Origin of the sequence: Aphanizomenon flos-aquae FACHB-1287, from assembly GCF_014698755.1 — a bacterium.
GTDB lineage: Bacteria > Cyanobacteriota > Cyanobacteriia > Cyanobacteriales > Nostocaceae > Dolichospermum > Dolichospermum flosaquae.
On record NZ_JACJTO010000025.1, the window covers coordinates 1 to 57,671 of the forward strand.

A 57,671-nucleotide genomic window follows, 5' to 3' on the forward strand; every position below is an offset into this window, starting at 1 on the left:
TTTGTCTTATATCAGTCGAATATGCTGCTGCCATATATATCTCAATTATTTTCTTTTTTTTCCATCTTTAAAGTTTACCATCTTTGTACCGCTTTTGATCTCAAACTGCTGTAATTCTGGCTAGAGAGGAATTTTTGCGTTTGAGATGTGCCTGTTGTTTATCATTTAGATCACCTTTGGCTTTTGTCTGGGTGATGGTTTTGGCAATTTCTTCGGCTTTTTCTTCTTTGACTAAGTTTGTTCCTTCCTCTGTCCACAGACGAGTATCTACACAACAATAAAGCTTTAAATGGTGAATATTCCAGGGTTCTCCTTTGCCTTCTTCTTCCTGCCAAGAGATACGACCACTACGCAGGGTAAATAAGGCACTAGAATGTTGATTTTTACTATTTTTCTTAATTTGTTGATCTTCTAGGAAACGTTGAAACCAGTGAAGTTGGCGAGAATCACAATAAATTTGAAAGGTATGCTCACTTAAACCATTAAATTTTACACATATCCGCCCGAATTGATTTTTAGACCAAACTAAATCTTCGTTGGTTTCATAAGCGACTGGAAACGGCACTTGACTGGATTTTCTTAACAGAATGTTTTGCCAGAATTTCGCCTCTGTTTCATTTTCAGGGACGGTCTGAGTGGCATTAAAAAGAGTTTCTAATCTTATGGTGTCGGTTAAATCTCGTCCTTTGGGAATTCGAGCCGCTAATTTTTCTGTAAGGCGTTGAATTTGGATTTCTACTTTGCGGCGACGTTGAGCAAATTTATCGGTGTTTTCTGCTTTATTGCTAATTTTACAGCCATTTTTGAGTAAATAACTAATGGCACAACGAGTTAAATTATCTTCTGTATTACTGTAAGTGTCGAATAGGTTTTTTGATAAATTACGTTCGCTATCTGAAGTTGGAGATTTTTTCCCTTTTTTAGTCTTTTTACTTTTCGCTGGTTGAGTTTCAGCAGGATTTTGGGGAGCAAATTGAGCCAAAATTTCGGCAGATTTAGTCTGAAGTATATCCAAGGAGACTCCACTGGCTTCTACTAATTCAGTATCACTATTGAGCATTTCTAACCAGCGCAGTTTGCCGTCTAGTTGGGACTGAAACCGCTTCATTAGGGCAAACCAGGATTTATAAATATAGTTTACTGATGCTGTGGCACTGGTGTAAAACCTTGCAGGTTGCCCCATGAAGCGCGGATCATTTTTCAAGGGTTCACACAGTTCTTTGACTATACCTGTGGGGTGTTTACCTTTTTGTCGCCATGTTTCAAATTCTGGGTGTTTACCAATTTGACTCAGTAGTTCGTTAATCAGTGGCGTGTTTTTCTCTACCATCAATTGCCATAGCTGTTGACGGGTAGTTTCACTGACTACTAAACGACACTGAATAGTGATTTGGCTCATACTTAATAAACATATTTGTCTAATACTAACATATTTGTATTGTAGCAGCTTTCTGTAAAATGTTTTTTATGCAAGAAAAATTTTTCACAAGTAAGGAAGCGGCTCAAATTACAGGTTGTACTCTCCGCCAGATTCAGTATTGGCGAGAGAAGGGGATTGTTGTGCCTGTGATTGGTGATACGGGTACGGGACGCAGTATTTATTACTCCAGGTCTAATCTGGTAGAACTGGCTGCTTTGGTATATTGGCTGTCTACGGGGATAAGTTTTGATATTGCCTGTGAAACCCTGAAACAACTGAAGGAACAAGAACCGGAGTTGTTTATTTCTGGTCAGGGGAGGCGGTTTATGTTGTTGTTATCACAGGATGATTCGCTTTCTTTGGTAGAGTTTGATAGGGAAAGAGCGATCGCATCCCTGGATGAAGGTAAAGCTGTGATTCCTGTATGGTTAGATGTTGTTTATGAAAAAATAAGTGAATTAATATGAGCAATAACCAAAATGATAGTTATGCTAATCTTCCTGACGAACTTTTGGAAGATATTTTAGAAGATGCGCCCAAAATAGCCGATAAAATAAAACCACTATTTGAGGAATTACAGCAACAAAGAAAAACACTACATCAAACATTAGATGATAATAATTTAATTTGTAGAGTTGGTGATTTAGAAAATCCTCCAAGTCCTTCTGTTGCTGCGGTTGATGGAGGACAAGCTATTGAAAAATCTATCGGTGCTGATACTTTAATTGCTGTTGCTGTTGGGGTTGAAGGTTTAGTAAGAGAGGATAAGCGAAGATGGAGTTCAGTTCAATATAAAAATTGGCAAGATGTACTTCCTCATAGTTCTGAAAGTAATCCTAAAGTAACTAGAGGGGCAATGACAGCTTTAGAATTATTAGTAATTAGTAAAACTCCTCATGATGTAGTAATTGCAGATGGTTCTCATCAAACACCTGTAATTGGAATTAATAGTTTAACCAGTATGTCAAGTTTAGATGAGCCTCATTTTCAACAAGCAACATGGGACATAATTAATAAATTTGATGTTATAGATTCTCTCAAAAAAACTATGACAAATCCTAATGTTGTCTATATGGTTAAATATGATTCTTCACAAGATATTGGTTTAAGTTTTTTGAAAAATTTTAATTTAAAACTTGATGATAAAACAATAATGACATTAATTTTAAAATCTGACGAGTTTACAAAACCTTTACCTGTGGGTCGAACTCCTAAGACACAAGAGGTTTGGAGTTCTCTAAATATTTCACTTTCTGATAAATTTGATTTTTATGGACAAAGAGATAATATTAAAGAGGAATTAAATAAAGCTATTGTTTTACCTAAAAGTCACAAAATATACTTTACGTACTATAAACCTTATCAGTGGTCTCCTGCTTATAGAATAGAAATCAAGGAAAACTGTGCTAAATCAGAAATTGAGCTTGCTAAAGTATTAAAAGCTGTTAAAGAGCAAGTTGTTTCTACTGAAATCAAAGAGCCTTACCCCCAGTATTTAGCTGATATGATGGCTAAAAGTATTAGTGGAGGTTTAGAAGCACTACGAGCGGTGGTACAATATCAATTTAGTGATAACCCTGATTTTCTTCAGCTACTTACCCAATCTTACAGGACTTAATTAATACTTAGGAGAAACTATGGATTTGCTTGATTTACTCAATAACCAATCAGATGAATTTAATATTGGTAGTGTTGGTTCGCCAAGTAATACAACAGAAATTCTGATTGACATTAATCAGAAAAGCGAAAAAAAGAGAAATTTAGGACAATTAGTATATCTTATTCAACCACAAGAACAAGAAAAATTAGTCGTTATTGGACAAATTAGTGAAATAGAAACTAAAAATCGTTGGCATGAAGATTTAACCTTTAGAGGGATCATCAAACGTAGAGGTTCACTACCTCATTTAAGTGAAAAAGCTGATGTAAGAACAGCTAAGTTGAATGTACAGGCTTGTTTTAGTATTGCACCAGATGGCAAAATTAGCGAAGGAATATTAGGAACATCTCCAGCTACAGGTACTCCAATTTTTTCTGTTCGAGATGAAATTTTAGATAACCTTTTAGCACAGTATAAAAATCAAATTATTTATTTAGGCCATGCTTATGCTACTGATGTGAAAATGCCACTTTGGTTAAAGCATTTTGATAGAGATCCAAAAGATGCTAAAGATGATGAAAAAACAGGTGCAGGAGAGGCTTATCATATAGGTGTTTTTGGTAAAAGTGGATCAGGAAAATCTGGTTTAGCAGCTTATATGTTGTTAGGATATGCTAGACATAAAAATATGGGAATGATTTTTATTGATCCTCAAAATCAATTTGCAAGTGATAAAGATTTACCCTTGAAATTGCATGATTCTTTAAAAAAATTAGGTAGAAAGGTTGAAGTTTATAGTCTAACTAATCAAATTAGACTAGGAACAGAAAGTAATGCTGTAAGCCTTTTTTCTTCTATTTTATTGAAAGCGGATTTTTATGCAAATATAGGTGTTAAATTTAAAGAAAATCAAAAGGATGCAGCTGAAAGAGTTAAAATAATTATAGCCAATATTTTATCTCAATCAAAAACAGAGTTAAAAAAAGCTCCTGATGATTTACTTATTCAGTTAATTCAATCACTTAGAAATGATAGTGTTGCTTTGGAAAGAATTTATTCAAGTAAAGAATCAAGAAAACGTTTAGAAAATACTCTTGATGATATTATGAATAATTCTCTGGAACTTAAAAGAATTAAAGAAGAAATATGGCAGCCTGTATTAGATTTATTTCTTGAAAAAGATAGTAAAGGTAATCATAGGACTTCATTATGGTATATTGTTCAAAAATCTGTTACAGATGAACAAAAACCGATTGTTTTTTTAGATATTCAAGGAAAAGGTGCAACTTTTGCAGAGAATGATGAAATCAAGGCACTCATTTTAAAAGAAATTAGTATTACTTTAAAAGTAGCTGGTGAAAAAGCTTTTAATCAAGATAAAAAATTAAATTGCTTAATTTGTCTTGATGAAGCTCATAGATTTGTTAAATCTTCTTTTGGTAGTGATGATAATACCGAAATGTCTAATTTAACAAGAGCTTTTGTTGATGGTGTAAGAACAACCAGAAAGTATGGATTAGGTTATATGTTTATCACTCAAACTATAGCATCTTTACATAAGGAAATAGTTCAACAATTAAGACTTTATGCTTTTGGATATGGTCTAACTTCTGGAAGTGAATACAGACAAATTGAAGAATTAGTAAGCGATAAACAGGCTTTGAGCTTATATAAATCATTTGTTGATCCTCAAAGTAATAAACAATATCCTTTCATGTTTCTCGGTCCTATTTCTCCTTTGTCTTTTACAGGCTCGCCTTTATTCATTCAAATGTTTACAGAATTTAATCAATTCAAAGAAGCTAATAAATTAGTAGAACAATCTCAGGGTAATTTACTTAATCAAAACACACTTTAAACATGAAGCCTAAACAATTAAATAGAATCAGAATAGAATTATTAGCAAAATTAGCAGAGTATGGCGTTGAATGGGATGTTGATTCAGAAAAGCTAATTGCTAATGACTTAAAACTAATGCAAAAACAATTAGCTCAACATACTAATTTAGGAGGACTAAAATATGAAAATAAATTCAAAGATTTTTTAGCTAAACCAGAAGAAATAGATATTCTTCAAGTTAATCCTTATTTAGAAATGGTTGAAAATCAGAATCAAAGAGAACTTTGGAAGTATGCTACAACTTTCTGGTCAATTCCTGTTACAAATGGTTATGGTAGAAGAATACGTTTTCTAGTATTTGACGAACAGAATCATAAGTTAATTGGCATTTTTGGATTGAGTGATCCTGTTATCGGTTTAGGAATAAGAGATCAATATATTGGTTGGACAAAAGAACAAAAGTTACAAAGATTGTATAATTGTATGACTGCCTATATTTTAGGAGCAGTACCACCTTACAATTTAATTCTTGGCAGTAAATTAATTGCTTTATGCTTAATGTTTCCAGAAGTTAGAGAAGTTTTTTATAATAAATACAAAGATAAAATATCTCTCATTTCTGGAGAAAATAAACAAGCTCATCTTTTATACATAGATACTTTAGGAGCTTTTGGTAAATCTTCTATATATAATCGCTTGATGAATTGGAAATTTATTGGTTATACAAAAGGTCAAAGTCATTTACATATAACAGCTAATGGAAGTTGGGAATTAATTAAACAAGTTGTTTCTGAAGATTTTTTTAATACCTATAAATTTGGACAAGGTCCCAATTGGAAAATGAGAGTTTTAAAAGAGGGACTCAGAGAATTAGGATTTTCAGCAGATATGGTAAGTATTGGTTGGCAAAGGGGCTATTATAGTTGTCCATTAGCAGAAAATTGGCAAGAATATCTTGTAGGAGAATCTGATATACCACAGTGGAAACCTTTTAAAAAAGATGATTTAATTGAGTATTGGAAAAATAGATGGATAATAACAAGATTAGAAAAATTAGACAATGCTTTAAAAGTAGATTAATATTATAAAAATATTTTATTTATCTTTATTAATCATAAAATAATAGAGTAATTATTTTATTTTCTATAACCTTTGTTAAAATTATCTAAAAATCACTCTAGTAAAATTATCTAAACCGCATGACAGAACAAGAAAAAACTAATCATTATTTTGTTGACGAAGCAGGAGACTTAACATTTTTTGACAGAAAAGGCAGAATTATAGTAGGAGAACCAGGAGCATCTAAATTTTTTATGGTAGGTGTAGCCCAAATTTTTCAACCATAACAAGTAACTTTAGAACTTGCAGAACTCAGAAAACAACTTTGTTCTAATCCACGCTTTAAAGACATTCCCTCAATGCAACCCTCAGCCAACAAAACAGCAATTACCTTTCATGCAAAAGACGATCATCAAGATGTCAGAATGGAAGTATTTAAACTAATGCAAACTTTTGAAATTAAAATGTATATAGCTATCAGATATAAAGCAGAATTAGCAGTAGCTACTCAAAAAACTTATGAAACTCTGAGCAAAAAGACAAATCAAGATGATATATATGATGATCTAGTCAAACGACTATTTAAAGATAGATTACATAAAGCAAATATTAATCATATCGTTTTTGCTAGACGTGGTAAAACTGCACGGGAAGAAGCACTACAACAAGCTATTAATCAAGCAAAAAGAAATTTTGAAACAAAATGGAAAATATCTTCCGATAGTACAACTATTATTAAACCAGCTTACCCATCAGAGTATGCAGGGTTACAAGTTGTTGATTACTATTTATGGGCTTTACAAAGATTATATGAACGTCATGAAGATAAATATTTTATTCCACTTGCTCAAAAATACAGGATGATTATGGATTTAGATGATCGGCGAAATAAGAACTATGGAGAGTGGTACACCGATTCTAACCCGCTATCATTGGATAAACTTAAATGGTTTGTGGGCTAGGTTTAAGTAGACAAGCCACTTAAACACACGGCATGAAGCCGACGTTCACCCACAGTTATATTATATCATTGATATTAAAAACTTGCAAATAATGTAATGAATTAAAACCAATATTGTGGTTAATATGTACCATAAAATAGCAAGCGATCGCTCATGATATCCTAAATTTTCTTTTGATGTTGTACCATCTCCCCAAACGGCATAAAACACCTTTGACACCAACCATCAACCCACAACGCCGGAACTTTAAACCTAGCCCCACAATTAGGACATTCAGACAGCAAACTTAAATGATGATGCTGACACCCCTGAGTCACCTTAAACTGCCACTCAATCCGATGACAAGGCGACTCTATATAACAAGCAGCACAAAGCCGAATAGGTTCAAGATTCATTCCCACCCCAGCAGGTGGTAACATCTGCTCTAACCTATCAGCATCAACCCCCACAACCTTAGCCAAAGCCTCCAATTGTTGCCGATAAGGAGGGGGATTAAAACGAAACTTTTCCCATCTGGATATCGCACCCCCAACCCCAGCAGCCTTACCTAAACCAGTAGTGGTTAAATCATTTGCCCGTCGAAAGCGTCCCAAAAAATGACTCAAACTTTCTCCCGGATATGGTTCTACCTGAAACAACCAAGGATTAATTTCCCCAACTTCCATTATTTATACTCCGCCGTTACTTCCTTGAGAGTTTCCAAATCAATCTTTGATAATCCCTTCTTTAAAGCCCGAATAGCCGACTAGAAAGAGAATCATATCCAGCAACCCAATATAACCCCCAGTTGCCTCACCCAAAGTCTTCAACATTGCCTTACTAGAAAGATTAGAAGCAACAGGCAGTTTTAAAACTTGCTTTTCCCAAATCTCCACAGTGCGCTTAAAATCTTCCCCAGAAAACTTACCAAACCGATGACAGGCGCGAAAACGGTTATAAACCTGCTCATCTCGCTTGATTACAGCGTCTAATCGGTCAGTACCCACCAAAATCACCGCAATTTCCAATTTGTCAAAAATATCCCGCACCTCCGCAAAAGTTTTTTAAAACGATCAGCTTCATCAATAATCAGCATTTCTACCCCACACCCTTTGAGAACCCGCAGCGTTCTATCTCTAATCTCTGCCACCGTTCCCTTAGCCATTTGATACTTCAAATGCTCAATAATTGTGGCAAATAACTCCTTAGCACTACATTCTTGAGGTATTTGGATATAAGCAACAGGCACAGTTGGCGGTTTTCCTGGTTCTTGTTTAGGTTTATGCCTGAGTCTGTAGGCATCACAACCCATAGTTTTACCCGTTCTTGACTCTCCTAGCACCCTACCAGACTGCCGTGATTGTCGCTTACCATCTAACCAATCATGGAGCATTTTCACCTGTTCCAAGGGAATAAAACTCTTCCGATTCAATCGGTGAATTTCTGCTTGTAATTTCTCATCATTAGGGAGAATATCACCTAATTCTTGAGCAACACTTTCGGCTTGTTGTGAAGTCATGATTTACCACCCGTAATCTTCGCGCATTTGTTCATAATCAAAAACCTCTGGCATATCTGGTTCTGAGGCAGTTTCCACAGATACCACTTCTATTTCTTCAAATTCAACAATCACAGGTTTTTTAACCTTTTCAACTACAATCTGTTCTTCTTTTTGGCGTTTTTTTTTCGTTTTCTTTTGCTTAACAAAAGTTTCTCTGTCTCTTACCTCAGCCAAAATCGAACGATTGCTAATCTCTTTACCTGCTTGTCGAATCCTGCGACTCATGGCTTTAGCCTCATCCAGAGATAATTCTTCAGTCTCCAAATCTTGAGCATAAGCACGAGCTAAAAATTCTTCTTGAGAACCTGTTTGGCGATAAACCAAGATAGTTGTAATGTCTTTGGGGTTAAATCGCAACACCACGCTTTCCCCTGCATAACCAGCCAGATTTTCACCCCGATATGTCAGATTTTCAAATTGCAGATATCCACCCCTGTAAATCGAGCGTCGAGTTTGTTTCATTAAACAAATACGCAAATCTTCTTCTGAGATTAAATCAGGTGCAACAATTAACCCAGCTTCCCATCTTTGATAACGAGTTTGATCTCCTAAACGAGCATCAATACTTTGGTTATATTTGTCTATGAGATACCTTACCAATAGACGTTCTAATTCTCGTAAAGTTAAACAAGCTTCTTTCTCCGCTTCCTCTGGACGTTCCTGAACATTTGAACCTGTGTATTCTGGTAAGGTAGAAAATAAATCAGTATTTAAAGTACCAAAAGGACGTTCGACAATACCGCCTTCACTGGGGCGATAGCGAAGCGCTCCGTAGGAATCTCGGAGATGGCAAGCAAATCCTAACTGCACACCAATCTGTTGCAAATGGTTAGAGCGAAAATCTTTACCCCCATCAGTAAAAAAGTGTTCTGGTTTGCCATAAGTTCCCCATTCCTGATGTAGTCCGTATTCTGCCCCATATTTTTTAGGTAATATGGCATGACGTAGCGCCTAAGCCACAACCTGAGAACTTGGTGAGTCAAAACCTAAATTAATGCCTATGATACACCGGGAGTAAGTATCTATAACTGTTGTCAGCCAAGGACGAGCTAAAAGTTCACCGTGTTTATCCACCAGTAAAATATCAGCACGAGTATGGTCACACTGCCAGATATGATTGCTGTATTCTACTGATAAATCTAGTCCGTCACGGGTTTTCAGTGATAATCGAGAACCGCGCCAACCAGGAGTGCGGATGCTTTTTGCTTTTTCTTGCTTTTCAATCACAGGTTCAAGAATACGGTAAACAGTCATGTGAGAAGGAGGCTTGACACCTAGTTGATCCGCTCTTACCTTCACTCTGATTACTACTTGTTGGCGAGTCATGCGTTTACCGCCCTTATTACCTTCCTTATAAGTCTTGAGAATAAACTCCTGCCAGTTTTCATCAACTCGGTGCTTACCCTTATCAACCCGGTCAGTTTTTTGGCGGTAACACTTTCAGTTTCTAAGTTATCTGGAGTTATAGGTGTTTCATTCCTCATATACATTGATGTTTAATTGGAACATATTTGTACATTATAAATCAAAAGTGACATTTAATGTGTGAAATTTTCAGAAGTAGAGTAGTTTACATGGATTTTAGGAATTGACACTTAAATTGTTAATTTTCCTTTTTTTGACAATTAATTTGTTAAAAAAGTTTTCAGAAAATGATTAGAAGGTATAACAACTAAACCCTGCTATAATCCTTATTAAAGCAGGGTTTCAATAGTTTTTATTTTTTGTGACAATATTCTGTTAAATTGTCAAATAATTAGTTAATGTACAAAATTGGCTGATTAAAACTCAAGTCGCACGATTACTGTATATTGGGAGAATGGCTTGCTTTTAATGAAAGTGCGATGCTTTCGGCGAGCGGAGCTATCGCTCTAAATAAAGTTTTATGAACTATATTTAAATATTATTATTGCAGCAATGGATAATACTCCTGTACTCTTGAAGAATATCAATCAATATCATGACAATGTGATGGTTGAAATCTGAAACTATACTTTAATTCAGCGTAAAAAACGGAATGTCACAGTCTGGACTACTTGAACTAGCATACGAAAAACTTCACTGGCCAACTCCACAAGAAATTTTGGAGCCATCTGGTGCTGGTCCAAGTGTTTATGCACGAATCGCTAAAGAAAAATTAGGTAGAACTATCAGCAAACTTTCAGATGGTTATGGTGTGCAAATAGGCGTGCTGTCGGCAAATCCTCAAGGTGACTCAACAGAAACACCTATTGCCTTAGTGTGCGATTTTCCAGGAGAAGTATCAGAGGAAACATTAAAGAAAACTTATAGACTTGCTTGGAGTTTTTCGCGTACGCCATCACTCATTACAACAGAACCTAACCGATTAAGAATTTGGACGTGCTATGAAGAACCTCCAAAAGAAAAAGATATTATCAATCCCATAATTGATATTTCCAAACGGGAAATTGAGTCATTTAATCAGGTGTCTCTTTCAGGTCAAGCTGCTGAAACTTTGCGGTTACACTGGGCTGATTTAGTATCAGGTCAATTTTTTCAAGAACATAGCCAGCGATTTCAACGCAGTCAAGCTGCTGACCAAATATTATTGAAAAATCTGAAAAGTGTTAGGGAAAGACTTCAAAAAAAAGAACTTGATGATGACACAATTCATGATTTATTAGTAAGAATTATTTTTATTCAATTCCTTTTTGACCGTCAAGATTCTGACGGTAATCCTGCCTTAAATACAACTTTACTGGATTACTTGTATACAACTGAGAAATTATTATCGGCTAGATACTCTCGTTTAGCTGACATATTAAGAAATCATAGAGATACTTATAAATTTTTCCGTTGGCTCAACGGCAAGTTCAATGGTGATTTATTCCCAGGTAAAGGTGCTACTGAAGAAGAACATGAAGCTGAATGGCAAATAGAAGAACAAAAAGTTAAACAGCCTCATCTAAATATACTTGCTGATTTTGTTAGTGGTCAGAAAGACATTGAAACTGGACAATTAAGCCTATGGCCATACTACCATTTTGACGTTATACCTTTGGAGTTTATTAGCAGTATATATGAAGAATTTGTCAGTAAAGAATCTGGCACAGGAGTTCATTACACACCAGAACATATAGTTGATTTTGTACTAGATGGTGTTTTACCTTGGGATAGTGAAGAATGGGATATGAAGATTCTTGATCCTGCTTGTGGTTCAGGAATTTTTATAGTTAAAGCATTCCAACGTTTAATTTATAGATGGGAACAAGCTCATCCAAAAACAATTCAGCCAAGTGATTTAAAATATTTACTAGAAAATAATTTATTTGGTGTTGATGTAGATGCTCAAGCTGTAAGAGTCGCATCTTTTAGTCTGTATTTAACCATGCTAGATAAAGTTGAACCTCAATATTATTGGGAGAATGAGTTTCGCTTTCCTAGATTACGTGAACGTCAATTAATTGCTGCTGATTTTTTTCAAGAAGATAAAGAAGGTTTTCGTTCTGTTGAAGATGCTAGTAAATATGATTTAGTTGTTGGTAATGCACCCTGGGGTAAAAATACTGTCACTCCGGCAGCAAAATCTTGGGCTAGAGATGTTTGGACAATAACCTATGGTAATATTGGTCCACTTTTCCTGCCAAAAGCTGCTGCTTTAACTAAATCTGGTGGACAAATAGCAATGATGCAACCTGCACTGGCTTTGATTTTTAATCAGGTCGGCACTGCTCAAGAATTTAGATCCAGACTTTTTTCAGAGTTCAAAATTGACGAAATAGTTAATTTGTCTGCATTGCGTTTTGGACTTTTCAAAGATGCTATTTCTCCAGCTTGTATCATCACTATGTCAGCAATGCCTCCTGACGGTGAGCCTTTGATATACATTTGTCCCAAGCCCGTTATGACAAATGAGGATGACTATCATATAGTAATTGAGCCAGATTATATTAATATAATTTACCCACAAGAGGCAATAACAGATCCATTAATTTGGACAGCTTTAATGTGGGGAGGAAGACGCGATCTGAATCTTATTAGGAGATTAAGTAGATTTAATAATCTTACACAATTAGAGAATAATAATATTGCTATTACTAGTCAGGGAATAATTAGAGGTACTAATAAACAAAGGTATAATCATCTTTTAAATAGACGAATTTTAGAAACGAAAAATTTCCCAAAAAATACATCTATTTGTATTAGTAAAAATGATTTTTCTATTAATCAAGATCCCTACGCTGAACGAGGAAGATCAACAAAAATAGATGCTTTCAATTTACCACAATTAATAATCAAGCAAAGCTGGCTAGTAGAAAATAAACGATTTAGAGCAGAACTAACTGAATTAGATGGAACTAATGAAGGAATTATTTGCTCTAGTAGCTATGTCAGTGTGCACATTGCCGAAGAAAATTCTTTAATATTAGAAGCAGCTTGTCTGAGCTACAACAGTAAATTAGCTGTCTATTATCTACTACTTTCAAGTGGTCGTTTTGCCTCTTATATTCCAGAAGTCAATATAGACGATTTACTGCGTGTGCCAATACCTGAATTATCGGTAGGAGATTTGCAGAATATAAAAACATTTGATGATATAGATGAGCGTATACGACAAGCTTTTGAATTTAAAGATAGTGAATGGGTGCTAATTAATGATCTATTTAATTACACTCTGCCAGACTTTAAAGGAGATGGTGCTTCTCCAGGACGCAAAAGAACTCACCGTATAGATAATAATCAATCTCAGAATAATACTGAACCTGAACTTACGGCATATTGTGAGTATTTCTTGCGAGTTCTTAAAGCAGGATTTGGACAAGATAAACAAGTTTGCGCCACCATATTTCAGGAACAAACTAAGACTCTTCTTCCTGTCCGCTTAGTAGCTATTCATCTTAATAAACCTGATTCTGAAGGTATTCATATTAAACCTATGGACTCCCCTGATTTAATGGAACGCTTGGAAAATTTAAATAAGTTGTATCTAGAAAGAGGAAGTATAGAAGACGGTGGCATCTTTTATCAGCGTGTTGCCAGGATTTATGATTCTGTAGAATTGAATGGGGTGAAAATTCCTACTATTTATTTAATCAAACCTGACAAAATTCGTTATTGGACTCGCTCTATGGCTTTAAGAGATGCTGACGAAGTGGCCGCAGATATTATGACATGGCGAACAACATTTGATGAAAAATCGCAGCTTATAGAGGAGTCATACTAATGGTTAGAAGAGGTAAAACAATTCCAGAATTACGTTGGAAAGATACACCGGACTTTGTTGAAGTAGCAAAAGGTTGGAACAATGATGCAATAACAATTCTCGTCAAACTTGTCTGGGAAGGATATGATTTGCTGGTTGCCGAGATTCTATCACAAATTAATTGTGATGAAGCAGACGAGCAAATAGAAAGGAGCATCACTCAATCTCTTGAGCGCAGAATCCGCAGAAATATGACGGGAGATGAGCCATTTGATGTTCAACATGAAGTTTACGAAATAGAAAGTAGTCAATCAGCACAAGCACAACCACCACAATATGATATTGCATTTTATCTAATCTCTAATGAGAGGATTATCTGGCCTTTAGAAGCTAAAGTGTTGAAAACAGATGGCGCAGTAGGGGACTATATAAAAGAGATAAATGAAAACTTTATAACTTGTAGATATGCACCCTTTTCTAGTCAAGGAGGAATGCTGGGTTATCTTTTTTCTGGTGATCCTAACAAAGCTTTTACCAATATTGAAACTAAAGTACCATGCACATTAAATGATCATCCAGATTTTCCAATTCGTGATCACAAAACCTCGGATCACCAACGAGTAGTTCCTCCGGGAAAATCATATCCTGCTGAATTTCGCTGTCACCATTTACTATTAAAAATAGCTACTAATAATATACCTTCAGTATAATTAATTCAAAACTTACTCAAATACCCTTCTGACTCTTTACCATCTCCCCAAAAGACGTAAAACACCGATGACACCAACCATCAACCCACAAAGCTGGAACTCTAAACCTACCCCCACAATTAGGACACTCAGACAACAAACTTAAATGATGAAGCAGACACCCCTGAGTTACCTTAAACTGCCACTCAATCCGACGACAAGGCAGGGGAAACGCATCTAAATTTTATTGATAAAATACCGTTTTAATACATGAACCAAGAAATCCTATTAATTAGAATTAATATAACTACTCTTGTATCTTAATATATTGTGTTATTTATTCGTGTAATTAATTCTGTCTAATTACTTATTATGTTCTAAAAATGCGTCACTATTGGAACTATAAACAAAAGGTATATCTAATATTTCTGCATAGTTAAGTGCTTGCTGCATTCCACTACCAACACCGTAGTTATTATCTTTCGCTTCAATGACATTAATTTGGATATTAGATTTGTAATAAAGAATATAATCAGCGCGTTTACTTTCTCCTCTTGTGCTAATTTACCTCTTACATAGACTCGACCGGCTGTAAAAGGTACTTCTTCACGAATTTGGGTGTATAAATTCCATGCTGCTGTTTGTACTATAGCTGGAGTTATGTATTTAGTACAGATATCGCGCTCACTGAGGGCTTTTTTGTCAAAGTCCATAGGATTTATTCTTGTTATGTCTTCAGCACTTATATTACTTATTGTATCAGTAACTGCAATTTTAACAATCACTTTCCCTGACATTTAAAAAAAAATTGTTTTGAGATTGTAAATTTTTGTAAAATTGATGTCTTTAAAACTAGAAATATGCCTATTAGATAGCTAAACTAACAAAAAGTGCATCTGTACTCTTAACAATCAAAATTGTCAATGTGGCACAATAGCTTGAATGATTCCAATTCAACTTATCATTAAAAACTTTCTCAGTTACCGTGATGCAGCTTTAGATTTTAGCGGCTTGCATACGGCGTGTATTTGTGGTTCTAATGGTGCGGGAAAATCTTCCCTTTTAGAAGCTATTACTTGGGCAATTTGGGGCGAAAGCCGTGCTACTGTTGAGGATGATGTCATTCATTCTGGCGCGAAAGAAGTCCGCATTGATTTCACTTTCCAAAGTGGTCAGCAAACTTATCGGGTAATTCGCAACCGGGTCAGGGGTGGAACTAGTATTTTAGAATTTCAAATTGAAACTACTTCCGGTTTTCGTGCTTTGACTGGTAAGGGTTTAAAAGCCACTCAGGATGTAATTCTCGAACATATTAAGTTAGATTATGAGACTTTTATTAATTCTGCTTATTTGCGTCAGGGAAAAGCCGATGAATTTATGCTCAAACGTCCCGCTGAACGTAAGGAAATTTTAGCAGAATTATTGAAATTAAATCAGTATGATGAACTAGAAGAAAGGGCAAAAAATAGTTTTAAAATATACAGAATACGCGGAGAAGACTTAGAACGTTCTTTAGAAAATATTAAGGTTCAACTTCAACAACGGGAAATAACGGAAAATCAACGCGCTGAATTAGAAGCACAACTACAGGATTTACAACAGGTACAAACCTTTGAAAATAGTCAATTACAAAGTTTACAAGTTATTCAACATCAAAGACAAAATTGGGAACAACAATTAAATTTTTTGCGCCAAAGATATGATAATCTCAGTCAAGATAGCGATCGCTTACAACAAGAACAAATAGCTGTAAAATCCCAATTAGCAGACTTAGAAAAGATCTTAAATCAAGAAGTTGATATTCAAGCCGGTTATACTCAATATCAAAATCTCCAATCTCAAGAAGAAATCTTGTCCGGTAAATTTGAACAACATACCCGCGCTACTAATTTAAAACAACAAAAACAACAACAGTTATATAAACAAACTCAAGATTTAGAACGTCAATTACAACAAGCTGAAGCTCAATTAGCAGCTTTAGAACAACAAGAACAAGAAATTATTCAAACCCTAAGTAAATCTGGAGATATTGAAACAGCTTTATCACAATTAAATAATGCCCGTCAGCATTTAGCTAATTTAGATCAATTGCAAATGCAAGTAACACCATTATTACAACAAAGGGTAAAATTACAAACTCAATTAGATCGTACTCATGCTAGTTTAGTAGCAAAATTAGAGCAAATCCAAGCCACAGAAAAACAATTACAAAATCAACACCATCGTCAACCCCAATTACAACAAGCATTAACAGAAATAGGAACGCAGATTGAAGAATTAGAAAAAAAGCGCGTTTATCTACAAAGAGTCCAGGAAAAAGGCCAGGAAAGACGACATTTTATTGAACGGTTACAAGCTCACCAAGGAGATTATGAAAAGTTATTAGCAGAACTAGAACAAAAATTGCAAATGTTACAAAATCCCGATGCTCTTTGTCCTTTATGTGAACGTCCTTTAGATGAACATCATTGGAGTAAAGTTATCGAAAAAACTCAATCAGAATATGAAGATACTCAAGGACAATTTTGGGTAGTCCGGGAACAAATGGCGTTTTCAGATCGGGAAATTCAGGTACTCAGACAGGAATATCGAGAAATATCCCAAAAGTTATCCGGTTATGATTCATTGCGGGAAAAACGAGGACAATTAGCCGCACAGTTACAAGCTACAACTGATGTCCAACAACAGTTACTCCAAATTATTTCTGAAAAAGAACATTTAGAACATTCTTTAGAAATTGGTGATTATGCCCCGGAAAAACAAGCGGAAATTCAAGAATTAGATCACTATCTCCAACAACTTAATTATAGTGAAAAAGACCACTCTCTTGCCCGTAGTGAGGTGGATAAGTTCCGTTGGGCAGAAATCAAACAAGGACAAATTAAGGATGCCTTAAAACGCCAAGCACAACTAATAGCTAAAAAACCAGAATTAACAACAAATATTTCTCAACTACAATTACAACTACAACAGGGACAAACTGATTCTAATTTTGCCCAAGAAATCGCTAATTTAGAACAGCAAATTTCAGAAATTGCCTATAATTATGAACAACATAATTACCTGCGTCAAAGTGTCCGTCAAGGTCAAAGTTGGCAGTTACGTCATCAACAATTATTATCAGCACAGGAGCAATATCCCCAATTCAGAAATAAAAGTCAAGATCTAGAATATTCATTACAAACAATATTCAAAGAGAAGCAAACATTAATTCAACAAATTGATAACATTGTTAAACAATTATCTGATAGTGCTAACCCAACAGCCCAAATTAATACTTTAGAACAACAATTAGCAAATCGCAGACGAGAACTAGATAATAAAATTTCTCAGTTGGGACAATTAAAACAAATGTCGCTGCAATTGGCAACTTTACAAAATCAGTATGAACAAGATGGGCAACAGTTGCAAATTTGTAAACAACAACAGCGTGTTTATCAAGAATTAGCCCAAGCTTTTGGGAAAAATGGCATTCAAGCTTTAATGATTGAAAATATTTTACCTCAATTGGAAGCAGAAGCCAATCAATTACTTTCTCGATTGAGCGCCAATCAATTTCACGTTCAATTTATCACCCAAAAAGCGGGACGTAGTGGCAAATCCAGCAAGAAAAATGCTAAATTAATAGACACATTAGATATTTTAATTGCTGACGCTAGGGGAACAAGATCCTATGAAACCTATTCTGGAGGAGAAGCTTTTAGAATTAACTTTGCTATTCGTTTAGCTTTAGCCAAATTATTAGCACAAAGAGCAGGAGCATCATTACAATTATTAGTTGTAGATGAAGGATTTGGCACTCAAGATGGGGAAGGATGCGATCGCTTAGTTGCCGCAATTAATGCCATATCCTCTGATTTTGCCTGTATCCTCACTGTAACCCATATGCCCCACCTCAAAGAAGCTTTCCAAGCCAGAATAGAAGTGAGTAAAAATCAGCAAGGTTCACAGTTACAATTATTAATGTAATTTCAATCTCAGATATGGCAGTTTCTGGTATTATGAAGTACAGATATTAATGATCAAACTCTTGTGGTGCGGGCATCTTGCCAGCCAAGACTGTACCTCCCCCTTATGGTAATCCGCTGTAATGAAAAAAATATTATTATCTGCTCATGCTGAGATTAATTACTGACTTTGACGGTCCAATTATGGATGTTTCGGAACGATACTACCGCGTTTATCAGTTGTGTCTAGAGAAAACCCGATATCCCGAACAAACAATTATAGAACTTTCTAAGGCTGAATTTTGGCAACTCAAGCGATCGCACACTCCCGAACTACAAATCGCCTTAAAATCGGGTTTAGATCCACAACAAGGGCAAGAATTTTCCCAAATCCGTAAACAAACGGTTCACACCCTACCTTATTTCCAGTATGATGCGCTGATCCCAACTGCATTAGACGCACTCAGCAAAGTTCAATCCGCCGGTGTTGATTTAGCCGTAATGACGATGCGACGGTTACGAGAACTAGATTATGCTTTTAATCGCCATAATCTGGCTGAGTTTTTCCCCGAAAACCGCCGTTATTGCCTCAGTAACGACTATGTAAAAACCCGTGATGTGGAAGATAAACCTTTGTTAATGGCTAGAGCATTAGCTGAACTCCCCCCTGTGACTGATACCTGGATGGTAGGAGACACAGAAGCCGACATTACTGCTGCCAAAAAACATCATATTAAAATTATCGCAGTTGAGTCGGGTATCCGGGATCGCACTCAGTTAACATCATATCAGCCTGATTTAATTGTTCCCGACCTAAAAACCGCCGTAGATTTTATCCTTAACCAGTAGTTATAAAAATTATGGGTAATCGGCCATCAACCAATTACCCATTACTTAACGCAAAAAGCTGCTTACTAACCACATCAATATAAAAGTCAACAGCGTAGAAAACTGATCCCCTGTCAAATTTATCAATGGTAATGGCAATATCCAGCCAGCAATTAGACCACCAGCAATTAAGCCAACAATTAAACTAACAAGCGTAAATAAAACCGCTCTACCAAACCTACGTTCCTTGCGATTGAGGAAGTAAATACCAATACCCAACCCAGCCACTAATGTTAATTGCAAAACCTGCCCGCTACCACCAGGGTAAAGCAAACTAATTGCACTCAAACCCAGATACCAAGCTCCTGGCAACAGTATATCCATGAACGTGGGTTGATCCAAACTCCGTTGTAACCATGCGGGAGACTGTCTACCCGGAGTTGGGTCTGGTTGAGTAGAAGATGGAATTCGCATCTCTGGAAACCGGATACGCTCAGGCACTTTGATTTTACCTTCTTGGCGCATCCGTAGACGCTCCATTAGAATCGCATCATAAGCAGCTTCAATAACATCTCGGACAATACCATCACCACCATGTTGTTCTAACAGGCGATTCCGAACATCCTGAATTTCATCGAAGCTTGCGTCTTCTGATACCCCAAGTTTTTCGTAGGGACTTTGATCACTCATGGGAGATTATTACTTCAGCTTCAATCAGCGGTACTTTTTATTTTACAGAAAAACAACTTTAGATTTTATAGAGATAAAGACAACAACTAATTGACACTCACTGTACCTAAAGGTTTAATGATTTTTGGTTCAATGAGTCCACTTAAACATTGGGCTTTTATTGTGGTTGATTAACCTTCCACAAAACTCATTGTACCATAATCCGTCCTAGACGGACTGGGTTTTCAACATAAATTTTCTGCTCGAAAATTATGGTTTTGAGATTGATGAAACTTGTACTACTGTAAGTTTTTTAGGGCTTGATAATGGACTTTTGGATCTGGTCATCACAATTATAGTTTATGGAAATAATCAGGATTATCATCTTTATCCTCTGTAAATTTTGAATTACTACCAAAGTATAACCTGCGTTATTACGCAATTATGTTTAGCTTTTAGTCATCAGCCACCCATTTAAGTGGGAGTAAATACAGGTAATTAAAACTTCCTCTTTTTTATTATTCCTGCTGAGGGTTGGATGTTGATGTTAATTCTCTGTACATTTGTCTAAAATAATAGCCATGACTGCTGCCAAGATTCTTGTAGTTGATGATGATCCTGCGGTTCGGAATTTAATCCAACGCTTTCTGCTCAAACAAAATTATCAAGTTGAGTCTGCCGAGGACGGGAGGACTGGTTTAAGTATGTTTGAGCAATTTCACCCTGACTTGGTAATTTTAGATGTTAATTTACCCGATTTAATTGGTTTTAACCTCTGTCAAGATATGCAAAGTCGTAGTGGTGTATTTGTACTTTTACTGACTAGCAGAACAGACGAAGGTGATAAAATTCGCGGTTTTTCTAAAGGTGCTGATGACTATCTGACTAAGCCATTCGGTTTGGGAGAGTTAGAGGTAAGAGTAGCAGCAATTTTAAGAAGGCAACGAGTTGTAACTAATGTAGAACAGCAACGTCTGGTCTTTGACAAGTTAACAATTGATTCTACTCGCCGGGAAGTAATCCTCAGTAACGAACCTATTCCCTTAACATCTCTGGAGTTTGACTTATTGTATTTTTTAGCCAGTCATCCAGCGTGGGTTTGGCGACGGTCTGAACTTATCCAAGAAGTTTGGGACTATGAATATGTTGGGGATCAACGGGTTGTAGATGTCCATATCGGTCAAATTCGCAAGAAAATCGAAATTGATCCGACTCAATCAACATTGATTCATACTATCCGTGGTGTAGGTTATAAGTTTGAATGTACTACTTCTTCTTAAAAAATAGCCTTGACTACAATTTGTAAACTTCCGCCACTCCCACGCCTTTAGGGCGTGGGATTATCAACTTAGCCATTTTACCAGTATACCCTGTAAACTGACTTAGGTAATTTAAAATTGATCAGATTAGGGTAAAGCTTTTTGAACAAATAGAGTTCGTTTATTAATTTGTACAGTATTTCTATTGACTACTGATGAAATAAAGTTTCCAAGTAAACACGAGCCGCTCGGCGATCGCTCTCACCATTTTGCAGCAAAAATAGCGATAAAGCCGCTGTTAATACTCGATTTTGATCCCAATCAGGATGGCTCTCTAAGTAGTTGTTCATGGATTCCTGTAATATTGTGGGAATTTCGGTCAAGATGGGGACTGTTGTGTTCATAAAATTTTCCTGCAGATTAATCAAGGGAAGTTACTTGTGTTCATTTTTACTGAGGGCTGATTCGTAATCGGTTGGGAAGGTAGAGAGGGAAATTAAAATAAACCGGAATCAAGATGAAGATGTGCAAGGGAATCAAACACAAGACTCATCATTTTGCGCTCACAAGGGGTGGATTTGTCAATGCTGCGAAATGTTAACAATTAGCAGTCAAAAATAAATCCTCACGCCATAATCAGCTTTGTAACTATATTTTCGTTACGTAACTTCATAAAAACTCGGTTGTTAAGTCTGTGAGTTGTGAAAAATTAACAATCCCCAATAAGTTAGCAATGGCTGATTAACTCGTAGAATTTCTGTGGAAAAGTACCTAATTACCTGTGGAAATCCTGTGGAATCAATTTGGAAAACAGTAGTTAATAATAAGAATTACCAAAATGTTAGGAAACTATGATATATCAAGCAAATAACTAATTAAGTGGCGATTCGAGAATCCGCTAAATGTACGTTACAATTTAAACCATACCTGCTACAATAAAAACTCGTAGTCCTATTAATTTTTAACTATCCCCCTCTTGTGAAATTGGAATGTTAGACGAAATATTTAATTACCTAAACTTTCACTTCAGCGTTGACGAAATATTTAATTACCTAAACTTTCACTTCAGCGTTGAAGCCTCCATTGTTCTCTTGATTTTAGTATTTTTAGAAGCGGTACTATCCGCTGATAATGCGATCGCCCTTGCTGCGATCGCCCAAGGACTAGAAAACAAAAAACAAGAAGCCCAAGCCCTCAATATTGGTTTAGTCTTTGCTTATGTTCTAAGAATTACCCTACTGTTAACAGCGACTTGGGTACAAAAATTTTGGCAATTTGAACTTTTAGGCGCTGGTTATCTCTTATGGTTAGTATTTCAACACTTCAGTTCCCAAGAAGACAAAGACAATCATCATCACGGACCACGGTTTAACTCTCTGTGGCAAGCTATACCCGTGATTGCCCTAACAGATTTAGCTTTTTCCTTGGATAGTGTCACAACAGCGATCGCAGTTTCTCAAGAAGCATGGTTAGTAATCACCGCTACAACCATTGGTATTGTCGCCCTCAGATTCATGGCCGGATTATTTATCCGCTGGTTAGATGAATATGAAAATCTAGAAGACGCAGGTTATATTACTGTCGCATTTGTGGGTTTACGGTTGCTGTTAAAAGTCATCAATGATGATTTAGTACCACCACAATGGCTGGTAGTAACTGTTATTGGTGTGATTTTAGCTTGGGGATTTTCTAAGCGTACCGTTGTTGAATTAGTCCCAGAAGAAAGGGAAAAAACTAAAGTCTCAAAGTGAGGAGGACGGGAACTAGGTAACAGGTAAGAGTTTTATTACCAACTACCTTTCCTGAACCTTTCCTCAATTCATAACAAACCCCGATAACGAATAAAAATCAAAACCACAGCCCAAGAACCTAATGCTACCTTAACAGCAACTAGGATGTTTAATATCGGTAAAATTCCACCGCTGAATAAGGCCCCTAACTCACCGTGGGGTAATTCTAGCCCCGATAAAGTTATCACTGCTAAAACAATGAAAACCAATACCGAAACCTTTTCCCAAGTAGCAGCGTGCCAACGGTGATAAATATCCTGCATCCACTGGTATGATGAAGTAATTGCTATAAGTCCAATTGCTGTACCACCAGCCACACCAGCCGCAAAACCGCCCCCAGGGCTCAAATGTCCCCTAATTGCTAATTCAATACCCACTAACGCCGCAATTGTCGCCCCTAGACGAGCTAATATTATTGATGGTTGATCTTTGAATTGATAAATACTGCAAGATGGTTTGTCATTAGCTAGTAAAAAATTAGCTCCGAGAATGGCGATAGTAAAAACAATTACTTCAAAGATTGTATCATATAACCGATTTCTGAAAATAATCCCGGATACCGCATTGGGAACACCACTTTCTTTAACTACTGTTTCCACAATGGAAATATCTGATAAATTCGGTTCATAATTAGGCATGATCAGCATTTTCACAAATAAAGCTATTCCCGCTAAAATGTAGACTAATTTCATAAATGCTGCTCCCCTAAATGTCAAACATGGAAATATTTTAAAATTGTTTTTGGTGATGAAAGTTCACTTTCTATAATGTTATAGATACGTTGCACTCGAATTGCAGTTTGGTAGGTTTCTTCTCCTTGATTACTTTCTTCTAAACGCACACAAGTAGCATGAATTTCCTTTTCTATTAATGCCTGTTGTAAACTTTGGTTATTGCTATAGGAAACAATTTCTAGCCGTAAGTAATGTTTGTTAAAAATCTGGCGAAATTCGTTGATAAGTTGTGGGAAAGTGCTATCCTGATTTTTTTCTATTGACTGATTTTCAATAACACCAAGACGCAAAACTAAAGATGAACGGACCGCAATTGCATAGAGAGTAATTGATAGCATTGTTCCCATTAATGCTTCTGTTAAAGCCACATCTGCTGCTCCTAAAACTGCATCTACCATTGCGGCTATGGCACCGAGTACCCCACGAATTACTAAGGCATGATAGGGGTTAGTTTGGGTTACTAACATCCCCGCAGTTAAGGGTAATAAAGCAATGATTAAATAGAGATAAGTATCATTCATTTTTTGCCTCTTGTGTTGAACAATATGCTAATACATAACCCAGCATAGTATTCCAAATTGCTAAGGAAATAATGCCCAGAATAAGTAATGGCCATTCACTGGGTATTTTCAATAATAGTCCGATGATAATAATCATTGAACCTAGAGTATCAGCAACAGAAAGTCCATGTAATTTGAATAATACTGATCTGTTACTAACTAAATGAAAAGTTCCCCAAAACCAAAAAACTATGCCTATACCTATACAGCTATAACTCAGAAAGTTGATCATACTTCCCCCAATCTTCTCAGAATATGTGCTAATAATATTAATCCGGCATTTCCTACACTCAAAATAATCGCTGCGACTACACCAATCATCCAATCATCTCGCAAAACGGAAACTACAAGAATCATGATTGCTACTTTACTGGAAATACTACCAAAAGCTAACATTTTCTGCCAAGTATCATCACTTTTCCCAGCTTCATAAATGGGAATAAGTAAAGCTACAATCATTGCCATTAAGACTATTTCTAAGTTCATAATTGTTACCTGCCAGGTTTAATTTGGTGGACTTCATACCATCCTTCTTCGTGGTATTTCAAAACTATGGTTTTAGGGGTAAAGGTAATCAGAAATATATCAATAAAAACCAATAAAGGTGATCTGTTGAGTTTGACTTTCTCCATGATAATTTCTTCTTGATTATGGGGACGCAGGATAATTTCAAATGCCTCTATAAAAGCCAATGGAATGGTAATGATAATTTTAATTATCACCTTTAACCAAGCTTTTAATTTTTCTGGTGAGGATTTACCACGTGGTAAAAGTAAGGCAATAATGACACCAATGATAATATTTGTTAAACTCACGTTAGCAGTGAGTAAAAACCAAATTGATAATCTTAATATGAGATGTCCAATCATGGGAAAGCCATCCAAAATAGCAAAATTAAAGTCAGACTCATGACACCAACCAAATGCTCAAATTCTTCAAATACACGAGGTAAAGATATTGATAACTTTTTGAAAATAACATGATAGGCTAACCAGCCCACAGCAATGGTTATAAGTGCTTTTGTAATATCAGCAATATTATAAGCTTGAGGATAGACAATATTGGCAACAATTAAACCAGTGATCAAAAATATTATTGATATCCAAAAACCTGGTTTGATTTCCTGTTCTCCTTCTCGACTGTGGGGTAAAAAAATAAATTTAGCAAAAGATATTGCTGTACCGACTGCGGCAATATTCATAATTATAAATTGCCAAGATGCTAAATTTTTCATGCTTAAACTTTTGGCGGCAAAACCTGATAATAAAGGAAAACCAGAAATTGATAAACTAGCGATCACTAAGGCTATCCAAATTGTTGTATTAATAGGTTTATATTGCAATTCTTTAAAATTGCGACTGGGTAAAGAACCCGCAATCAAAAATAAAGATGATTTGACTAATCCATGGGAGAGAGCATAAAATCCACCTACTATTGGTGCAGCGAGAATAAAGCCTAATTGGGAAATTGTGTGAAAAGCCAACATTCGCTTAGTATCTTTTTCCAAAACAGCATAGGATACACCCATTAAAGCCGTTCCTACACCGAAAATTCTGACTATGATATCAATTTCTTCGGAAACTAATGCAGTACGCAATAAAGGTAAAACACTGGCTTTAACAACAATTCCTGACATCAATGCGGAAACTGGTGTTTCTGATTCAGAATGAGTTAAAGGTAGCCATAAACCGGATACAAAAATCCCCGCTTTGATTAATAATCCCAGAAAAATTAATGCTAGTGCTTCTGGTGGTGATCCCTTTAAACTTGTAAAACTAAAGGAATGATGTGTCTGATAAACCAGGGCCGCACCAACTAGATAAAACAACATGGCAGTATTACTTACAAAGAGATACCGTAAACCTACCCAAATTGAGCGATCGCTACGGGGATAAGCAATTAATAAAAAAGCTGCAATACCACTTACCTCTAAAGCCACATATAAACTAATGAAATCTGCACAGACAAAGGCAGCATTGAGACTACCATGGACAATAATCATCTGAGCATAGAAAAAAGCCGTTTTATCACTGCGCCAGCAGTAGAGAGCAACAGCAGCCGTGACTATAGCATTTGTGAGAATAAAGTAAGCGCTTAACTCGTCTGCTATTAATTTAATACCGAAACTGTCTAGTAAATTCAGTGTCACTGGTGATGGATTGAGAAATAACTGCAACCCATAAGCAGCAGAAAAAATAGTCCCCCACAGAGTTAAGTGTCGGTTGAGTTTGGGAACGATAAAAATGATGAATCCTAGAAAAAATGGGGTAGCAATCCAAGTCAATGTAATAGTATTCATGGTGTATTATTTTTCTCAATCTCATGGGTTTCTAAGGTGGGATTATCCTGTGCTAATTTCATCACACCAACCAGCATCAAAGCCTGAATAGAAAAACCAATAACTATCGCTGTTAATATCACTGCTTGGGGAACAGGATCGGCATAAGTGATATTTTTTACACTAGAAATAATCGGGGTAAATAAGCCTTTTCGTGATGCAATTAGTACATAAAAGGCAATCACACCTGTACTCATCACATCCATGGAGACAATTTTCATCACCAGGTTTTTTTTGAGGATAATCCCGAAAAAACCGCACAATATTGTTATTAGTACACAGGCTTGTAACACGGTAATTAATTATTTGATTTTATCATCAATGAAGTCCTGATTTAATATAAGCACAGATTTCTAGCACTAACTTAATATCAAGTGCTAAAATATTTTGATGATTATTATAGTGATATCTAATGATTTAGTATTAGGCCAGAAGTGTTGAATGTTAAGAAAAGCCTGATAAAAATAGCCAAAAATATGTTAAATTTTGGGCGAAGGATTAAAATATTTTGATTAACCATGATCATAAACTCATTTCCCAAGATTGTCAAAAATATCCTGGAAGGACTACCCAAAAATGATTATCCTGTTTTAAACAGCCGTCTTTTTGTTGAGTGTTGGTTGGCTTATGCTCTGGATAATAGCTTAAGGAGTATGCGAGATTTATTTAAACGATTAAATAATACAGGTTTTGATGTAGATATTTCCACATTTTCCAAAGCCAACACTCATCGAAGTCAAAAAGTATTCCAGAAAATTTATCAACAATTAAATAAATTAGTGCAGAATAAAGTCCACAAAAAGTTACATGATAAATATGCAATATGTCCAATTGATTCAACAATTATTACATTGACAAGTAAGTTGCTATGGGTGCTAGGTCATCATCAAGTTAAACTGTTTAGTTCCCTTAATCTGTCAACAGGCAGTCCGGAAGATAATTTGATAAATTTTGGTCATGACCATGATTATAAATTCGGTTCATCAATGATGTCTAATTTACCACTAGATGCAGTTGGGGTAATGGATAGAGGATTTGCGGGTCTAAATTTTATGCAAGAGTTAGTGCAAAAAGACAAATATTTTGTAGTGCGAATTAAAAATAATTGGAAACTAGAATTTGGATCAGAAACTGGATTAATCAAAATCGGTTCATCGAAGGATGCTCCCGCTTACAGAATGATTAATTTTTGTGATTTAGAAACGAAAACTGAATTTAGGTTAGTCACGAATTTACCTACCAATGGAGAGGCAGCAGTTACAGATAATATCGTTTACGGTGGGGAGTTGAACTGTTATGGAAATTTTTAAAGATGCACCTAAAACTGGATAGATTAATCACTAAAAATGTTAATGGTATTGCTATTCAAATTTATGCTAGTCTTATCGCTTATCTGATTTTACAACTTGTATCTGTTCCGAAAGAATGGGGTGAAAAGATGTTAAATAAATTCCGCTATCTTCAAGCTTGTATGTGTCAACAAACCAGTTATGTTCATTGGATGGAAGATATTATAAAATGTTGACATTTTTACCCTTGATAATACTAGTATACTTAAATATGTAAAGTTTTGTAATGACATTTAACATTTCTGATTGAAGTTAATATAGAGGAAAATGAATATAAGGAAAAAATCAAAGCTGAATTAGAATTACTTAATCTGATAAATACATTAGCAATAAAGTTTTCAAATAGGCAAATATTAGAGTCTAATAACTAACTTATCTATTATCAAATAAGTAACAGTGGGTTACGCAGTCGCTAACCCACCCTACAATAGAAAGAATATTTTGTTATGAAAACTTACTTGTTAGGTTGAGGAGTCATCCGCAAATAAGGTTTAATTTCTTGATAGCCTTTGGGAAACTTTTCCTTGAGGACTTCAGGATCTTTATCTTCTGATACTAATGACAGTTAGCAATTTTTATAAATTCTCACGCAAACCCACAGCTATTTTACTGTGTTTTTCGATTTGTGCCATAACCTGTTTTGCCCGTTGAATTACCACCGTCGGTAAACCTGCTAATCTTCCTGCTTCTATTCCATAGGATTTATCAGCGCCACCGGGTTGAACTTGATGTAAAAAGATAATTTGGTCTGGCAATTCTTTAACCGTAACTTGATAATTTGCTACATTAGAAATAATAGTAGCTAATTCATTTAACTCATGATAATGAGTAGCAAAAATCGTCCGCGACTTAATTTCCACGGCTAAATATTCCGCCACCGCCCAAGCAATTGATAACCCATCAAAAGTTGCTGTACCGCGACCAATTTCATCTAATAAAACCAAAGATTTCAAAGTTGCATGATTGAGAATATTAGCAGTTTCATTCATTTCCACCATAAATGTAGATTGACCCGTAGCCAAATCATCCACCGCCCCAACACGAGTGAAAATGCGATCGCATATTCCCAATCTAGCAGAACGAGCCGGGACAAAACTCCCCACCTGTGCCATTAATTGAATTAACCCAACTTGACGCAAATAACAACTCTTCCCACTCGCATTAGGACCTGTCAAAATCACCAAATCAGGATATAAAGACAAACCCTCCGTGTCCTCCGTGCCTCCGTGGTTCGTTTCCTTATCCCCTAACCGAGTAGAATTAGGGACAAAAAACCCAGCCGGTAAAGACTGTTCCACCACCGGGTGACGACCATCAATCACCTCAATCTCTCTACCTGTAAGCATTTCCGGGCGACAATAACCCTGATGTACAGCCAACTCCGCCAAACCACATAATACATCTGCGGCGGCGACAGCGCGAGCAATATTACGGATTATTTCGGCATGATTACCGACTTCATCTCGTAATGCGTCAAATATCTCATATTCTAATTGATTTAAATCATCCCGCGCTGTGAGAATGCGTGCTTCTCTTTCTTTTAAGTCGGGAGTAATGTAACGTTCTTCATTTGTCAGGGTTTGTTTGCGAATGTAATTATCGGGAACTTGGTCAGATTTATTGCGGGAAATACTGATATAATAACCAAAAGTTTTATTAAATCCTACCTTTAAAGTCGGGATTCCTGTTCTCACTCTTTCGTCAACTTCTAAATTAGCAATCCATTGTTGATCACTTTCTACAGTGGACTTTCTTTCATCTAAAAGCGTATTAATACCTGCGCGAATTAAACCACCTTCTTTGAGGTGTGTAGGTGGTGATTCTACTATGTGAGTGTGTATTTTTTCTGCTAGTTCTTCCAGAATCGGGGGAACTTTTTGCAAAGCTTTTAAGAAAGGGGATTTCGCACCGCTAACTAAGCGCGATAATTCAGGTAAAAGGGAGAAAGAATCAGCTAAGGCGACTAAATCCCGTGCATTTGCTCTACCAGAGGCGGCTCTAACTGTTAAACGTTCTAAATCGTAAATTTTCCTTAATAATTGCCGGATATCTTGACGTAAAGGGGTGTTTTCTACTAATTCCTGAATCGTGTCTTGGCGTGATTTAATCCCTTTAATTTCCAGTAGCGGTTGTAACAACCATCTTCTTAAAGCCCTGCTACCCATGGCTGTGCTAGTTCGGTCTAAAGCCCATAATAGAGAACCCTGAAATGTGCCATCACGGACAGTTTGAGTAATTTCCAGGTTACGGCGTGTTTGATGGTCTACAATTAGATAATCCGTGAGGGTATAGGTGCGTAATAATTGCAGAGATACAGGATTGGCTTTTTGTGTATCTTCGATGTAGTCTAAAAGACCACCCGCGGCGCGAACTGCGAGGGGGAGATGTTGACAACCCAAGCCTTCCAGCGATCGCATTTTGAATTTCTGTAATAATTTACTCCTAGCTTCTGCTTGGGAAAAGGGAACTTGAGAACGTAAACTGTAACAAAATGATGGGGGTAAACACGGAGGAAGGGATGGGGAAGTTTCTCCTGGACGCAGTAAACTACCTAAATCCGGGGCATTAGTGGGAAATAGCACCTCAGCGGGTTGTAACCGCATTAATTCTTGTGTCAGGTATTCTAAATTACTGCCTTGAGATGTGAGAAATTCCCCAGTTGATATATCTGCATAGGCTAACCCCCAATAATTGACAGCAATTACTACAGCAGCTATGTAATTATTACGACTTGCTTTTAGCATTCCCTCTTCTAACAATGTCCCAGGTGTGAGAAGGCGCGTTACTTCTCGTTTTACCAAACCAATAGCATCAGCGGAGTCTTCTACCTGGTCACAAATCACCACAGCGTAGCCTTTTTCTACCAGTTGAGTTGTGTAGCGTTCCCAAGCGTGATGAGGTACACCTGTCATGGCAACGCGACCAACTTCACCACCGTGTTTACTGGTTAAAACTAGTTCTAATTCTCTGGAGATGGTTACAGCGTCCTGAAAAAAGGTTTCAAAAAAATCACCGACTCTGTATAGCAGCAACGCGTGAGGGTATTTATCCTTCATCTCTATGTAATGCTGATACATCTTACTCAGCTTACTGCGGTCTTCTACCAGATTTGTATCAGTAAGTGGTGTGTTTGGTTGATTGGGTTCTGGTGTCGGATTCGTCATGGTAGATGCTGAGAGTTTATTTCCACTGTCTTTGATGATAGCGTGATGTGGGAATTTGGGAGCGATCGCTTAAAGTTTATTTATTTTTTTGTATTTTAGAGTGAATATGTCTCACGCAGAGGCGCAGAGGCGCAAAAAGGGTGAGGTTTGATGTGTTTATTTTTAGTTATGGTTATTGTTTGATACATCTATTATTGCTTGTATGGTTGTGAAAATGCGATCGCAATAGGGAGAAGCTTGACGAACTTTATTTGCATCTATCTTACCTAATAATTCAGAAGCGTGGTTGATTTTATGATACTCTTTTTTGCTAGTATTAGCAGTCGCAATTTTGATAATACGTTCTAAATCATCCTTTGCAATAGTTTCCACATGAGGAGTTTTGGGAATACCACTTACTTTAAATCCTTGACGATAATATGTTTTTAAAGCATCAATATCAGCAATAAACCAAGCTTCCATTGTTTGAACCATTAAATGGCAATTATCATCATTAACTTCTGTTGGTTTATCCCAATTATCTCTAAATTTCAAATGTTCCCAAGGGGAATTTTTTGTAATACGCGCTTCTGCATCAACCAGCAATATATTAAAAGCATCAGGATGAGATTCTAAAGCATTTTTAAAGTCACGAAAAGCATGATTACGAGTACCACACATAATGATACTACATTCAATTTTTTTGCTTTTTGTTTCGTTTACTAATTCTTTAAAAAACTTACTAAATCCTTGTCTAAGTGAAGATTTCTGATTTTTGGAATCTCCACCCCCTTCTATATGAATACGAACTTCTTTTACCATCTGTTTCCCCCTATTTCACCCATGCGCCATAGGTCGCCTAAAGTATAATTTTCTAACCAATTTTTTAGCTTATTAGGTTCAAGACGATGAAGATGAGATCCTGTTTCATCTCTTTTACAAACTACTACAGATCCAGGATATTCACTCAACGCAGAAACCAAAGCATCAGAATGAGTGGTAACAATTAATTGAGTTCTCTGAGATGCTTCAATTAACAATTCTGCAATAGTTGGTAAAATATCTGGATGTAAACCTAATTCCGGTTCTTCAATACAAATTAAAGGTGGTGGAGTAGGATCTAAAAGTAAAGCCATTAAAAATAAATATCGTAGTGTACCATCTGATAAACGAGTAGCTGGAATTGGTTGAATTAACCCCTTTTCCCGAATGAATATTTGGACCGTACCGCCATATATGCTTACATCTAATTCTTCTGCTTCTTCATACAATTTTTCCAGATATTCAATAAGTTTTCTCTGACCTAATTTACGTTGTAAAGCTTTTAAAACCAAACCTAAATTACTGCCATCTTCCAATAAAGGATGTAGCGGTAAATCAGCTTTTTGGGCATTTCTTGGTTCTGAATATCTTCCCATTTGCCAATGACGATATAAGCCTACTTTAGAGAATTGAGTGCTAAGATAAGACAATTCTGGATAAACATCAGGATCTTTTCTTTGAGATAAAACTGATTGATCAGAAATTAAATCTTCTCTCCGTAAATACCTTTTTTCTTGATTATTAATATTCAGAACTGGATTACCTTTTTGATAACGATAATAAAAATATACATCTTCTTGTCCTTCATAGGATTGTGCATTTTCTACAGCTTCATCTACTAATTCCAATCTTTGTCCTACTGATGTTAAACTTAATTTATAGTGTAAATTTTTTCCATATTTTTCTGGATATGGATAATTTAAGATAATATCAATATTAGCAATAGAATTACTTCCTTCACCCTTCCATAAAAATTCATCAATACCTCCACCTTGACGAAATGGAGCAGGTAAATCTGTTGGTGTTGCTTTTAAAATACCAATAGCTTCTATTAAATTAGACTTACCAGAAGTATTAGCACCAATTAACACATTTAGCGGTTGTAGTTCTATTTCTTCCCCCTCACTTCCATAGGAAAGAAAGTTTTGTAATTTGATTTTATGAATAAATCTTTTACCTTCCATTGATTTCTCCTTATATTAAAATATTTATCCGAGAATACTATTTATTTACTTTATCATTTTTGGCGATCGCTGTGACGTTTAACTAGGGTTAATCGTGGTGGTTTTTATGATTATATCACTAACCCAATATATAAGTATGAAATTTTGCAATAAAATTTTACAATTTTTGCCTTTTAACCCAGTAAAATCCCTTATGTATTGAGAAGAGAGTCATTGTATATAAATATTTATCTGATCTAAAAATCCTAATTTACTTGATCATCATCTTCTCCTTTAGCTATTCTTTGCAAAAATTCTCAAGCTATATAACAACCTCCCTAAATAGAGGGATAACTTAAAATTTATTCATCTTTCATAATTTTGGCAGAACCACTATCTTTTTTGCACAAAACATGATTATGATAAATAGCAATTAACTTATGTAAATTGGAAATTAAATTGCCAATATGCAAAAACTCTCTCAATCTATAGTCTTTAGACAGCAAGCAAAAATTTTTACCGTGGGATTATCTTTTTTCCTAGTATGGGGATTTTATGCTTGTGGTAAGGGGATAAATTCTGGTATCAATCTTAAAAATTTAAATATTGGTGCTAATGTAACACAAATTCAAAAAATTACCCAAAAAAATCAGGATACTACAGTTTACATTCAAGGTAAAGTAGAAAAAATTGCTCCTTTAATCAAGAAAAAAGCATATGAAATCAATGACTCAACTGGGAAAATCTGGGTTATCACTAATCAAGGCAATTTTTCAGTTGGAGAACAAGTAGTATTGAAAGGTAATGTCCAGTACAAAAGTATTCCTTTGACTGGTAAAGAATACGGTGGAGTTTATTTAGAGGAAAAGTAATTTATGAATAGTCAATTAGTTCATGTAGCAGTAGCAATTCTCTATCAACAAAATAAATTTTTGATGCAATTACGAGATAATATTCCTAATATTATAGCTCCCGGCTGTTGGGCTTTATTTGGTGGACATATCGAACCTGGAGAAACTCCAGAAATAGCCGTTCAGCGGGAAATCATGGAAGAAATTGGTTATCAATTAACTGATTTTACCAAATTTGGAATTTATAGCGATGAAAAAGCTGTGCGTTATGTATTTCAAGCACCATTATTAGTAGGAGTACATCAACTTGTACTTTCTGAAGGTTGGGATTTAGATTTGTTAACAGCCGCAGATATTTACAAAGGTGAATATTATTCTATAAAAGCAGGAGAAGTAAGACCTTTAGCGACTTTACCTCAGAAAATAATGTTGGATTTTATCAAAACCCTATAGTTTGATGATTTTGACAACCCTTGAAAATTTTCCCGATATTTTGCTAAAATTACATTATTGATAAATTTCATGCAACTAGTGAACAATCTACCAAATCTACCTAAATGGTTAAATATAGGATTAGCCTTTCCTATTATTCTTCTTAATGGATGGTTATTAATTCAATTTATTAACTATTTTCAGCCTTTAGTCAGTGTTATTTCTGTGGCTATTCTTTTATCTTTTGTACTAGATTATCCTATTAAACTTCTTCAAAAACGTGGAGTACCTCGGATTTTAGCAGCTATAGTAGTATTACTACTGTCTATTATTATTTTAGGCGCGGTAGGTGTTATTTTATTACCACTTATTCTCGAACAATTGAATGAATTAGCTAATATTCTTCCCTATTGGATTGAATCAGCAACTCAACAAATAGAAGCTTTACAAAATTGGGCAGCTACTCAGAAATTACCAGTTAATTTAAGTGGTTTAGCTGGTGATATATTGGGAAAAATATCTAGTCAACTGCAATCTTTCACAGGAAGAATTTTAGGCTTTGCTTTCGATACTATTGGCAATTTATTGAATTTACTCATAGCTATAGTTTTGACGATTTATCTAGTATTAAATGGTGAAAGTTTATGGGATGGAATTTATCTTTGGTTTCCTCCACAAACTGCTAAAAAAATTAGGGAATTACTGCGGGAAGATTTTAATAATTATTTCATTGGTCAAGCTACATTGGGGGCTATTTTAGCTGTGTTTATTACCTTGGCTTTTGTAGTCTTACGAGTGCCTTTATCACTACTTTTTGGGCTGGGAATTGGTTTATTTTCTCTATTTCCTTTTGGTACTGGTATTGGCATTGGTATTGTTAGTTTATTAATAGCTTTAAAAGATTTTGGTTTAGGGTTAGAAGTGGCAGCTATATGTGTAGCTATTGATCAAATTAATTCTAATATTATCGCTCCACGAATTTTAGGAAATTTAACTGGCTTAAATCCTGTATGGGTGGTAATTTCCTTATTAATAGGTGCAAAGCTAGGAGGTATATTGGGTTTATTAGTTGCTATTCCTCTGGCTAGTTTTATTAAAGATATAGCCGATTCTTGGCGTAATGGTGGATTTAATAAAACCGCTGTTGATAGTGAATATTTGCAAGAATCTTAAATAGCAACTACAATTTTTTTACAAATTTAAGTACCTAAATTTTTTAATGATGAGTTGATATTACCTTTATTTCCTAATTTTGTTTGTATTGTCGGTAATTTATTTGTTTAAATTGATGAAAATTGCCCCGGATATAACCGCAATCTATTCAATCAGATTTTTTTTAAATAGTATTTCGCAGGTAGAGGCAAAAAATTAAAAAAATGATTATACTACTCAAAATAACATATAATTTGTTTGTGTGACTAATCATGGAAAATTTTGTTTTTTACAATCCTGTTAAAATCCTATTTGGTAAAGGTCAAATTGCAAATATTACCACGGAAATACCCGTAGATGCCAAAATTCTAATTACCTATGGTGGTGGTAGTATTAAAGCCAATGGTGTATATGACCAAGTAAAATCAGCATTAGTTGGTAGAAATGTATTTGAGTTTGGCGGTATTGAACCCAATCCCCATTTTGAAACTTTGATGAAAGCAGTTGAATTAATCCGCAAAGAAGGTATTGATTTTCTCTTGGCTGTGGGTGGTGGTTCAGTGGCTGACGGGACTAAATTCATAGCGGCTGCAGTTCCTTTTGTCGGCGACCCTTGGGATATTTTAGCAAACCGCGCACCTGTAACTGCGGCCTTACCAATGGGGGTGGTTTTGACTTTACCCGCAACTGGTTCAGAAATGAATACAAACTCAGTTGTTACTAAGTGGGAAACTCAAGAAAAGTTATTTTTCGCTAGTCCCTTTGTATTTCCCAAATTTTCTGTTCTTGACCCAGAAACAACTTTCTCCCTGCCTCCTCGGCAAATTGGCAACGGTATCGTTGATGCTTTTACTCATGTAATGGAGCAGTATTTAACCTATCCTGTCAATGCCCCATTACAAGACCGCATGGCCGAATCAATTCTGAAAACCCTAATTTCAGAAGGACCAAAAACCCTAGCAAATCCCACAGATTATCATGCACGAGCAAATTTAGTTTGGTCGGCAACAATGGCATTAAATGGGTTAATTGCTGTCGGTGTTCCCCAAGATTGGACTACTCACATGATAGGTCATGAATTGACAGCTTTACATGGTTTAGATCATGCTCAAACTTTGGCAATTGTCTTACCTAGCACATTAACAATTAGACGCGATCGCAAATGGCAAAAACTTCTACAATATGCAGATAGAGTTTGGGAAATTGTCGGTGGTTCGGAAGCAGAAAGAGTAAATACAGCAATTACTAAAACTCGTGATTTCTTTGAATCAGTTGGTGTTCCCACTCACTTATCTGACTATGCTATTGGTTCAGAAACCATTCCCGCAGTCATTAAGAATTTAGAAAAGCATGGAATGACAGCTTTAGGAGAAAATAAAGATGTTAACCCCCAAGTTGTTGAGCAGATTTTAGCCCTTTGTGCTTAAATTTCCAGCGCTATATCAAGTATTTTCAGGTTCTTTGATTTTGTTTCTCCTATATTGATTTTAGACGTTTTTATGTCCCCGATTTTTTGAAAAAGTCGGGGATTTAGTTTGTTATAAAATTCTGGATTCTTGAAAAAATTCTCACTATCTATTATCAACTTTTCACCCCAACTATTTTCTTTCTGTCTTTACCAGCAATACTAATACTAGTATTATAGGCATAGAAATAAAAAAGACGAAGAAAAGGAAGTTTTCAAGACATTTGACTTACAGTGCTTTCCGATCTAATGAGGTATAAAGTTGAATGATAAAACTCTTGTGCTGCCAGCATCTTGCCCGCTAGATATGTACCTTATAACACCGAGAATGGCTGTAAATCCTATATTTCAAGTGTAAATTCTACTCTAGAGGGGAAAATGATAAAATTTGATTTTGGTCGTTTGTGTGTGATTATTAGCTTAATTTGTGGTTTACTGGTTGGTTGTAGTGAAAATTCCCCTGGAAATCAAACTCTCCGAATAGCTACTGAACCCGCATTTCCCCCCTTTGAGTTTCAGGATAAAAATGGAGAATTAGCAGGTTTTTCCATTGACTTAATCAAAGCTATAGCCACTGCGGCTCATTTCCAGGTAGAATTTCAGAGTTTACCTTTTGATGGCATTATTCCGGCGCTACAGGCTAAAACCGTAGACAGTGCTATTAGTTCCATAACTATCACCCCAGAAAGAGCAAAAACAATCGCTTTTTCCCGTCCTTATTTTAAAGCAGGTTTGGCGATCGCTGTTCACAAAAATAATCAAAATATTACAAATTTTCAAAGTCTGCAAAATCACAAAATTGCTGTCCAAATAGGTACAACTGGCGCGAAAAAAGCTCAAACTCTCATAGGTGCGGAAGTTCGCAGTTTTGACTCCGCACCCTTAGCCCTCCAAGAATTACAAAATGGTAATGTTGATGCAGTTATTAATGATGCACCTGTGACTTTATACGCTATTAATACAGGTAATTTGCAAGAAATTAAAGTCATTCAACAACTACTGACTGAGGAATTTTACGGAATTGCAACCGCTAAAAACTCTCTTTATTTACCTCTGATTAATCAAGGTTTAAACACAATTTTAGAAAACGGTAAATATCAACAAATTTACCAAAAATGGTTTAAATCTACACCGCCAATATTACCAGAAAGATTACCCTACGCTAATCAAAATACAAATAAAATTAATTCTTTTAGTGTATTTTGGCAATCTTTACCAGCCTTATTAAAGAGTACATTAGTAACATTACAATTAGCATTTATTTCCGGTTTATTTGGTTTAACTAGCGGTTGTTTAATTGGGATAATTCGTCTTTCTACAATTAAACCTTTACGGTTTTTAGCTAGGGCTTATATAGACTTTTTTCGAGGTACACCCTTATTAGTGCAGATATTTATGATTTACTTTGGTTTACCGGCGATTTTCCAAGAAATTGGTTTTAATTTCACCTTAAATCGCCTTATCGCCGGAGTAGTTGCCTTGAGCTTGAATAGTGCAGCTTACATTGCAGAAATTGTGCGCGGGGGAATTGAATCAATTGAAAATGGACAAACAGAAGCAGCTAAATCATTAGGTTTAAATCCTCTACAAACAATGACTTATGTAATTTTTCCCCAAGCATTTCGGCGGATGATTCCACCTTTAGGAAATGAATTTATTAGTCTATTAAAAGATACGAGTTTAGTCGCAGTAATTGGTTTTGAGGAACTATTTAGAAAAGGACAATTAATTGTTTCTGAAAACTATCGCGCTTTTGAAATTTATGCGGCTGTAGCTGTAATTTACTTATGTTTAACCTTGATTTTCTCCCAATTTTTTAGTAAGTTGGAAATATGGATGAATCCCAGTAATCAAGCAGATATAAAATAAAACAGACAGAATAGTTAGAAACTGCATCTACATAGCCCTATAACTGCTATCAGATATGGTTTTATGTTCATGGGCAACTTAGTATAAACTAAAATAGTTATGACAATATCTCAGCAGCGTTACCGTTTTTGTTACAAAAAAAAACCAGAAAAAATTTCTTCTAAAAAATCTAGCCTGACAGCAACTAAAATTGTTACGATGATTTCAGATTAGTTGTTGAAACCTTGATTCAATCCGAAACCTTAGAATTACTAGAATGGCCTCGCTTGTGCCAGCACCTTTCCACCTTTGCGGCAACTAAGTTAGGGGCAATAGTTGCGCGTAACTTGCCCATTCCCGAAACTCAGACAGAAAGTGAACTGTTATTAGCGCAAACTAAAGAAGTTTATGAATTGGAAAGTCGTTTACATCCGGGATTATCTTTTGAGGGTATACAAGATATTGGTGACTCTCTCGAACGGGCAGCAATGCAAAGTATTTTACCAGGTGAGGAGCTTTTAGCGATCGCTACTACCCTAGCAGGTACAAGAAATTTACGTCGTGTTATTGATAATCAGGAAAATATCCCAGTTTTAAACGATTTAGTCTCAGAATTGCGGACTTACCCAGAATTAGAGCAGGAAATCCACCGTTGTATTGACGAACGGGGGCAAGTTACTGATCGTGCTAGTCAAAAAATGGGAGAAATTCGCGGAGAATTGCGGAAAATACGCAGTCAAATTACCCAAAAACTCCAAAATATTATCCAGGCAAAATCCGGCGCTGTTCAAGAACAGTTAATTACTCAAAGAAGCGATCGCTTTGTTATACCTGTAAAAGCTCCGCAAAAGGACGCAATCCCCGGTATTGTTCATGATACCTCAACTAGCGGCGCAACTCTTTATATAGAGCCTAATAGTATCGTCCCTCTGGGTAATCAACTACGTCAAATTGTTAGAAAAGAACAAGCCGAAGCCGAAGCAATTCGCCGGACTTTGACGGAAAAAGTAGCAGAAGTTACACCAGATTTAGAAAGGTTATTAGTTATTGTCACTACCTTAGACCTAGCAGTAGCGAAATCTCGTTATAGTTTTTGGATAGGTGCTAATCCCCCGCGGTTTGTAAATCGAGATGAAATTATCACCTTACGAAATCTGCGTCACCCGTTGTTAGTTTGGCAACAGCAACACGAACAGGGAAATTCAGTAGTCCCAGTAGATTTATTGATTAGTCCTCAAATCCGGGTAGTCACAATTACTGGACCAAATACGGGGGGGAAAACTGTAACTTTAAAAACTTTGGGATTAGCAGCGGTCATGGCCAAAGTAGGTTTATTTGTTCCCGCCCGTGAACCTGTAGAAATGCCCTGGTTTTCGCAAATTTTAGCCGATATTGGTGATGAACAATCTTTACAACAGAGTTTATCTACTTTTTCTGGACATATTCGCCGTATTAGTCGAATTTTAGAGGCATTAGAACCTGGGGAAAATGATTTGTCCCCATTAGTGATTAAGTACCAATCTCTGGTATTACTTGATGAAGTCGGTGCAGGTACAGATCCAGCGGAGGGAAGTGCATTAGCGATCGCTTTACTCAAATATCTGTCAAATCATAGCCAGCTAACTATGGCTAGTACCCACTTTGGCGAACTTAAAGCCCTGAAATACGAAGATCACCGATTTGAAAATGCTTCTGTAGAATTTGACGAAACCACGCTTTCACCCACTTACCGTCTATTGTGGGGGATTCCTGGCCGTTCTAATGCGCTGAGTATTGCCTTGCGTTTAGGGTTAAATCCAGAAATAGTAGCAGAGGCAAAAACTCAAGTCGGAGAAGCTACAGACGAGGTAAACCAAGTAATTGCCGGTTTAGAAGCCCAACGCCGCAATCAAGAAACTAAAGCCGCTGAAGCCCAAAAATTGTTACGTCAAGCTGAACGATTATATAAGGAAGTTTCTGACAAAGCTACTGCATTGGAAGCCAGAGAAAAAGATCTCCGGGTTTCCCAAGAAATCGCCGTTCAACAAGCAATTACCCAAGCCAAAGGGGAAATAGCCCAAGTTATCCGCCGCTTGCAACAAGGAACGGCTAACGCCCAAGATGCCCAACAAGCTACCGCTAATCTCAATCAAATTGCTCAAAAATACGAACCTACACCCCCACCTAAATCTAAACCTGGATTCATGCCTAAATTGGGCGATCGCGTGCGAATTCCTAAATTAGGTCAAACGGCTGAAGTTTTAACAATTCCCGATGTTGATGGCAATTTTACTGTGCGTTTTGGCATCATGAAAATGACGGTACAACTCCAAGATATAGAATCATTGGATGGACAAAAACCCGAACCCATGGTTAAAGCAAAACTAGCCCCATCAGTAGTTACACTACCACCAGCCCCAGCCATTCGCACCTCCAAAAATACTATAGATTTGCGCGGAAAACGAGTAGCTGATGCCGAATATATCTTAGACAAAGCTATTTCCGAAGCTGCTGGACCCCTATGGATTATTCATGGACACGGTACTGGTAAACTTAAGCTAGGAGTTCACGCTTTTCTACAACAACATCCTAGAGTTACCCACTACGAACCCGCAGAACAAGCCGATGGTGGCAGTGGTGTTACTATTGCTCATATATAAAAGTATATCAGTGGCAGTAGGGAAGCAGGGGAAAATCATTTTTACCACCGACAACTAACAACTGACCACCGACAACTGACAACTGACCACCGACAACTGACAACTGACAACTGACCACCGACAACTGACCAAAAAAGTTATGCACTCAACCGCTAATTCCACCGTATCAAAGTCATCTTGGGAGGATTTAAGCCAAATCCCAGACCCAAATACAACTCAATGGGAAAATATCAAAACTCAGCTAGACTTAATATTATTGGCATTGGAAAGCCTAACTGGTATCGGTTCAGAAGCAATGCTGTCTGCGGCAGTTAGTCTTGATTTAGAATCAAAAGTACCAGATTGGGTGGCCTTATGGCGATTGCGGCTTTCATTCCCCCTTCGCAAAGGACAAGGAGAACGAAAAAAGTTAGATGTAGAGGAAGCGCGATCGCTAGTGCTGATTATTTGCTATCTCGCTAAACAGCATCAAGAATTAATTCGTCGGGCTGTAAGTTCATTAGAACAAGCGACTGCAAATAGGCATAAACCTCACCAAATCTCCCTATTGGGGGATTATATAGATACTTTTTGTAAAACTTACCAAGAACGTATGGCAGAAGAAGAACCAACCTCGACGAATTTGCTTACCCATTTAGCCCTAAAACTGTTAATAAATATACTCTTTTATAGTGCTGCGGGTGGACATCGGCGTTTGTGGTTAGCGCTAATAGACCTTTCGACAAAATAATTCTCGATTTGCGATTTTCATTCCCAATCTAAAATCTAAAATCCCCTATTTTTTCCTTTACAATTGTTGTTATGTCTCCATCCAATTCTGTCATTCGTCGTTACACCACCGCTACCTGCACAATAGAAATATCGGTGGAAAATTCCCCTTTGTCGCGGTGGACAGACAAAACTATTGTTAATGCTCTCAGTTTTAGACTGCAATTTGATGATCCACGACTACCAGAACCAGGAAAAATTCTCCTTCAGGGCGATCGCCAGCAATTAGAAGTTTTATGTACAATTGTTACAAATTATGTTCAAAAACTTCTACAACAATCTGCTGAAGATTTTAGTCTAACTCTATCAGAAAATGATCATAACAATACAGAATCAGAATTAAAAAATATTCCCCTGTCTGTTCTTTCTACCCAAACTTCACCATCTTTCAATACTCAAACTCCTCGAACCAAAGTACATTTAGAATCTAGTGGTAATTTAACTCACAAACTCTATTTTGGTGATCTTATTAACCAAACATCTGTGCCTGTAATAGAACTGAGTTTACTACAACTATTTGATTTAGCAACGGCTTTAGATGAATACTCATCTGATACGATTGTCATACCAATTGCTACTCATCAAAACATCAGAACCAGTCTACCAAGGTGGTTTCCTATGGTAGCTATTTTGGTATTAGCAGCCAGTTTAACACCATTTACCATGCAGTATGCTCTCAATATTCAGAAAAATCGCCAGAAAGTAGCTCAAAATACTACTCAGCCCCCAAAACTAACTGCTATAGAACCTTCTCCTCAAGACCCTACACCAATACCGCCGCTGCCTTTAATCACTGGTCAACCCCAACTGATACCACCACCTTCTAACTTTAATACCCCCGCAGCGCCGCTTTCCCTTCCTAATGCAAATATCCCGGCTGGACCAACAACATCTCAATCTAAATTAAAGATACCATTTGATACTTCTTCTGATCCTATTAAACGGGAAAATCCCCCCTTTGGGACTACACCTAATTCTGATAACTCTAAAGTGTCAACAGCCAGACCAAATCAAAAAGGGCTAAATGTCACTAATACCAAGAAACCATCTAATTTAATTGAAACTTCTCCGTTTATTGCTACTATCCCCAACAACAATTCTAGTAAGATTCCTAACCTAATCCCTACTCCTGCTTCCGTAGAATTAGGTCAGAACAATATAAGAATTACCGCTCCAGGTCAGGTATCTCCGGAGGAAAATCAAACCACTAAAACTACTTCGGATACACAAGTTACGAATAATCAGACTTTATTTGATACACCCCAAGTGGCAGAAGCAAGAGAATATCTTAACAAGCGTTGGCGATCCCCAACTGGACTTTCTCAAGCTTTAGAATATAGTTTAATATTGGGTATTGATGGCAAAATTGAAAAAATTTTCCCCTTAAATCAAGTTGCCAGGGAATACATTGATAGTAGTGGTATTCCAGAAATTGGGAAACCTTTTGTTTCTAGTAATAAAGCTGGGCAAAATTTAATCATACGAGTTGTGCTTAGTTCTGATAATAAAGTGCAAATATTACCGGAAACACCATAGTTAATAAACTACCCCATCTTGCTGCGGTGAAGATGGGGTTTTTACATCCCAAACATGAAAATCACACAATTTGTAAAACTACCAACGTCATATCATCCGTATTTTGCCTATCAGAACCAATGAAGTTCTCAACTTGATCAAATAGATATTCAACAATTTCTTGGGGAGTATTACAATACTTACAAGCCGTTCTGAAGGATGTAACAAGATTATCCTCATCAAACCGATCGCCCCCAGCCGCCGCCGCATCAGTCAAACCATCAGTATAATAAATTACTCTATCCCCAACTTCTAACTGAGCTTGAGCATTTTCATATTCACTATTGGCATCTAAACCAATTAACATCCCCAATGTATCCAACTGACTAACAGTTTTTGTAGCTGCGTGCCACCATAAAGGCGGATTATGGGCAGCATTACTATAAGATAAAATTCGTGTTTGCGGGTCATATTCTGAATAAAACATAGTTACAAAGCGATGGGAATTTTCCAAATCCGCATACATAACCCGATTCAAATTTTGTAAAATTCCCGCTGGGGAATTGCCATGTAATACTTCACCTCGGAGCATTCCCCGCAACATCGTCATAATTAAACCAGCAGGAACACCTTTACCCATCACATCCCCAACCACTAAACCCCAACTAGCATTTTCTGGAGATGTCTGTAGTTGGGATTGTAACTGATTTTGATTAGTAGGAATAAAATCATAGTAGTCACCACCAACATGATTAGCCGGTTTACAACGGGCTGCTAGAGATAAACCGGGAATATTCGGACATTGACGCGGTAAAAGTCGGCGTTGAATTTCTGCACCAATTTCTAACTCTTGGTCTAAACGTTCTTTTTTTCTTAATTCTACAGATAGTTCATCATTATCAATAGCAACTGCTGTTTGGTCAGCCACTAACCGCACTAATTTTTGTCTGGTTTCTGTCCAACTATATTCAGGGTCACGGCTCAAAACATACAGCCAACCCCGTTCCGTATGCTTAACTAAAATAGCAGTCCCAAAAATTTGCACATCTGGACCTAAAACGGCGTGCATCTGGTCATCTAAAATCCTTGTAGAAATAGTTGCAGAACCAGAATTAGCTAAAAGAGTAATTTGACTACTAGCAGTTTCTAGGGCTTTTCTAATATTTTTTCTTTGCTGACTATCTTGCCAATGTAGTTGTTCTAATCTGATTTGTCCGTTGGGTTTATAAAGAAAAAGGGCACTACCTTCTGCATCTGTCACCCTGGTAGCCATAAGCGGAATCAGTTCCAAAAACTGATTTAAATTATTAAAGCTTCTGAGGGCAAATCCTAAAGAACTCAGTAAGTCTTGAATTTTATTTTGTTCTCGATGCAGCCTGGACACAAGCTCCTTAAGTGCCACCACAGGAGTGACATCTTTGGTGGTGCTGCTATTGCTATCAGTAGGATGAGAGGGAAATTGTGACACAGGTTAATATTGCAGTTGAGAATAGCAAATTTGTGATGCTTTATAAATACTCTTTCTTGATAAATTGTGAAATTATATTGACCGAGATTCGTGATTTTAGCAAGAGTAGAAGAATTATGGAACTTAATTTTTTAAATCTTAGTTAATGCTGAGGATATTTTTCATGCTTGATTCTCCATGATGATCAATGATGATCAATTTTCTAATTTGTTAAAAATGAGCCTTTGGCAATCAGTGATTTTATGATTAATTAGCAGCCTCTAATTTTTCCACAACTAAATTAGCTCTTCATATATCTTGAGAAATAAAAGTTTGTCATTAGCAAAATTATCTCTATTCCTCAAAAATGGGATATCAAGAATCAACAAACCAAACATTAGATAGATTTTTAGGGAGTTAATTCGTGATTTTAGCTTGACTGGATTTTTGGTCAAAACCATGGATGTGATCATACTTTCAATCAAAACTGGTTCTATTTTGAACCACAAACATTTAACTTATATACCATAAATTCTGGAAATATTTCCTGAGATAGATTTCTTTTATAAAAAAATTATCCATTTTTCTGGAAAATCTTCCTACCCAGAGGCGATGATTTTCGCAAATTCGGGTAAATATTGGGTTTTTACTATGTCACAATAAAATATCGGGTGCGTTACTATAATTACACAAGTTACCTTGATGTGAAAATAGGTAATGCACCCTACTCAAATTAATGATGAAATTTTGGGAATTATCAACTCATAAAAACTGGATCAACCGCTTAATAGTGCTTCCACAAATTCATAACTAGAAAATGGACGTAGATCCTCAATTCCTTCTCCAGCGCCAATAAAGCGAATGGGTAAACCTAACTGCTGAACAACCGCAAGGGCTACACCTCCCTTAGCAGTTCCGTCTAATTTGGTTAAAACCACGCCGCTGAGGTGGGCCGCTTGGGAAAATACTTCAGCTTGTTGCAGTCCATTTTGTCCCAAAGTAGAATCAAGAACTAAAAGCGATTCTACGCGGGCGTTGGGGGCTTTTTTAGTTATGATTTTGCGAATTTTGCTGAGTTCGTCCATCAGGTTTTTCTTATTTTGTAGTCTCCCAGCGGTATCTATTAATAGTAGTTCGGTTTCTCTGGCTTGAGCAGCGGTAATGGCATCAAATACCACGGCAGCAGGGTCTGTATTTTTACCGGGGTTGGCGATAACTTCGACACCACTTCTCTCACCCCAAACTTTGACTTGTTCCACAGCAGCAGCCCGGAAGGTATCCGCCGCCCCAATTAAGCATTTATAACCAGATTTTTGAGCTAGGTGAGAAATTTTACCGATGGTGGTAGTTTTTCCCGCCCCGTTCACCCCCGTAATTAACCAAATTGTGAGTTGGTCTTTTTCCGGTGCAAAGCTAGATTTTGCCTGGTTTTGCAAGGGTGTATCCAGCATATCTCTGAGAATTTCTTTAAGATAAGCGATTGCTTGTTCTGGTGGAGTCACTTCCGCCAGGATTTTTTTCTCTAACGCATTAATAATATAATCAGTTGCTTCTACACCCACATCTGCCTGTAAAAGCAAAGATTCAATTTCATTTACAGCCGCTTGATTTAGGGGTCCTTGACCAACAATTAATTTTATTTGGTTGAGAATATTCCGCCGAGTTTTATCTAAACCTTGACGGAGTTTTTTTAACCAAGTAATTTCTTCTAGGGAAATATCTTCAGCTTTTCTCCCTTGGGCGGCTAAAACCTCTGCTGACCATTTAAACCCGTCATCAAATACCAGTTCTGGAATTTCTACTTCTGGCGCTGTTGAGGTTGTCGCTGTTTCTGGTTCAGTGGTTTCTATCGCACTAGCGATTAATTTCTCTTGTTTGGCTTGTCTTTCCGCCGCAGCACGTTCTAAAAAAGATAAATTAACTGTTTCTGATTCTGGTATTATTTCTGGTTGTGATTCGCTAATATCTTCAGTAATTTCTGATGTAGCTGCATCTATTTCTATTGGTACAGTCACTTTCTCTGTTTCAGTTTCTACTATTTCCTCAGTAATAGTATTTGTTTCAATTACTACAGATGATTCCGTCTCTATTTGTTGTTTTTCTTGAATATTCTTATAAGCAGCTTTAGCAAAGGCCAACAAGTCCGCCGTATCTGGCACTGTTGTTTCTGGTTGAGTTGCTTCTACTGTGGATATTTCTGCCTGAAATTCGGTTTGGGGAGTATCATCAGATTCATTATTTGGACGATGGAACCAATTAAAAGCCATTGTAGTTTAGTTAATATGTAATATGTAATATTTAAAGGTATTGACAACCAACCACCGACAACCAACAACTGACCATTGACCACTAACAACTGACCAATTTAAACAGTTTGTTTTTGTTCGCTAACTCGACGGAGAACACCATTAATAAAACGATGTCCATCTTCTCCACTATAGCGTTTAGCCAATTCTACAGCTTCGTTAATGGCGATACTATCAGGAACTGCCATAAATTTTATTTCTGCGGTGGCTATTTGCAAAATATCTCTATCAATTTGGGCTAAACGAGTAACTTGCCAATCTACTAAAGCATGAGAAATTAGATCCGCAATAGCTTGATGATTTTCACTAACGGTAATAATAAGTGATTTAGCGTAATTACGAACTTCCTTGTCTTGATTAGCTAACTGAATTAACTCAGGAAAATCAACAGATGTACCTAATTGATTAATTGCTATTTGGGTATAAGAAATTGCCTCTTTTAGCATGGTTCTAGCTGTATTCAAGTCAGCGGCTCTAGTTTCGCTAGTTAATAGGCGGTCATTGCTACGTTGTAATTCTCCCGCAGCATTATTTAATGTGTCCTGCACTTCTAAGGTCAGGGTACGAACCGCCCCTAGAACTAGTTTAGAGACTAATTGATCATCTGACAAGGTTTCTAGTTTCTTGGGGTTGATTGGTAATTGACTAAGGCTTAATAATGCCAATTCCCGGGCTATTTGTTGGGGTTTACGACGTTGCATATTTTTTCTGTAGGAAAGTTGGAGATATTGAGAAATATGTTATGGCAGTTCCCAGGCTCGTGAGGTACAAAGTTTTTTAGTTTTAGGGAACAGTGAATAAATTGGTGTGTACTTCATTAGACTGGGAAACAATAAATTATCGATCCTAATACCCTATATTCAGTAAATCAGAACTAATCTCCCATCACTTCTCGTACTAAAGTCGCTAATTTATCCGCACTATCAGGAACAGCGAGAGTTTTAGCTTTCTCTGCCATTATCGCTAATTCTGCCGGAGATTGGAGCAAATTCAAAATCTGAGTTGTCAAGATTTCCGGGGTCAAATCCGACTGTTTAAAGGATAAAGCCGCCCCAACCTGAGTAAACACCTTTGCATTATAAGATTGATGATCTTCCGCTGCAAAGGGATAGGGAATTAAAATGGCTGGTTTACCACAAACCGCCAATTCTGTCAAGCTACCCGCACCAGAACGACTAATAACTAAATTAGCCCTTCTCAATAAAGCCGCCATATTGTCATAAAAAGGCAAAGCGATATATTGAGGATGCTGAATACTGTTAATATCAGGATCATTCTCACCAGTCAAGTGCACTATATAAGCACCAGCTTGAAACAAAGCGTCCGCAGACTGACGCACCAATTTATTTACAGCTACAGCCCCTTGACTTCCACCAAATACCACAATCAAAGGAATATTATCGGGAATAGGTAAGTCCAATGTACTATCAATTCCCTCATCTAAGAATTGAGAACGGATCGGAGTACCTACACAGACAGTTTGAGACCGAGGTAAGTATTGAGCAGTAACATCAAATCCTATAGCGACGGCATTACACCAAGGTCCAAAAAAGCGGGTAACTTTACCTGGTATTGCGTTAGATTCATGAAAAACCACAGGTAAACCCAACAAACGGGCAGCAATTACCGCAGGACCTGCAATATAACCTCCTGTCGTGAAAACTCCGTGGAATTTTCCCTGTTTAAGAATACGTCTAACTTTCAGAATCCCAGTCATGAGCTTCCACAAGACGCGGATAGAACTAAGACTAAAACCTTGCTGAAACCCTGCAACAGCCACCGTATTTAAAGGATATGTCCCTGGAACTAACTGAGTTTCTAGCCGATTTGACACACCCAGCCATTCAATATTGTATTCTGACAGTTTTTCAGCCAATGCGATCGCTGGAAACAAGTGTCCACCTGTCCCACTAGCTGCTATAAGTAATTTAATTGGTGGATTTACCATTCCTGACTATACCATTTATCTCCCAGCTTTATTAAGATAAAACAAATTCCCTATCTTCTATCATCGCATCAGTAAAATCTTACCTATGACTAAAATTATCCCCCTTTTAATGAAACGTAATAAAACACTAACCGTTAGTATTTCCCTGATTTCCAGTTTACTGGTAATTGGTTTATCGAGCTTATCGCAATCGGTGCAAGCAGGTCAACCCACAAATGCACCTGCTACACTTACTAACCTGTTAACGCAAATTGATAATGCTGCCAATCAGGGTAATATTAACAGTCTCATGCAATTTTACAGTCCTAAATTTACTCATGGTGACGGGTTAAACCGTAAATCTATGGAACAGGCTTTAACAGGACTTTGGAAGCGATATCCCCAATTGCGTTATACTACTAACATAGAGTCTTGGAAATCTGAAGGTAATACCATTATTGCGGAAACTGTCACTAATATTAGCGGTTTACCTGCATCTGGTAATAATAATTTCACCCTCCAGTCTACAATTAAATCGCGTCAAAAAATTACGGGTGCAAGAATTGTTCGTCAAGATATTTTATCGGAACGGACTCAACTAACTGCTGGAAGTAAACCACCCCAAGTAGAAATTAAATTACCACTACAGGTAAAAGTTAATGAAAAATATAGCTTTGATGCCATTGTTCAAGAACCAGTAGGGGAGGATTTTCTACTAGGAAAAGCTATAGAAGAGCCCATTCAAAGCAGTAAATTTCTTAACCCCACAATTGTGAATTTAGAATTTCTCAATGCGGGAGGACTTTTCAAAATCGGACGCGCACCTTCTACTCCCGGTCCTCAATGGATTTCCGCAGTTATTCGCAGGGGTGAAGATATGACTATCATTACTCAGCGGTTACAAGTGGTTAAAAAGTAGTTAGTGGTCATTGGTCAGTGGTCAGTGGTCATTGGTCATTGGTCATTGGTCATTGGTCATTGGTCATTGGTCAGTGGTGATTGGTCAAGACTATGCTAACAACGGACAACGGACAACGGATTTCTATGCAAAACCATATTGTTTTGATTACTGGTGCAAGTAGCGGTATAGGTGCTGCTTGTGCCAAAATTTTTGCTCATGCTGGTGCAAAACTGATTTTAGCAGCACGGCGTTGGGACCGTTTACAACAATTGGCTGATTCCTTAGACATCCCATCTGATAAAATCTATTTATTAGAACTTGATGTGTGCGATCGCTTGGCGGTAGAATCAGCTATTAATAATTTATCCCCTTCCTGGTCAAATATTGATATTTTGATTAATAATGCTGGTTTAAGTCGCGGTTTAGACAAATTATATCAAGGTGACTTTCATGACTGGGAAGAAATGATTGATACTAATATCAAAGGTTTACTGTACCTGACCCGCTACATAGTCCCAGGAATGGTGGAACGGAATTGTGGTCATGTTATCAATATCGGTTCTGTTGCGGGACATCAAACTTATCCTGGTGGTAATGTCTATTGTGGGACAAAAGCAGCGGTTAAAGCTATCTCTGAAGGCTTAAAACAAGACCTTTTAGGAACTCCCGTGCGAGTAACTTCTGTAGACCCTGGAATGGTAGAAACAGAATTTAGTCAAGTGCGTTTTCATGGTGACACAGAACGGGCTAAAAAGGTGTATGAGGGAGTTAAACCTCTAACTCCTGATGATGTGGCTGATGTGATCTTTTTCTGTGCCACTAGGGCGAGTCATGTTAATATTAGTGAAGTCTTATTGATGCCAGTAGACCAAGCGTTAACTTTAGTAAATAGGCGGGTATAAATTTAACTCTCATATTCTTCCAAACTCCGAATGGGAAGGGAGGGAAGTCCTTGACAGTAAAGACCCACCTGTTTCCGTGGGTTATACTGATAATTTCCTATTTTCTATTCTATTATCTGAATCTGAAAACGGGAAAAGAGGATACTGATTTTACTGTCGCAATACCAGTATCCTCTTCATGCTTTTGTAACCGTTTAATAACTTCCTTTTGAGCTTCTACCTCTGCTGAATACTGCCATGATTTCTTACTTTGAATATACGCACTAATCCCTAGAGATTTATCAGAAATCTTACCACCGTTCTGCTCCAACAGGGTTACGAGATTAGGCTTTAATTCTTCCATCTCTTGTTCCAATAAAGCTAATTGCTGTTTAATTTCTCGGTATCTATTAATGTAATTTTCTTCACTGTATCCGAGATCAATTTTTGGTAATTTTTGTTTAGTCAAGTTCATGTTTAGTGGTGGGTCGAACTTCTGGATATACCCTATTTCCCACTCATGTAAATCTTGGTCATCAGTCCAGACCAAGTAACAGATATACTGAACTTTGTTAGCTTTAAAATCTTCAAATTTTTCGTGTTGTGAGTGTCTCTTTCTCAAGCTAGATGTGGATATCCCTATATACCAAATTCTACTAGCTGAGTCAATAGCGAAATAAATACCAGGGGTGTCTGGTAGGTTTTGGTGATCTCCTAAAAGGACTTTACCAAGTTTTTTAATTGAGAAACTGGGAATAAAAGCAGAATCCTCTAACTCAATTTGGTGGTCTAAATCGGTTTGTGTCATTTTTCCCCCTAAGTCCAAGACTATTGGCAAATAGTTTGTTTTTATCGCATCTTACCATGTTTTAATTACTTCTAATTTAGATGAGTATGGAACAAAGGATATTATAATTAATGTTGGGTGATGTTTCTCTGTATCGTATTGTGAAAAGTCCGTCGATATTGAGTAAACTAGATGCGGGATGAAACACCCGCTACCTATACTACAGAAAATTAAGGTGATAACCGCTCGATTTTCCACCCTCCAGCATCTAAACGAGTATATAACAGACGATCATGTAAACGACTTGATCTTCCTTGCCAAAACTCAATTTCCTGGGGAATGACGCGAAAACCACCCCAATGAGGAGGACGAGGAACTTCCTGATTTTGATATACGCGCTCAAATTCTTGTAATTGTGATTCTAAAATATCCCTACTGGCAATTACTTCACTTTGATTAGAAGCCCAAGCACCCAAACGACTATATGGAGGGCGGATTTCAAAATAGCTATCAGATTGTGCCGAGGAAATTTTCTCCACAGTCCCAACAATTCTTACCTGTCGTTCTAGTTCAGCCCACCAAAAAACCAAAGCAGCAAGGGGATTTGCCGTGAGTTCCTGTCCTTTTTGACTATTATAATTAGTAAATAAGACAAAACCCCTTTCATCAAAATCCTTGAGTAGTACCATTCTCGCCGAAGGACGACCATTTGGTGTACAGGTAGCCAAAGTCATAGCATTAGGCTCAGGTAGCTGTGCTGCTAGGGACTGACCAAACCAAATTTTAAATTGTACAAAGGGATTAGAGTCAATTTCCTTTTCACTCAAATCTTGCAAGGTGTAGTCTTTGCGAATATCTGCTATGCTTTTATCCATTTTAATTCTTTCCTGATTCTGTAATTAAATTCCTAGTTATCTAAATTTAGGCTGGTAATGGATAATTAGTCATAAGTCATTGGTCATGGGTCATTGGTAAAAATTATTACCTTTTACTCATTCCCTACCCTTGAAGCCTCCAAAGCCTTGAGGACATAAATTGATCATGAAACTCAACCCGGAAGAGGATTTTAATCCTGATTCCTGATTCCTGTTATAGATTAAATCAGATGCGCCGTTCTGCTTCTCTCCAAACTTTGTTAATTTATGGACTCAGTGGACCAATTATCGCTCTCAATATCTGGTTACTGTCTTTATTATTTCGTTTTTTCCAAAATCCGATTACTATCCTCAGTATTGCTGCAATTCTGGCTTTTTTGCTGAATTACCCAGTCAAATTATTTGAGAAAATCAGAATTACCCGCACTCAAGCAGTAATTATTGTTCTAATACTGACTTTAACATTGTTTATTGTTGTATGTGTTACTCTTGTACCAATGCTAATTGACCAAACCATTCAACTTTTAAATAAGATCCCGGATTGGTTAGCGACTAGTCAAGCTAATTTAGATCACTTAGAAACACTAGCAAAGCAGCGACGTTTATCTGTGGATTTAAAACTAGTAACAAACCAAATAAATGGTAATATTCAAAACTTAGTACAACAAATAGCATCCGGAGCAGTAGGATTTGCTGGAACCCTGTTATCAGGATTACTAAATCTAGTCTTGGTAATTGTTCTAGCCTTTTATATGCTTATATATGGTGATCAAGTTTGGTCTGGGTTAATCAATTTGTTACCATCTAATATTGGTATTCCTTTTAGTAAGTCCTTAGAGTTAAATTTCCAAAACTTTTTCTTGAGCCAATTGTTGCTAGGACTATTTATGGTCATAGCCCTTACGCCTATATTCTTATTTTTGAAAGTCCCATTTGCCTTTTTATTTGCCATTATCATCGGTATTTCTGGATTAATTCCCGTTGTTGGTGCAACTTTAGGTATTGGTTTAGTCACAATGTTGGTATTAATCCAAAATTGGTGGTTAGCTTTCCCAGTCGCTACAATGGCAATTATCATGCAACAAATTAAAGATAATTTATTAGCTCCAAAATTAATGGGTAATTTTATTGGACTTAACCCCCTGTGGATTTTTATCGCTATTTTAATGGGATTTGAAATTGCCGGGTTATTAGGAACATTGGTTTCTGTACCAATTGCTGGAACTATAAAAGGCACGATAGATGCTATCAAAAGCAATAATAATATCTCAAATTTTCGGGTTAATTACGGCTCAGAATTTGAAAGAAATGAATAAGTTAATTAATGGGTCATTAGTCAGTTTTCAGTAGAACCCTTCCAAACTTGTTACTTAGGATATGTTACCATAACAACAATTTTTAATGCCAACCTACTTATATCAAATTTTGGATTCATGGATGCAGTTGAATTATTAGAAACAATTACACACTTGATTAAGCAGGCTGAAAAAGGGGAAATTGACCCTTGGGACGTGCGAGTTATTGAGGTGATTGATCATTACTTGGAATTAATGTCACCAGAAGCAAGAACTATCAGGGGCTATGAAAGTGATTTGTCTCAATCTGGACAGGCATTTTTATCAGCATCAAAGCTTGTATTATTCAAAGCCAACACATTAATTCAACTATCAACAGTATATAATACCCTAGAAGAAGTTGTAGATGATACACTATTAACAATAGAAGATGGATTATTGTCTCCTGGCCACCCCGTGCAATTGGAGCAACGCTTGCGTCGTCGTCCAGCAGCTATGCCTCCCCCAAAACGTCGGGTAACGTTGCAAGAGTTAATCAACCAATTGCAAATTATGGCCAGCCAGCTAAAACTGGTAGAAAAAGTTGATAAACCTAAACGGCTCAAACGCCAGTCTAGTGTCCAAACCATGCGGGAAGCTCTAGAATTGGCGCACCAAGAAAATTTAACAGAAGTCGCGTTAGAAATAGAGCAGGTGCTACATGGTGCTGCTCAAGAGCAGAATTTAGAGAAACCATGTTGGAACCTAGAACAACTGATAGATTTGTGGATACAGACAAAGCAACTCAAAAAACATGGCTCAGGTCATGAATCGGAATACGGTAACATGATTAGCGTTTTTTGGGCTTTACTGCTGCTGTCGGCTCAATCGAAGGTAGAACTATTTCAACAAGAATTTTACCAGGAAATTCAAATCCGCTTACCTACTTAAAGGCAGGAAGCAGGGGGGGGACTTCTATCTATTCCCAATGACCAATGACCAATGACTAAGGAATAAAATTTTATGAAAGCGATGATTCTTGCAGCGGGAAAAGGTACTCGTATCCGCCCCATCACATATACAATTCCTAAACCAATGATTCCCATACTGCAAAAGCCAGTCATGGAATTTTTACTGGAGTTATTACGTCAACATGGTTTTGACGAAATAATGGTCAATGTTAGCCATTTGGCGGAGGAAATAGAAAGTTATTTCCGTGATGGTCAGCGGTTTGGGGTGCAGATTGCTTATTCTTTTGAAGGTAAAATTGATGATGACGGTAAACTGGTGGGGGAAGCTATCGGTTCGGCTGGGGGTATGCGTCGGATTCAGGATTTCTCACCATTTTTTGATGATACGTTTGTAGTATTGTGTGGTGATGCTTTAATTGACTTAGACTTAACTTCGGCGGTAAAGTGGCATAAATCTAAGGGAGCAATCGCTACTATCATCACTAAATCTGTTCCTAAAGAAGAAGTTTCTAGCTATGGTGTGGTAGTTACTGACGAGGATAACCGCATTCAAGCTTTCCAGGAAAAACCGACTGTTGAAGAGGCTCTTAGCACTAATATCAATACAGGTATTTATATTTTTGAACCAGAGGTGTTTAAGTATATACCCTCTGGAGTAGAGTATGATATTGGTAGCCAGTTATTTCCTCAATTAGTGGCAGATAATGCCTCTTTTTACGCCATTCCCATGGATTTTGAATGGGTAGATATTGGTAAAGTTCCTGATTACTGGCGAGCAATTCGTGGGGTTTTATCAGGGGAAATCAAAAATGTACAAATCCCTGGACATGAGGTAGCTCCTGGTATTTTTACTGGGTTAAATGTATCTGTAAATTGGGATAAAGTTGATATTAGTGGACCTGTTTATATTGGGGGAATGACCAAAATTGAAGATGGAGCAAAAATTATTGGACCTTCGATGATTGGTCCAAATTGTTGGATCTGTAGTGGAGCTACTGTAGATAATAGTGTAATTTTTGAATGGTCGCGGTTAGCTCCAGGAGTTCGCTTGGTAGATAAGTTGGTGTTTGGGCGTTACTGTGTAGATAAGACGGGAGCATCTATTGATGTCCAAGCTGCGGCTTTAGATTGGCTGATTACTGATGCTCGTCAAACTCGACCTTCCGAAATACCTTTAGAACACCAAGCGATCGCTGAATTACTGGGAGCAAACTCAATTTAGTCAGTTGTTCTTTGTCAGTTGTCAGTTGTTCTTTGTCAGTTGTTAGTTGTTCTTTGTCAGTTGTCCATTGTCCGTTGTAATTTGCTACTAACCAATGACCAATGACCAATGACCAATGACCACTGACCACTGACCACTGACCAATGACCAATGACCAATGACCAATGACCAATGACCAATGACCAATGACCACTGACTATTAACTATTCAAGTAAGTATATCGTTGTAAACTTTGCTCGTAAGTTTGTAGTAGTCGCTGGGATTCTGCTAAGGTAATGTGCTGTTCCTCTAAAGCTCGTTCACAACGTTGACGAATATTTTCTACCATGTCTTCAGCATCATACTGAACGTAGCTAAGGACTTCGCTCATGGTATCACCCTTGACAACGTGTTCAATTTGATAACCTTTGGGGGTTAAATTGATGTGAACGGCGTTAGTGTCACCGAAAAGATTATGTAAATTACCCATAATTTCCTGGTATGCTCCATTCAGGAACATTCCCAAATAATAGGGTTTTCCTGGCTCAAACTTGTGCAGTTCTAATACTGATTTAACATCTCGCAAATCTATAAAGCGGTCAATTTTCCCATCACTGTCGCAGGTTAAGTCTGCTAAAATGCCTCTGCGGGTTGGTTCTTCATCAAGACGATGTATAGGCATGATCGGAAATAGTTGATCTATCGCCCAACAATCTGGTGCTGATTGAAACACAGAAAGATTGATATAGTAAATGGAAGCCATGATTTTTTCTAGGTCTTCCAACTCATCGGGTACGTATTCTTCCTGACGGATGATAGTTAAAACTTTTTGACAACAAGCCCAGTAAAGACGTTCGGCCTTAGCGCGTTCATTCAAGCGCAAAATTCCTAAATTAAAGCGACTGATAGCTTCTTCTTTGAATTGAGCAGCGTCGTGATAAAATTCTTGGTAATTTTCCTTATTGATAGATTGGTAAGTTTCCCACAGGTATTTAATAATTGGAGATTCTCCGTCTTGGGGAGGATCAGGAGGATCAAGGGGGACATCACTGGTACTGAGAACGTCAAAAATTAACACTGATTGGTGAGAAGAAATCGCCCGACCACTTTCACTAACAAGAGTAGGTACGTTAATTTGCCGTTCATCACAGGTATCTTTTAACTCAGCTACAATGTCATTAGCATAGTTTTGCATATTATAGTTTTTCGATGTGTAGAAATTCGTTTGCGATCCGTCATAATCTACACCCAAACCACCACCAACATCCAAGTATTTCATATCTGCCCCTAGCATCGCCAATTCTACGTAAATACGACTAGCTTCTTGAATGGCATCCTTAATAACATTGATAGCGGAGATTTGTGAACCAATGTGAAAATGTAACAATTGTAGAGAACCGAGTAAGTCAGCTGCACCTAATTTTTCCACAGCTTCCATAATTTCGGGAATTGTTAAGCCAAATTTAGCGCGATCGCCTGTAGAAGTTCCCCAGCGACCCATACCTTGTGTGCTTAATTTTGCTCTAACTCCCAAAATTGGCTTAATTCCTAATTGA

52 protein-coding genes and 3 pseudogenes (1 of these 55 running past the window's edge) are annotated in these 57,671 nt (G+C 36.9%); 26 read left to right on the forward strand and 29 right to left on the reverse strand.

Features of this window, described 5'->3' with window-relative positions; all coding sequences use genetic code 11:
• Nucleotides 1-100 precede the first annotated feature (100 nt).
• Nucleotides 101-1,399 carry a type V CRISPR-associated protein Cas12k gene (gene cas12k / locus H6G44_RS12785; protein WP_242031791.1) on the reverse strand — a complete coding sequence of 433 codons (1,299 nt, stop codon included), beginning with the start codon at nt 1,397-1,399 and terminating at the stop codon, nt 101-103.
• A gap of 68 nt (nt 1,400-1,467) precedes the next feature.
• Here cas12k and H6G44_RS12790 point away from each other — a divergent pair, with 68 nt between their 5' ends.
• The 6 genes from H6G44_RS12790 (at nt 1,468) to H6G44_RS12810 (ending at nt 6,880) form a co-directional block, all read left to right on the forward strand.
• Complete coding sequence (locus tag H6G44_RS12790) at nt 1,468-1,887, forward strand: MerR family transcriptional regulator (RefSeq protein ID WP_190387922.1); 420 nt, start codon at nt 1,468-1,470, stop codon at nt 1,885-1,887.
• Complete coding sequence (locus H6G44_RS12795) at nt 1,884-3,038, forward strand: DNA double-strand break repair nuclease NurA (protein ID WP_190387921.1); 1,155 nt, start codon at nt 1,884-1,886, stop codon at nt 3,036-3,038. Before H6G44_RS12790 ends, H6G44_RS12795 begins: the two co-directional genes overlap by 4 nt.
• A gap of 19 nt (nt 3,039-3,057) precedes the next feature.
• Nucleotides 3,058-4,878 (forward strand): helicase HerA domain-containing protein, encoded by a 1,821-nt coding sequence (locus tag H6G44_RS12800; RefSeq protein WP_190387920.1) that lies wholly within the window; start codon nt 3,058-3,060, stop codon nt 4,876-4,878.
• Between the two features lie 2 nt (nt 4,879-4,880).
• Nucleotides 4,881-5,939 carry a Druantia anti-phage system protein DruA gene (locus H6G44_RS12805; RefSeq protein ID WP_190387919.1) on the forward strand — a complete coding sequence of 353 codons (1,059 nt, stop codon included), beginning with the start codon at nt 4,881-4,883 and terminating at the stop codon, nt 5,937-5,939.
• A 119-nt stretch (nt 5,940-6,058) separates the two neighbouring features.
• Nucleotides 6,059-6,205, forward strand: coding sequence for a hypothetical protein (locus H6G44_RS20325; protein WP_242031790.1), 147 nt, complete (start codon nt 6,059-6,061; stop codon nt 6,203-6,205).
• Between the two features lie 72 nt (nt 6,206-6,277).
• Nucleotides 6,278-6,880 (forward strand): DUF3800 domain-containing protein, encoded by a 603-nt coding sequence (locus H6G44_RS12810; protein ID WP_242031789.1) that lies wholly within the window; start codon nt 6,278-6,280, stop codon nt 6,878-6,880.
• A gap of 161 nt (nt 6,881-7,041) precedes the next feature.
• Here the strand turns inward: H6G44_RS12810 and H6G44_RS12815 are convergent, their stop codons facing one another.
• The 5 genes from H6G44_RS12815 to H6G44_RS20335 form a co-directional block, all read right to left on the reverse strand.
• Nucleotides 7,042-7,545 (reverse strand): TniQ family protein, encoded by a 504-nt coding sequence (locus H6G44_RS12815; protein ID WP_190387918.1) that lies wholly within the window; start codon nt 7,543-7,545, stop codon nt 7,042-7,044.
• Between the two features lie 39 nt (nt 7,546-7,584).
• Complete coding sequence (locus H6G44_RS20525; RefSeq protein ID WP_276513853.1) at nt 7,585-7,887, reverse strand: TniB family NTP-binding protein; 303 nt, start codon at nt 7,885-7,887, stop codon at nt 7,585-7,587.
• Nucleotides 7,872-8,378 (reverse strand): TniB family NTP-binding protein, encoded by a 507-nt coding sequence (locus tag H6G44_RS20530; RefSeq protein WP_276513854.1) that lies wholly within the window; start codon nt 8,376-8,378, stop codon nt 7,872-7,874. Before H6G44_RS20530 ends, H6G44_RS20525 begins: the two co-directional genes overlap by 16 nt.
• Before the next feature lie 3 nt (nt 8,379-8,381).
• Nucleotides 8,382-9,230, reverse strand: a complete 849-nt coding sequence (locus H6G44_RS20660; protein ID WP_311138843.1) for a Mu transposase C-terminal domain-containing protein — start codon at nt 9,228-9,230, stop codon at nt 8,382-8,384.
• Nucleotides 9,231-9,371: 141 nt separating this feature from the next.
• Nucleotides 9,372-9,746 carry a hypothetical protein gene (locus H6G44_RS20335; RefSeq protein WP_242031788.1) on the reverse strand — a complete coding sequence of 125 codons (375 nt, stop codon included), beginning with the start codon at nt 9,744-9,746 and terminating at the stop codon, nt 9,372-9,374.
• Nucleotides 9,747-10,437: 691 nt separating this feature from the next.
• Here H6G44_RS20335 and H6G44_RS12830 point away from each other — a divergent pair.
• A complete protein-coding gene (locus tag H6G44_RS12830; protein ID WP_190387917.1) occupies nt 10,438-13,605 on the forward strand; it encodes an HsdM family class I SAM-dependent methyltransferase in 3,168 nt (1,055 codons plus the stop codon).
• On the forward strand, nt 13,605-14,294 hold the full coding sequence (locus tag H6G44_RS12835; RefSeq protein WP_190387916.1) for a hypothetical protein: 690 nt from the start codon (nt 13,605-13,607) through the stop codon (nt 14,292-14,294). Before H6G44_RS12830 ends, H6G44_RS12835 begins: the two co-directional genes overlap by 1 nt.
• Before the next feature lie 345 nt (nt 14,295-14,639).
• On the opposite strand, the pseudogene H6G44_RS20750 reads toward H6G44_RS12835, so the two are convergent.
• Nucleotides 14,640-14,986 (reverse strand): annotated as a pseudogene (locus H6G44_RS20750) (type I restriction endonuclease subunit R); the annotation flags it as partial.
• A 229-nt stretch (nt 14,987-15,215) separates the two neighbouring features.
• Between H6G44_RS20750 and sbcC the strand changes: the two are divergent.
• Both sbcC and H6G44_RS12850 read left to right on the forward strand, forming a co-directional pair.
• Complete coding sequence (gene sbcC / locus H6G44_RS12845; protein WP_190387915.1) at nt 15,216-18,242, forward strand: exonuclease subunit SbcC; 3,027 nt, start codon at nt 15,216-15,218, stop codon at nt 18,240-18,242.
• 146 nt (nt 18,243-18,388) lie between these two features.
• The gene (locus H6G44_RS12850; protein WP_190387914.1) at nt 18,389-19,069 is read left to right on the forward strand and encodes an HAD family hydrolase; all 681 of its coding nucleotides are present in this window, start codon (nt 18,389-18,391) and stop codon (nt 19,067-19,069) included.
• 45 nt (nt 19,070-19,114) lie between these two features.
• Here the strand turns inward: H6G44_RS12850 and H6G44_RS12855 are convergent, their stop codons facing one another.
• Nucleotides 19,115-19,738, reverse strand: a complete 624-nt coding sequence (locus H6G44_RS12855; protein ID WP_190387913.1) for a CPP1-like family protein — start codon at nt 19,736-19,738, stop codon at nt 19,115-19,117.
• A gap of 560 nt (nt 19,739-20,298) precedes the next feature.
• On the opposite strand from H6G44_RS12855, the gene H6G44_RS12860 reads away from it, so the two are divergent.
• The gene (locus tag H6G44_RS12860) at nt 20,299-20,997 is read left to right on the forward strand and encodes a response regulator transcription factor (RefSeq protein ID WP_190387912.1); all 699 of its coding nucleotides are present in this window, start codon (nt 20,299-20,301) and stop codon (nt 20,995-20,997) included.
• Between the two features lie 188 nt (nt 20,998-21,185).
• Here H6G44_RS12860 and H6G44_RS12865 read toward each other — a convergent pair whose 3' ends face one another.
• On the reverse strand, nt 21,186-21,380 hold the full coding sequence (locus H6G44_RS12865) for a DUF2811 domain-containing protein (protein ID WP_190387911.1): 195 nt from the start codon (nt 21,378-21,380) through the stop codon (nt 21,186-21,188).
• A gap of 585 nt (nt 21,381-21,965) precedes the next feature.
• Between H6G44_RS12865 and H6G44_RS12870 the strand changes: the two genes are divergently transcribed.
• Nucleotides 21,966-22,727, forward strand: coding sequence for a TerC family protein (locus tag H6G44_RS12870; protein ID WP_190387910.1), 762 nt, complete (start codon nt 21,966-21,968; stop codon nt 22,725-22,727).
• 68 nt (nt 22,728-22,795) lie between these two features.
• Here the strand turns inward: H6G44_RS12870 and H6G44_RS12875 are convergent, their stop codons facing one another.
• From H6G44_RS12875 to H6G44_RS12905, 7 genes are read right to left on the reverse strand one after another with little or no spacing between them, the layout of a single operon-like run.
• Complete coding sequence (locus H6G44_RS12875) at nt 22,796-23,458, reverse strand: Na(+)/H(+) antiporter subunit B (RefSeq protein ID WP_028082275.1); 663 nt, start codon at nt 23,456-23,458, stop codon at nt 22,796-22,798.
• Between the two features lie 20 nt (nt 23,459-23,478).
• Nucleotides 23,479-24,021: a DUF4040 domain-containing protein gene (locus H6G44_RS12880; RefSeq protein WP_190387909.1), complete on the reverse strand. Its 543-nt coding sequence runs from the start codon at nt 24,019-24,021 to the stop codon at nt 23,479-23,481.
• On the reverse strand, nt 24,014-24,292 hold the full coding sequence (locus H6G44_RS12885) for a monovalent cation/H(+) antiporter subunit G (protein ID WP_137908709.1): 279 nt from the start codon (nt 24,290-24,292) through the stop codon (nt 24,014-24,016). The genes H6G44_RS12880 and H6G44_RS12885 overlap by 8 nt, the downstream gene beginning before the upstream one ends.
• A complete protein-coding gene (locus H6G44_RS12890) occupies nt 24,289-24,546 on the reverse strand; it encodes a hypothetical protein (RefSeq protein WP_190387908.1) in 258 nt (85 codons plus the stop codon). Before H6G44_RS12890 ends, H6G44_RS12885 begins: the two co-directional genes overlap by 4 nt.
• A gap of 5 nt (nt 24,547-24,551) precedes the next feature.
• Complete coding sequence (locus tag H6G44_RS12895; RefSeq protein ID WP_190387907.1) at nt 24,552-24,929, reverse strand: Na+/H+ antiporter subunit E; 378 nt, start codon at nt 24,927-24,929, stop codon at nt 24,552-24,554.
• The gene (locus H6G44_RS12900; protein WP_190387906.1) at nt 24,926-26,359 is read right to left on the reverse strand and encodes a cation:proton antiporter; all 1,434 of its coding nucleotides are present in this window, start codon (nt 26,357-26,359) and stop codon (nt 24,926-24,928) included. The genes H6G44_RS12895 and H6G44_RS12900 overlap by 4 nt, the downstream gene beginning before the upstream one ends.
• Nucleotides 26,356-26,691, reverse strand: coding sequence for a cation:proton antiporter subunit C (locus H6G44_RS12905; RefSeq protein ID WP_190387905.1), 336 nt, complete (start codon nt 26,689-26,691; stop codon nt 26,356-26,358). Before H6G44_RS12905 ends, H6G44_RS12900 begins: the two co-directional genes overlap by 4 nt.
• A 225-nt stretch (nt 26,692-26,916) precedes the next feature.
• On the opposite strand from H6G44_RS12905, the pseudogene H6G44_RS12910 reads away from it, so the two are divergent.
• Nucleotides 26,917-27,923: pseudogene (locus tag H6G44_RS12910) on the forward strand (IS4 family transposase).
• Nucleotides 27,924-28,201: 278 nt separating this feature from the next.
• Here the strand turns inward: H6G44_RS12910 and H6G44_RS12915 are convergent.
• From H6G44_RS12915 to H6G44_RS12930, 4 genes and pseudogenes are all read right to left on the reverse strand, one after another.
• Nucleotides 28,202-28,306 (reverse strand): annotated as a pseudogene (locus tag H6G44_RS12915) (peroxidase); the annotation flags it as partial.
• 16 nt (nt 28,307-28,322) lie between these two features.
• On the reverse strand, nt 28,323-30,911 hold the full coding sequence (gene mutS, locus H6G44_RS12920; RefSeq protein WP_190387587.1) for a DNA mismatch repair protein MutS: 2,589 nt from the start codon (nt 30,909-30,911) through the stop codon (nt 28,323-28,325).
• A 162-nt stretch (nt 30,912-31,073) separates the two neighbouring features.
• Nucleotides 31,074-31,712, reverse strand: coding sequence for a DUF4276 family protein (locus H6G44_RS12925; RefSeq protein WP_190387586.1), 639 nt, complete (start codon nt 31,710-31,712; stop codon nt 31,074-31,076).
• On the reverse strand, nt 31,706-32,896 hold the full coding sequence (locus tag H6G44_RS12930; RefSeq protein ID WP_190387585.1) for an AAA family ATPase: 1,191 nt from the start codon (nt 32,894-32,896) through the stop codon (nt 31,706-31,708). Before H6G44_RS12930 ends, H6G44_RS12925 begins: the two co-directional genes overlap by 7 nt.
• Nucleotides 32,897-33,396: 500 nt before the next feature.
• Between H6G44_RS12930 and H6G44_RS12935 the strand changes: the two genes are divergently transcribed.
• The 6 genes from H6G44_RS12935 (at nt 33,397) to H6G44_RS12960 (ending at nt 41,262) form a co-directional block, all read left to right on the forward strand.
• Entirely contained in the window at nt 33,397-33,747 is a 351-nt protein-coding gene (locus H6G44_RS12935; protein WP_313885304.1) for a hypothetical protein, read from the forward strand.
• Between the two features lie 3 nt (nt 33,748-33,750).
• Complete coding sequence (locus tag H6G44_RS12940) at nt 33,751-34,179, forward strand: NUDIX hydrolase (protein WP_190387583.1); 429 nt, start codon at nt 33,751-33,753, stop codon at nt 34,177-34,179.
• A gap of 69 nt (nt 34,180-34,248) precedes the next feature.
• The gene (locus H6G44_RS12945; protein ID WP_190387582.1) at nt 34,249-35,331 is read left to right on the forward strand and encodes an AI-2E family transporter; all 1,083 of its coding nucleotides are present in this window, start codon (nt 34,249-34,251) and stop codon (nt 35,329-35,331) included.
• A gap of 251 nt (nt 35,332-35,582) precedes the next feature.
• Nucleotides 35,583-36,737, forward strand: a complete 1,155-nt coding sequence (locus tag H6G44_RS12950) for an iron-containing alcohol dehydrogenase (RefSeq protein ID WP_190387581.1) — start codon at nt 35,583-35,585, stop codon at nt 36,735-36,737.
• 416 nt (nt 36,738-37,153) lie between these two features.
• Entirely contained in the window at nt 37,154-38,644 is a 1,491-nt protein-coding gene (locus H6G44_RS12955; protein ID WP_190387580.1) for an ABC transporter permease subunit, read from the forward strand.
• Nucleotides 38,645-38,868: 224 nt separating this feature from the next.
• Nucleotides 38,869-41,262, forward strand: a complete 2,394-nt coding sequence (locus H6G44_RS12960) for an endonuclease MutS2 (RefSeq protein ID WP_190387579.1) — start codon at nt 38,869-38,871, stop codon at nt 41,260-41,262.
• 7 nt (nt 41,263-41,269) lie between these two features.
• Here the strand turns inward: H6G44_RS12960 and H6G44_RS12965 are convergent, their stop codons facing one another.
• A complete protein-coding gene (locus H6G44_RS12965; protein WP_190387578.1) occupies nt 41,270-41,407 on the reverse strand; it encodes a hypothetical protein in 138 nt (45 codons plus the stop codon).
• On the opposite strand from H6G44_RS12965, the gene H6G44_RS12970 reads away from it, so the two are divergent.
• Nucleotides 41,402-41,992, forward strand: a complete 591-nt coding sequence (locus H6G44_RS12970; RefSeq protein ID WP_190387577.1) for a DUF3038 domain-containing protein — start codon at nt 41,402-41,404, stop codon at nt 41,990-41,992. The two genes, H6G44_RS12965 and H6G44_RS12970, sit on opposite strands and share 6 nt — an antisense overlap.
• A gap of 71 nt (nt 41,993-42,063) precedes the next feature.
• Nucleotides 42,064-43,566 (forward strand): DUF4335 domain-containing protein, encoded by a 1,503-nt coding sequence (locus H6G44_RS12975; protein ID WP_190387576.1) that lies wholly within the window; start codon nt 42,064-42,066, stop codon nt 43,564-43,566.
• 61 nt (nt 43,567-43,627) lie between these two features.
• Here the strand turns inward: H6G44_RS12975 and H6G44_RS12980 are convergent, their stop codons facing one another.
• From H6G44_RS12980 to murG, 4 genes are all read right to left on the reverse strand, one after another.
• Nucleotides 43,628-45,013, reverse strand: a complete 1,386-nt coding sequence (locus tag H6G44_RS12980; RefSeq protein ID WP_190387575.1) for a PP2C family protein-serine/threonine phosphatase — start codon at nt 45,011-45,013, stop codon at nt 43,628-43,630.
• Nucleotides 45,014-45,768: 755 nt separating this feature from the next.
• Nucleotides 45,769-47,259 carry a signal recognition particle-docking protein FtsY gene (gene ftsY / locus H6G44_RS12985; protein WP_190387574.1) on the reverse strand — a complete coding sequence of 497 codons (1,491 nt, stop codon included), beginning with the start codon at nt 47,257-47,259 and terminating at the stop codon, nt 45,769-45,771.
• 98 nt (nt 47,260-47,357) lie between these two features.
• The gene (gene nusB / locus H6G44_RS12990; protein WP_190387573.1) at nt 47,358-47,999 is read right to left on the reverse strand and encodes a transcription antitermination factor NusB; all 642 of its coding nucleotides are present in this window, start codon (nt 47,997-47,999) and stop codon (nt 47,358-47,360) included.
• Between the two features lie 173 nt (nt 48,000-48,172).
• A complete protein-coding gene (murG, locus tag H6G44_RS12995) occupies nt 48,173-49,246 on the reverse strand; it encodes an undecaprenyldiphospho-muramoylpentapeptide beta-N-acetylglucosaminyltransferase (RefSeq protein ID WP_190387572.1) in 1,074 nt (357 codons plus the stop codon).
• Nucleotides 49,247-49,331: 85 nt separating this feature from the next.
• On the opposite strand from murG, the gene H6G44_RS13000 reads away from it, so the two are divergent.
• A complete protein-coding gene (locus tag H6G44_RS13000) occupies nt 49,332-50,144 on the forward strand; it encodes a nuclear transport factor 2 family protein (RefSeq protein ID WP_190387571.1) in 813 nt (270 codons plus the stop codon).
• Between the two features lie 92 nt (nt 50,145-50,236).
• Nucleotides 50,237-51,028: an SDR family oxidoreductase gene (locus H6G44_RS13005; protein ID WP_190387570.1), complete on the forward strand. Its 792-nt coding sequence runs from the start codon at nt 50,237-50,239 to the stop codon at nt 51,026-51,028.
• A 112-nt stretch (nt 51,029-51,140) separates the two neighbouring features.
• Here H6G44_RS13005 and H6G44_RS13010 read toward each other — a convergent pair whose 3' ends face one another.
• Together H6G44_RS13010 and pdxH are read right to left on the reverse strand one after the other, a co-directional pair.
• Nucleotides 51,141-51,815, reverse strand: coding sequence for a GIY-YIG nuclease family protein (locus H6G44_RS13010; protein WP_190387569.1), 675 nt, complete (start codon nt 51,813-51,815; stop codon nt 51,141-51,143).
• A gap of 209 nt (nt 51,816-52,024) precedes the next feature.
• Nucleotides 52,025-52,669, reverse strand: coding sequence for a pyridoxamine 5'-phosphate oxidase (gene pdxH, locus H6G44_RS13015; RefSeq protein ID WP_190387568.1), 645 nt, complete (start codon nt 52,667-52,669; stop codon nt 52,025-52,027).
• 230 nt (nt 52,670-52,899) lie between these two features.
• Between pdxH and H6G44_RS13020 the strand changes: the two genes are divergently transcribed.
• From H6G44_RS13020 to H6G44_RS13030, 3 genes are all read left to right on the forward strand, one after another.
• The gene (locus H6G44_RS13020; protein ID WP_190387567.1) at nt 52,900-53,985 is read left to right on the forward strand and encodes an AI-2E family transporter; all 1,086 of its coding nucleotides are present in this window, start codon (nt 52,900-52,902) and stop codon (nt 53,983-53,985) included.
• Between the two features lie 117 nt (nt 53,986-54,102).
• The gene (locus H6G44_RS13025; RefSeq protein WP_190387566.1) at nt 54,103-54,894 is read left to right on the forward strand and encodes a segregation/condensation protein A; all 792 of its coding nucleotides are present in this window, start codon (nt 54,103-54,105) and stop codon (nt 54,892-54,894) included.
• A gap of 72 nt (nt 54,895-54,966) precedes the next feature.
• Nucleotides 54,967-56,136: a sugar phosphate nucleotidyltransferase gene (locus H6G44_RS13030; RefSeq protein WP_190387565.1), complete on the forward strand. Its 1,170-nt coding sequence runs from the start codon at nt 54,967-54,969 to the stop codon at nt 56,134-56,136.
• On the opposite strand, the gene H6G44_RS13035 is transcribed toward H6G44_RS13030, so the two are convergent.
• Together H6G44_RS13035 and speA are read right to left on the reverse strand one after the other, a co-directional pair.
• On the reverse strand, nt 56,051-56,329 hold the full coding sequence (locus tag H6G44_RS13035; RefSeq protein WP_190387591.1) for a hypothetical protein: 279 nt from the start codon (nt 56,327-56,329) through the stop codon (nt 56,051-56,053). The two genes, H6G44_RS13030 and H6G44_RS13035, sit on opposite strands and share 86 nt — an antisense overlap.
• Nucleotides 56,330-56,335: 6 nt before the next feature.
• Nucleotides 56,336-57,671, reverse strand: the 3' portion of a protein-coding gene (speA, locus tag H6G44_RS13040; protein ID WP_190387564.1) for a biosynthetic arginine decarboxylase. Its footprint extends 677 nt past the window's final position; the window shows 1,336 of its 2,013 coding nt (coding positions 678-2,013); its start codon lies beyond the right edge, outside the window; it ends in the stop codon at nt 56,336-56,338.

What these genes read in the sequence shown, in the direction of transcription:
- H6G44_RS12895 (WP_190387907.1), bottom strand. Translation starts at nt 24,929, where the DNA reads ATGATTGGACATCTCATATTAAGATTATCAATTTGGTTTTTACTCACT.
- H6G44_RS12975 (WP_190387576.1), top strand. Translation starts at nt 42,064, where the DNA reads ATGTCTCCATCCAATTCTGTCATTCGTCGTTACACCACCGCTACCTGC.
- ftsY (WP_190387574.1), bottom strand. Translation starts at nt 47,259, where the DNA reads ATGGCTTTTAATTGGTTCCATCGTCCAAATAATGAATCTGATGATACT.
- H6G44_RS12900 (WP_190387906.1), bottom strand. Translation starts at nt 26,359, where the DNA reads ATGAATACTATTACATTGACTTGGATTGCTACCCCATTTTTTCTAGGA.
- H6G44_RS12835 (WP_190387916.1), top strand. Translation starts at nt 13,605, where the DNA reads ATGGTTAGAAGAGGTAAAACAATTCCAGAATTACGTTGGAAAGATACA.
- H6G44_RS20325 (WP_242031790.1), top strand. Translation starts at nt 6,059, where the DNA reads ATGACAGAACAAGAAAAAACTAATCATTATTTTGTTGACGAAGCAGGA.
- H6G44_RS12850 (WP_190387914.1), top strand. Translation starts at nt 18,389, where the DNA reads ATGCTGAGATTAATTACTGACTTTGACGGTCCAATTATGGATGTTTCG.
- H6G44_RS12930 (WP_190387585.1), bottom strand. Translation starts at nt 32,896, where the DNA reads ATGGAAGGTAAAAGATTTATTCATAAAATCAAATTACAAAACTTTCTT.
- H6G44_RS12860 (WP_190387912.1), top strand. Translation starts at nt 20,299, where the DNA reads ATGACTGCTGCCAAGATTCTTGTAGTTGATGATGATCCTGCGGTTCGG.
- H6G44_RS12870 (WP_190387910.1), top strand. Translation starts at nt 21,966, where the DNA reads ATGTTAGACGAAATATTTAATTACCTAAACTTTCACTTCAGCGTTGAC.
- sbcC (WP_190387915.1), top strand. Translation starts at nt 15,216, where the DNA reads ATGATTCCAATTCAACTTATCATTAAAAACTTTCTCAGTTACCGTGAT.
- H6G44_RS12795 (WP_190387921.1), top strand. Translation starts at nt 1,884, where the DNA reads ATGAGCAATAACCAAAATGATAGTTATGCTAATCTTCCTGACGAACTT.
- H6G44_RS12830 (WP_190387917.1), top strand. Translation starts at nt 10,438, where the DNA reads ATGTCACAGTCTGGACTACTTGAACTAGCATACGAAAAACTTCACTGG.
- H6G44_RS12790 (WP_190387922.1), top strand. Translation starts at nt 1,468, where the DNA reads ATGCAAGAAAAATTTTTCACAAGTAAGGAAGCGGCTCAAATTACAGGT.
- H6G44_RS12970 (WP_190387577.1), top strand. Translation starts at nt 41,402, where the DNA reads ATGCACTCAACCGCTAATTCCACCGTATCAAAGTCATCTTGGGAGGAT.
- H6G44_RS12950 (WP_190387581.1), top strand. Translation starts at nt 35,583, where the DNA reads ATGGAAAATTTTGTTTTTTACAATCCTGTTAAAATCCTATTTGGTAAA.
- H6G44_RS13030 (WP_190387565.1), top strand. Translation starts at nt 54,967, where the DNA reads ATGAAAGCGATGATTCTTGCAGCGGGAAAAGGTACTCGTATCCGCCCC.
- H6G44_RS12855 (WP_190387913.1), bottom strand. Translation starts at nt 19,738, where the DNA reads ATGAGTGATCAAAGTCCCTACGAAAAACTTGGGGTATCAGAAGACGCA.
- H6G44_RS12885 (WP_137908709.1), bottom strand. Translation starts at nt 24,292, where the DNA reads ATGATCAACTTTCTGAGTTATAGCTGTATAGGTATAGGCATAGTTTTT.
- H6G44_RS13000 (WP_190387571.1), top strand. Translation starts at nt 49,332, where the DNA reads ATGACTAAAATTATCCCCCTTTTAATGAAACGTAATAAAACACTAACC.
- H6G44_RS12815 (WP_190387918.1), bottom strand. Translation starts at nt 7,545, where the DNA reads ATGGAAGTTGGGGAAATTAATCCTTGGTTGTTTCAGGTAGAACCATAT.
- H6G44_RS12955 (WP_190387580.1), top strand. Translation starts at nt 37,154, where the DNA reads ATGATAAAATTTGATTTTGGTCGTTTGTGTGTGATTATTAGCTTAATT.
- H6G44_RS20530 (WP_276513854.1), bottom strand. Translation starts at nt 8,378, where the DNA reads ATGACTTCACAACAAGCCGAAAGTGTTGCTCAAGAATTAGGTGATATT.
- H6G44_RS12940 (WP_190387583.1), top strand. Translation starts at nt 33,751, where the DNA reads ATGAATAGTCAATTAGTTCATGTAGCAGTAGCAATTCTCTATCAACAA.
- H6G44_RS12925 (WP_190387586.1), bottom strand. Translation starts at nt 31,712, where the DNA reads ATGGTAAAAGAAGTTCGTATTCATATAGAAGGGGGTGGAGATTCCAAA.
- H6G44_RS12810 (WP_242031789.1), top strand. Translation starts at nt 6,278, where the DNA reads ATGCAACCCTCAGCCAACAAAACAGCAATTACCTTTCATGCAAAAGAC.
- murG (WP_190387572.1), bottom strand. Translation starts at nt 49,246, where the DNA reads ATGGTAAATCCACCAATTAAATTACTTATAGCAGCTAGTGGGACAGGT.
- cas12k (WP_242031791.1), bottom strand. Translation starts at nt 1,399, where the DNA reads ATGAGCCAAATCACTATTCAGTGTCGTTTAGTAGTCAGTGAAACTACC.
- H6G44_RS12890 (WP_190387908.1), bottom strand. Translation starts at nt 24,546, where the DNA reads ATGAACTTAGAAATAGTCTTAATGGCAATGATTGTAGCTTTACTTATT.
- H6G44_RS12875 (WP_028082275.1), bottom strand. Translation starts at nt 23,458, where the DNA reads ATGAAATTAGTCTACATTTTAGCGGGAATAGCTTTATTTGTGAAAATG.
- H6G44_RS13005 (WP_190387570.1), top strand. Translation starts at nt 50,237, where the DNA reads ATGCTAACAACGGACAACGGACAACGGATTTCTATGCAAAACCATATT.
- H6G44_RS12805 (WP_190387919.1), top strand. Translation starts at nt 4,881, where the DNA reads ATGAAGCCTAAACAATTAAATAGAATCAGAATAGAATTATTAGCAAAA.
- H6G44_RS12800 (WP_190387920.1), top strand. Translation starts at nt 3,058, where the DNA reads ATGGATTTGCTTGATTTACTCAATAACCAATCAGATGAATTTAATATT.
- H6G44_RS12880 (WP_190387909.1), bottom strand. Translation starts at nt 24,021, where the DNA reads ATGAATGATACTTATCTCTATTTAATCATTGCTTTATTACCCTTAACT.
- mutS (WP_190387587.1), bottom strand. Translation starts at nt 30,911, where the DNA reads ATGACGAATCCGACACCAGAACCCAATCAACCAAACACACCACTTACT.
- pdxH (WP_190387568.1), bottom strand. Translation starts at nt 52,669, where the DNA reads ATGGATAAAAGCATAGCAGATATTCGCAAAGACTACACCTTGCAAGAT.
- H6G44_RS13010 (WP_190387569.1), bottom strand. Translation starts at nt 51,815, where the DNA reads ATGACACAAACCGATTTAGACCACCAAATTGAGTTAGAGGATTCTGCT.
- H6G44_RS12945 (WP_190387582.1), top strand. Translation starts at nt 34,249, where the DNA reads ATGCAACTAGTGAACAATCTACCAAATCTACCTAAATGGTTAAATATA.
- H6G44_RS13025 (WP_190387566.1), top strand. Translation starts at nt 54,103, where the DNA reads ATGGATGCAGTTGAATTATTAGAAACAATTACACACTTGATTAAGCAG.
- H6G44_RS13020 (WP_190387567.1), top strand. Translation starts at nt 52,900, where the DNA reads ATGCGCCGTTCTGCTTCTCTCCAAACTTTGTTAATTTATGGACTCAGT.
- H6G44_RS20335 (WP_242031788.1), bottom strand. Translation starts at nt 9,746, where the DNA reads ATGACTCGCCAACAAGTAGTAATCAGAGTGAAGGTAAGAGCGGATCAA.
- H6G44_RS12865 (WP_190387911.1), bottom strand. Translation starts at nt 21,380, where the DNA reads ATGAACACAACAGTCCCCATCTTGACCGAAATTCCCACAATATTACAG.
- nusB (WP_190387573.1), bottom strand. Translation starts at nt 47,999, where the DNA reads ATGCAACGTCGTAAACCCCAACAAATAGCCCGGGAATTGGCATTATTA.